The sequence below is a fragment of the Streptomyces sp. NPDC006516 genome (assembly GCF_040611875.1).
Classification (GTDB): Bacteria; Actinomycetota; Actinomycetes; order Streptomycetales; family Streptomycetaceae; genus Streptomyces.
Window position 1 is genome coordinate 337,218 of sequence record NZ_JBEXPD010000004.1, and the last position, 57,103, is coordinate 394,320.

The window sequence follows — 57,103 nt, forward strand, 5'->3', positions numbered from 1 at the left end:
TGGACGAGCTGGTAGCTCGCGATGGACTTGCCGAACTGCTCGCGCTCGCCCGCGTAACGCACGGCGGCGTCCAGGGCGGCCTGGGCGATGCCGACGCAGCCCGCCGCGACCGACATCCGGCCCTTGGCCAGGGCGGACATGGCGATGGAGAAGCCCTTGCCCTCGGGGCCCAGGAGGGTGGAGGCGGGCACCCGGACGTCCTCCAACACCAGCTCAGCGGTGGCCTGGCCCCGCAGCCCGAGCTTTCCGTGGACCGTGCGCCGGGTCAGTCCGGGGGCGTCGGCCGGCACCAGGAAGGCGGAGACGCCCCGGTGCCCCGGGGTGTCGTTGGTGCGGGCGAACAGCAGGACGACATCGGCCCAGGTGCCGTTGGTGATGAACATCTTGGAGCCGTTGATGACGTAGTCGTCGCCGTCCCGCACGGCCCTGGTGCTCAGGTTGCCCGCGTCGGAGCCGGTGCCGGGCTCGGTGAGGCCGAAGCAGCCGACGGCCTCGCCCGCGGTGAGCTTCGGCAGCCACTGCCGCTTCTGCTCCTCGTCGCCCCAGGAGGCGATCGTCTTGGCGACCAGGCCGAGGGAGACGGACACGATGCCGCGCACCGAGGAGTCGCCCCGGCCGAGCTCCTCGGTCACGAGGCAGTAGGCGAGGTGGTCACCGCCGGAGCCGCCGTACTCCTCCGGGATCGTCAGCCCGAGGAAGCCGAGGGCACCCAGCTTCTTCACGATCGACTTGTCGACACTCTCGGCCCGGTCCCACTCGACGACGTGCGGGGTGATCTCCCGCGCGACGAAGTCCTCGGCGAGCTGCCGGACGGCATCCTGCTCCTCGCTCAGCTCCAGGTTCATCCTGCGACACCCCACTTTTAATTAGCACTGCTAGTTTTTCGCTTGCAGGCCCTACTATGTGCCGCATGGCCCGACCGCGCAAGCCCCTCCTCAGCAGAGACCGCATCGTCGAGGCGGCGAGCGCGCTCGTGGACGCCGAGGGACTGGACGCGGTGTCGACCCGCCGCCTCGCCGCCGAGCTGGGGGTCAGCGGGCCTTCGCTCTACAACCACTTCCGGAACAAGGACGAGATCCTCGACGCCGTCGCCGACGCGGTCTCCGCGCAGGTCGACCTGTCGATGTTCGAGAAGTCCGACCCCCGGGACTGGCCCGCGGCCCTGCACGACTGGGCCGTCTCCTACCGCGCCGCGCTCGCCGCGCACCCGCACATCGTCCCGGTGCTCGCCCAGGGGCCCGGCCGCCGGCCCGCCGGTCTGCGGGTGGCCGACGCGGTCTTCGGGGCGATGGTCGAGGCGGGTTGGCCGCCCGCCCAGGCGACGTACATCGGCGCCCTGATGCGCTACTTCATCACCGGCTCCGCGCTGGGCTCCTTCGCCCGGGGCTTCGTCGACGACGAGACGGCGTACGACCCCGCCGACTATCCGCACCTCGGCCAGGCGCACCTGCTGGCCGACCGTCGCCAGCAGGTCGACGAGGGCGCGTTCGAGACCGGACTGCGGGCCCTGCTGGACGGACTCGCGCTCCAGTACGAGGAAGCGGTCGCCTCCCGCACGGTTCGGCCCGCGCCGAACCGTGCGTGACGCATCCTGGACGCATGGCCCGTACGAGACCGAACGATCCGGCAGCTCCCAGGCTCGCCGCCCTGGCCGCTCTGCTGGCCGACGAGACCCGCGCCTCCTTCTGCCTCGCCCTGCTCGACGGGCGGGCCTGGACGGCGGGAGAGCTGGCCCGCGGCGCGGGCGTGGCCCCGTCCACGGCGAGTGAGCATCTGGGCAAGCTGATCGGGGGCGGCCTGCTCACCGAGGAACGCCAGGGCCGCCACCGCTACGTGCGGCTCGCCGACGGCCGGACCGCCCAGCTGATCGAGGAACTGGCCGCCCACGCCGCCCCGGGCGCGGAGAAACCGCCGCGCACCCTGCGCGAGGCGAGCCTCCAGCACGCGCTGGCCCGGGGGCGCACCTGCTACGACCACCTTGCCGGGCGGCTCGGCATCCGGATCACCGACGCGATGACCGGACGCGGACTGCTGCGCCAGGACACCGGCTTCGCGCTCACCGACGAGGGCCTGGCGTGGTTCGAGGACCTCGGGGTCCGCCTCGACAGGGCGTCACGGCGTCCGCTCGCTCGCGGCTGCCTGGACTGGACCGAACGACGCCCGCACCTGGCGGGCGTCTCGGGCGCCGCCCTGTGCCGGCACGTGCTGGACGCGGGCTGGTGCGAACGGGTGGGGACGGGGCGGGCGGTGCGCGCCACCCCGGACGGGCTACGGGCGCTCTCGCGGAATCTGGGCATCGAGCCCGCGTCGCTCGCGGACGGCTGACAATTCGGTGGGCGCCGAACGGTTCCCGCCCTACCGTCGAACCATGACAACGTCTACAGCGCGCCCCGCCGCGCCGGACACCGCGGGACGCGACTGGCGGGCCCCTGCCGCCGCGTGCACCACCGTCGTCCTCTGGGCCTCCGCATTCGTCTCCATCCGCAGCGCCGGCGAGGCGTACTCACCGGGGGCGCTGGCGCTGGGCCGGTTGCTCGCCGGCACCCTGGCGCTCGGCGCGATCCTGCTCGTACGCCGCGAGGGGCTGCCGGCCCGGGCGGCATGGCCGGGCATCATCGGCTCGGGGCTGCTCTGGTTCGGGCTATACATGGTGGCGCTCAACTGGGGTGAGCAGCTGGTCGACGCGGGCACCGCCGCGATGCTGGTGAACATCGGCCCGATCCTGATCGCCCTCCTCGGCGCCGGTCTGCTCGGCGAGGGCCTGCCCCGCAGGCTGCTCGTCGGCATGGCCGTCTCGTTCACGGGGGCGGCGGTGGTCGGGCTCTCCATGTCGGGGCACGGGAGTTCGTCGGTCCTGGGCGTCGTGCTGTGCCTGGTGGCCGCAGTGACGTACGCAGGCGGGGTGGTCAGCCAGAAACCCGCGCTCCGGCACGGATCGGCCCTGCAGATCACCACGTTCGGCTGCCTGATCGGGACGGTCGCCTGCCTGCCGTTCGCCGGGGTGCTGGTCTCTGAGGCGGCCGACGCCCCGCTGTCCGCCACACTGAACATGGTCTATCTCGGGGTGTTCCCGACCGCGCTGGCCTTCACCACCTGGGCGTACGCCCTGGCCAGGACCACGGCGGGCCGGATGGGCGCGACAACGTACGCGGTGCCCGCCCTGGTGGTGCTGATGTCGTGGCTGCTGCTCGACGAGGTCCCCGCCCTGCTCACGGTCGCGGGCGGGCTGCTCTGCCTGGCCGGGGTCGCGGTCTCCCGGACCCGCGCGCGGGCGGCACGGACGCCTGTCCCGGCTTCATCCCCCGAGAGCTGAGCCTCCTCCCGCGCAGCCCGGCCCATTCCGTTTCCGGGGAAAGCGAAAGCCCTGCCGTCCCACGCGGACGGGCAGGGCTTTCGCGCGTACAACCACCGGCTGCACTACGCCTCCGAGGCGAGCCCGACGAGCCCGGCCCACGCCTCCCGCGACACCTGGAGAACCGGCCCGGCCACGGACTTGGAGTCACGCACGAACACGGCCCCCACGCCCGCTGCGACCTCGATGCACTGGCCGCCCTCCGCGCCGCTGTAGCTGCTCTTGAACCAGGCGAGGGATTCGGTGTTGTTCATAGCTCTCCTCCCGACAACCTCTCGGTGAACGCCCACCGGCTGTACTACGCCTCCGAGGCGAGCCCGACGAGCCCGGCCCACGCCTCCCGCGACACCTGGAGAACCGGCCCGGCCACGGACTTGGAGTCACGCACGAACACGGCCCCCACGCCCGCCGCGACCTCCACGCAGTCGCCGCCCTCGGTTCCGCTGTAGCTGCTCTTGAACCAGGCGAGGGGCTCAGTGTTGTTCATAGCTCTCCCAGCAACTTCTCGATGAACGCCAGCGACTCTCGCGGGGTGAGAGCCTGTGACCGGATGATCCCATAGCGCGCGGCGGCGAGAACCGTCTGTTCCGGGTCGGTCGACAAGGTGCTGGCGTTCTGCGCCTCGACGTACAGGAACTTCTTGCCGTCCTTGCGTGTGATGACGGTGAACGGGCCGTTCACACCTGCGTTGTCCTCGCACTCGGTCGGCATCACCTGTAGTTCGACGTTGCCCCGTCGGCCGACCAGGAGCAGGTGTTCCAGCTGACCACGTATCACCTGACGACCGCCGTACCGGTGCCGCAGGACCGCCTCGTCCATCACGAAACTCAGCAGCGGCGCCGGACGACGATCGAAAATTTCCTGCGGGCCAGTCGAGCCGTCACGCGCTGCTCGATCGTCTCCTCATCCAGTGGCGGACGCCGCATGGCGAGCAATCCCCGCATGTACTGCTCGGTCTGGAGGAGACCCTTGACCACCATCGTGTCGTAGGCGAGGAGTTCCATCGCCTGCTTCTCCAGCTGCGCCATCCCCTGGAAGAAAGCCGGATACTGCGCCCGCTCCAACTGCTCCTTCCACACCGTCAGCAGACCATCCGCACCCAGCTCCTCGTCCGTGCGGTCGATCGCCCGTGGCGGCGGGATTCTTCGGCCCTGCTCGAAGGAGGCGATGGTCGACGCGGAGTAGCCGAGGCGCTTGCCCAGTTCCTCCCGCTCCATCCCCGCCCGCACCCGCAGGGTCTTCATGCTCTGCCCGAACGCGACGACCACGCCCTGGCTCGACCTGTCCGCCGCCCGGCCGCCGCTCTCGTCGTCCCCGCTCGCCCCCGGCCGGATCCCGGCCTCGGGCTTCGTCTGTTCCGCCGTCATCGCACCCCGTCTCCCCGGACCTGCGCCTCCCGTCGGGCGCGGTCACGCCGTGCTCCACGTACCGGCGCCCGTACCGCGCGTACAGGCGGACCGCGTCGGTGCGTCACCACTGGTCACGCTACGCCACCGGGAGGACCGTGGTGGTCATGACGAGCAACATCGACAGCCCCGGCCGCACCACCCCACTCCCAGGCCTCTCCTCGCACGTGGCCGCCCACGTCTTCGCCATGCGGTTCACGTCCACTCCCCGTGGCGCCCGGCTCGCCCGCCGGCTGGTGGCCGTGCGGCTCGACGCGTGGGGCGTGCCGTACGGGACCGGGCCGCACGAGGCGGTCGTACTGGTCGCGGCCGAACTGACGGCGAACGCGGTGCGGCACGGGCACGTGCCCGGGCGGGACTTCCACCTGCTGCTGCGCGTCACGGCGGAGCCCCGGCCGGTGGCCCGGGTCGAGGTGAGCGACACCCGGAGCGGCCGGGTGCCGCCCTCGCCCGGGCAACTCTCCGTCCCCGCACCCGGATCGGGGCCGGCGGAGGGGGGCCGGGGGCTGGTGCTCGTGGCGGGGATCGCCGACCGCTGGGGCTGGTATCCGAGGGACCGGGCACCCGGGAAGACGGTCTGGGCCGAGTGCGAGCTGCCCTCCGCGTCCCCCTCCTCCTGACGAGCGCGAGCCCGGCAGGAGGAGGGGGACGAAAGAGAACCCGGCGGGTGGCTAGAACACGACCAGCGCGCGTCCGCCCTTGCCGGCGATCATGTTGTCGAACGCCGCCGGGATGCCGTCCAGCGAGATCCGCTCCGTCACCAGCATGGAGAGGTCGAACCGCCCGGCGCGGATGTGCTCGGCGAGCACCGGCAGGTCGCGGGCCGGGTCGCTGTTGCCGTAGACACAGCCGGTGAGGGAGCGGCCCCAGTGGAAGATCTCCAGGGCGTTGAAGGTCACCTGCTGGTCCTTGCCGCCGATGCCGACGACCGTCGTACGGCCGCCCCGGCGGGTGGACTCCCAGGCTCCCCGGATCGTGGCGGGGCGGCCGACGCACTCCACGGCGACGTCCGCGCCTTGGCCTCCGGTGAGCTTGCGGATGGCGCGCGGGGTGGTGTCGGAGGCGACGACGTAGTCGGTGGCGCCGGCCTTGCGGGCGAGCTCCTCCTTCTCCGGTGACACGTCCACGGCGATGATCTTCGACGCTCCCGCGATGCGTGCGGCCTGGAGGACCGCGAGGCCGACCCCGCCGATCCCGAAGACGACGACGCTCTCGCCCTCGCGCACGCGGGCGGAGTGGTGGACGGCCCCGTACCCGGTCAGGACCGCGCAGCCGAGCAGGGCCGCGTCGTCGAGCGGGATGCCGGCCGGGGCGGGCAGCACGCAGTTGGCGGCGACGACCGTCTCCTGGGCGAACGCCGCGACGTTCAGGCCGGGATGGAGCTCGGTGCCGTCGGCCGTGCGGGCGTGGATGTTGGCAGCGCCCTTGAGCGCGTCGGCGCAGAGCCAGACCTCGCCGATCCCGCAGTGGAAGCACGCCCCGCAGGACGGGGCCCAGTTGAGGACGATCGGGTCACCCACGGAGACATGGGTGACGCCCTCGCCGACGGCCAGCACCGTGCCCGCGCCCTCGTGGCCGAGGACTGCGGGCACCGGCAGGCGCATGGTGCCGTTGGAGAGGGACAGGTCGGAGTGACAGACACCGGCAGCGGCGAGGCTGATGCTCACCTGGCCGGGGCCGGGCTCCGGGAGTTCGATGTCGGTGATCTCCAGGGGAGCTCCGACGGCGGGCAGTACGGCGGCGCGGACCACGAACAGACTCCTCGGTGGATCGGTGGGATCGGCCGGACCGGTGGGACCGGCGGGACCGGTGGGACCGGTGGGACCGGTGGGACCGGCGGGGATCAGAACTGGAGGGACTTGGTCTGGAGGTACTCGGAGAGGCCGTGCGGGCCGAGCTCACGGCCCACCCCGGACTGCTTGTAGCCGCCGAAGGGGGCCAGCGGATTGAAGCGGCCTCCGTTGATGTCCACCTGGCCGGTGTCCATGCGGCGGGCGAAGGCCACGGCCTCCTCCTCGTCCGCACCCCAGACGGCTCCGGCGAGTCCGTAGACGGTGCCGTTGGCGATCCGCAGGGCGTCGTCCGTGTCCTCGTAACGGAGGATCGAGAGCACCGGGCCGAAGATCTCCTCCTGCGCGATGGTCATGTCCGGGGTCACGTCGGCGAAGACGGTGGGGCTGACGTAGTAGCCCTGCTCCTTCGGCGCCTCGGGGCCTCCCGCGACGAGGCGGGCGCCCTCCTCGATGCCCTTCTCGATGTAACCCCGCACCCGGGCCTGCTGCTTGGCGTTGACGAGGGGGCCCACCCGCTCCCCGGGCACGTACTTGGCGACGGCCGCGGCGGCGAGGCTCACGGCCTCCTCGTACCGCTCGGCGTCGACCAGCATCCGGGTCCAGGCGCTGCACGTCTGGCCGGAGTTGGACATCACGTTGGCGACACCGACGTTGACGGCCTTGGCGAGGTCCGCGCCCGGGAGGATCACGTTGGCGGACTTGCCGCCGAGCTCCAGGGCGACGCGCTTGACGGCCGCCCCCGCCGTGGCACCGATCTGCTTGCCGACGGCAGTGGATCCGGTGAAGGAGACCAGGTCGACGTCCTCGTGCTCGGCGAGGGCCTGCCCGGCGACCGCGCCGATCCCGGTGACCAGGTTGAAGACGCCCGCGGGCAGGCCCGCCTCCTGGGTCGCCTCGGCGAAGAGCTGTGCGGTGAGCGGGGTGTCCTCGGCGGGCTTCAGGACGACGGTGCAGCCGGCGGCCAGCGCGGGGGCCACCTTGGCGACGATCTGGTGGAGCGGGTAGTTCCAGGGCGTGATCGCGCCGACGACGCCGACGGGCTCCAGCAGGACGGTGGAGTTGCCCAGCTTCTCCTCGAAGGAGTACGAGGCCGCCAGTTCGGCGTACGAACCGGCGACCAGCACCGGCACGCCCGCGTGCACCATCTGGGACAGCGGCAGCGGCGAGCCGAGTTCGGCCGTGACCGTCTCCGCGATCTCGTCCTTGCGGGCGGCGAGCACATCACGCAGGGCTCCGAGCCTGGCGGCCCGTTCGGCGGGCGGAGTGGCCGCCCAGCCGGGGAACGCGGCGCGTGCGGCGCGTACCGCGGCGTCGACGTCATCGGCGGTGCCGGCGGGGACGTGCCCGACGACCTGCTCGTCCGCCGGGTTCACGACCGCGATCGTGTCCTGACCCGAGGCGGGCCGCCATTCCCCGCCGATGTACATCCCGTCATGCGCCTTCATTGCTGTTCCTCCCGGGCTCGCTGTGCCTGCCGCCGAAGCCGTGCCGTACGGACGGATGCCGTCCCCGGCCCAAACTAGCGCTGTTAGTTTTTGGGCGCCAGGGAACGGCCGGAGACACAGGTCACGCACGGACCACGGCAACCGTCCCACGCCGGGCGGGCCCGTGTCCGGGGCGCGGCGGGTCAGGATTCAGGAGCCGGGGGTCAGGAGGCGTCCCGCTCGGCGCGGTGCCGTTCGGCGCGGGGTGCCTCGCCGCGGGGTGCGGGCGGCTCGGCGCCCGGTGCCGCCGGGCTCGGCGCGCCGCCCCGCAGGCCGAGTCCCGCCGCCCCGACCAGCAGCGCACCCAGCATCACGAAGGGGGCGGCAGTGCCCGCGACCCCGGCGATCAGACCGGCGGAGGCGGGCGCGGCGACCTGGCCGAGCCGGTTGCCGGTGAGCCTGAGTGCCAGCGCGGTGGAGCGGGCCGCCGCGGGCGCGGCCTGGACGACGGTGGTCATCGAGAGCGGCTGGCCGACCCCCAGGCAGAAGCCCAGCACGGCCAGCATCACGGCGAGTCCCCACACGGGAACGGGCAGGGCGATCGCCGCACACAGGAGGCCGCCGAGCAGACAGGTCGTGGACAGCAGGGCGGCCCTGCCCACCCTCCGCAGCATCGGGGTCATGACCAGTCGGCAGGCGATGGTCGCGGCGGCCCGCAGGCTGAGCAGCAGCCCGACGGTGGCGGGGGCGATGCCCCGGTGCTCGCCGACGACCGGCAGGTAGGCGGTGAGGATGTCGGTGGCGCTGAGCACGGCGAGGCTGATGAAGATCCCGGCCGGAACACCCCGGGTCCGCAGGATGGCGCCCACCGGCACCTTCTGCGCCTCCTTCCGCGCGGCCACGGCGGTGCGCCGGTGTTCGATGCGCCAGAGCGAGGTGAAGGAGACGGCGGCGACGACCGCCGAGACGAGCAGGGCCAGGGCGCTCGTGCGGGCCATCGCGCCGTCCTGCTCGGAGATGACCAGACCCGCGGCGATCGGTCCGACGAGCTGGCCGAGGGAGGCTCCGATGGTGAAGTGGCCGAAGTTGCGGTCCTGGTCGGCGGGGGCCGACTGCCGGGCGACGAGCGACTGGGCACCGATCACGAAGCAGAGGTGACCGAGGCCCATCACCCCGCTCCACGCGGCCAGCGCGGCGAGGGAGCCCGAGGCGCCGCTGAGAGCGCAGCCCCCGCCGATCAGGAGGACGCCGGTCGGCAGCAGGGGCGCGCAGCGGCCGTGGTCGGTGCGCCGGCCCAGCGGTACGGCGGCGAAGAGCGGCAGCAGCGCGTAGACACCGGCGATGACGCCGATCGCCCGCTCGTCGGCGCCCAGCGAGAGGGCCCGGTAGGAGACGGCGGGCCGCGCCATCGACACCGCTCCCTGCGCGAAGGCGAAGGCGATGACGAGGCGCAGCAGCCAGCCCCTGCCGGGCCCGGGTTCCGGAGGCATCAGATGATCCCGAAGAGGATGCTCGCGCCGAGCACCACCAGCGAGGTGAGCACGGCCCACTTGACGGTGAACCGGGTGTGGTCGCCGAACTCGACCTTGGCCATGCCGACCAGGACGTAGACGGCGGGCACGAGCGGGGAGGACATGTGCAGCGGCTGGCCCGCGATGGAGGCGCGGGCGATCTCCAGCGGGGAGACGCCGTGGGCGGCGCCGGCCTCGGCAAGCACGGGCAGGACTCCGAAGTAGAAGCCGTCGTTGGACATGAAGTACGTGAGGGGAAGGCTCAGCAGACCGGTGACGACGGCCATGTGCGGGCCCATTCCGTCAGGGATGGCACCGACGAGCCAGTCCGCCATGTGTTCGACCATACCGGTGCCGGTGAGCACGCCGGTGAAGACGGCGGCGGCGAAGACCATGCCGGAGACGTTCAGCACGTTGTCGGCGTGGGCCGCGATCCTGGCCCGCTGGTCGGGCATGTGGGGGAAGTTGACGGTGAGGGCGAGGGCCGCGCCGATCAGGAACAGCACCGGGATCGGCATCAGTTCGAGGATCATCGCTGCCAGCAGGGCGACGGTGAGACCGGCGTTGAACCAGTAGAGCTTGGGGCGCAGTGTGGACCGGTTGGGGTCGAGCCCCTTGAACTCCTCGTCCACGGCGCCGCCTTCGGGACCGCCCGTGCCCTCCGCGTCTCCGGTACCGCCGGTGGCGGTGGCGCCGGTGGCGGTGGCGCCGCCGCCCGTACCGGTGGCCTTCGTGAGGCGGTCGGGGCCGCCGCCCGCACCGACGAGGACGGTCTCCGGCTCGGTGACGAGCACCTCGTCGAGCGTGAGGGTGCCCAGGCGCCTGCGCTCGCGGCGGCCCAGGACACAGGCGAGCAGGATGACGGCGAGCAGGCCGACGGCGAGGGCCGGGATCATCGGGACGAAGATGTCGGCCGCGTCCACCTTGAGCGCGGTGGCCGCGCGGGCGGTGGGACCGCCCCAGGGCAGGGTGTTCATGACCCCGTTCGCGGTGGCGGCGACACCGGTCATCACGACCAGGCTCATCTTCAGCCGCTTGTAGAGCGGGTACATCGCCGAGACGGTGATCATGAAGGTGGTGGAACCGTCGCCGTCCAGCGAGACGACCGCCGCGAGCAGCGCCGTGCCGATGACGATGCGCATCGGGTCGGCCTTGCAGAAGCGCAGGATGCCCCGGACGATCGGGTCGAAGAGGCCGACGTCGATCATCACGCCGAAGTAGACGATGGCGAACATGAGCATCGCGGCGGTCGGCGCCAGGTTGCCGACCCCTTCGATGACGTAGTCACCGAGCTTCGCGCCCTGCCCGACGGCCACGCAGAACAGGGCGGGGATCAGGACCAGCGCCGCGATCGGCGACATCTTCTTCGTCATGATCAGGACCAGGAAGGTCGCGATCATGGCAAAGCCGAGGATTGTCAACATATGGGATACCTAACGTTCACCTTTGAACTCTGACCGGAGTCGCGGTCCGGATGACGTTAGGTGTCCCGAAGCGGCGTTAACAAGATGTTGACGTGTGAGCAATACGAGCAAAACCCCAGGTCAGGGAATTGGCGTGACGGTCACGGGGACGGCGTTGAGCACCGAGGTGCCGGAGAGCGGGTCCAGGAGGCTGCCGTCGAGGAGCTGGTTCACGTTGACACCCGGCTCGGCCTCGGCGACCGCCGTCCGGGTGCCCGGGCGGCTGTGACCCCAGCCGTGCGGGAGGCTCACGACTCCGGCCCGTACCGCGTCGGTGATCTCCGTGGGCGCCTCGACCTCACCGCCCGCCGCGGTGATCCGGGCCGTGTCCCCCTCGGCGAGGCCGATCCGGGCGGCGTCCTCGGGGTGGATCTGGAGGGTGCAGACGTTCGAGCCGCCGCGGAGTGACGCCACGTTGTGCATCCAGCTGTTGTTGGACCGCAGATGACGGCGGCCGACCAGGACGAGCCCGGTGGGGCGCGCGCCGAGCGAGGCCCGCAGCCGGGGCAGGTCGGCGGCGATCGGTTCCGGGAACAGCTCGATGCGGCCGGAGCGGGTCTTGAGCACCTGCGGGACGCGCGGCTGAAGCGGGCCGAGGTCGATGCCGTGCGGGTGCGCGAGGAGCTGCTCCAGCGTGAGGCCGTAGGGCCCGAGGCGCAGCATCAGGTCGAGGCGGCGTTCGGCGCCGGTGCGGCCGGTCAGTTCGGCGGCGAGGGTCTCGGGGGCCCCGGCCTTGGCGAGCGTCGAGGCGATGACCAGGTCGTCGACGGCCTCAGGCGGCGCTCCGTGGTTGCCGCCGACGGCGAGGACGAGCCGGGCGAGGATCTCGCTCTCGTCCATCCTGCCGTCCTCCAGCGGCACGGCCGGCCTGCTGTAGCGGACCTGGTTGCGGACGGCGAAGGAGTTGAACGCGAAGTCGAAGTGGGCGCTCTGCGAGGGCGGCGGCGGGGGCAGTACGACGTCTGCGTGGCGCGCGGTCTCGTTGAGATAGGGGTCGACGCTGACCATGAAGTCGAGGCCGTCGGCGAGCGCCCGGTCCAGGCGGTCACCGTCGGGTGCGGAGAGCACCGGATTGCCCGCGATGACGATGAGGGCACGGATCCGGCCCTCCCCCGGGGTCTCGATCTCCTCGGCGAGCGCGGCGGCGGGCAGTTCCCCCTTGGCCTCGGGGTGGCCGGAGACCCTGCTCCTCCAGCGGCCGAGGGCGAAGCCCTTGCCGGGGGCGGCGGGCCGGGGCGCCCGGGCGGTGGCGGAGAGCGGGAAGAGCGCGCCGCCCGGGCGGTCGAGGTTGCCGGTGAGGATGTTGAGTACGTCGACGAGCCAGCTGGTCAGGGTGCCGTGCTCGACGGTGCAGCTGCCGATGCGCCCGTACACGGCGGCGGCGGGAGCCGCGGCGAGTTCGCGGGCGATCTCCCGGATGGTGTCCGCCTCCAGGTCACAGGCGGAGGCCACCGCCTCCGGCGTGAAGTCCCCCATGGCCTCAGCCAGTTCGTCCAGCCCATGGAGGTGGTCCGCGAGCGCTCCGGGGTCGGCGAGCTTCTCCTCCAGGAGGACCTGCGTGAGCGCGGCGAGCAGGAGGGCGTCGGTGCCGGGCCGGATCGCGGCGTGCCGGTCGGCGAGGCGCGCGGTGCGGGTGCGGCGCGGGTCGACGACGGTGAGGGTGCCGCCCCGCTTGCGCAGCGCCTTGAGCTTGCCGGGGAAGTCGGGGGCGGTGCAGAGACTGCCGTTGGACTCCAGGGGGTTGGCACCGATCAGCAGCAGGTGGGCGGTGCGGTCCAGGTCCGGTACGGGGATGGCGTGGGCGTCGCCGAAGAGGAGTCCGCTGGAGACGTGCTTGGGCATCTGGTCGAGCGTGCTTGCGGTGAAGACGTTGCGGGTGCCGAGCGCGGAGAGCAGCAGCGGCGGGTGGAGCGCGCCGGCCATGGTGTGCACGTTGGGGTTGCCGAGGAAGACCCCGACGGCCTGTTTGCCGTGCTCGGCGATCAGGGCCGGGATCTTCGCGGCGATCACGTCGAAGGCCTCGTCCCAGGTCGCCTCGCGCAGGACACCGTCCGTGCGGATCAGCGGGGTGCGCAGCCGGTCGGGGTCGGCGTCGAGTCCGCCGAAGGAAGCGCCCTTGGGACAGATGAAGCCCTGGCTGAAGACGTCGTCGCGGTCACCGCGGGCGCCGGTCACCGTGGTCCCCTCGATGGTGAGGGTGAGTCCGCAGGTGGCCTCGCAGAGCGGGCAGACACGCAGTGCGGTGCGGGAATCGTGGGACATGGGCCCTCCCCGGGGCGGCGGCAGCGGTGGCGCGCGGGCGTGATCCGGCCTCCCGCCTCCGCACGGCAGGTGCGGGTTCCGGCCGAGGTCGAGCATACCGACCGGTACGGATGCTGGCGAGATGCCGGCGCCACCGTTGTGCGCCCCGCCTGGCCCCGGTTGATCCGAGGACCGGTGGCGGAGGTGCGCGCCGCGGGCCCCGTTGCCCGAGGACCCGTGCGGGAGGTGCGCCCCGCCCGGCCCCAGTTGCCCGTGCCGGAAGGGCGCGCCGCCCCGCTCAGGTCATTCGAGGACGCGTGCCAGATAGGCCTGGAGCAGGATCCGGGTCTCGCCGATCAGGTCCGGGTCGCCGTCCGGGTCGCTGCGGAAGGCGAGCTGGAGCAGGGCGTCGGCGGCCTGCACGCTGACCAGGACGGTCCGCAGAAGACCCGCGTCGGAGACCGCCCCGTCGCGCCCCCGGCCCAGATGCCGCGAGAGCAGGTCGGCCAGCCGTCCGGCCACCCGCCGGTTCACCTCGTCGAGCGGCCCGGCGTCCGGAGGGGGCGGCCCGAAGTCGACGAGGGCGAAGCCCGGCACCGAGCGCTTCATGGCGAGGTACTCGTCGAGCACGGCGTCTATGGCCGCACGCCATTCCTGCTCGGGGATCTCCTCCAGCCGGGCGACGACCCGCCCCGCGTAGACCTCCAGGTTGCGCTCGGCCAAGGCGTCGACCAGCGCTCTCTTGTTGGGGAAGAAGCGGTAGAGGGAACCGATGGGGACGCCGGCACGGTCGGCGACCGCCCGGGTGGAGAGCAACTCGTAGCCGGTCTCGTCGAGCAGCGCGGCGCCGGCGTCGAGGATCCGGGCGAGCCGGTCGGCGCTGCGCTGCTGCACGGGGACGCGTCGGAGGTTCGTATGAGCGTGGGACACGGGCTCCATGATGCATGTATGCCGTTGACGGGCCACGTTTCGATTCCTACGGTGATGCATAGGATTCTTCGTCAGGGGATCCACGGGATCCACCGTCCACCGGGAGCGCATGATGAGTGGCATCGAGCAGGCGAGGAAGACGGCGAGGAATCTCGGCCACAGTGCGGGCTTCGGCAACGAGCACAGCTCGGAGGCCGTCCCCGGGGCCCTGCCGCACGGCCGCAATTCCCCCCAGCGCGCACCTCTCGGGCTGTACGCGGAGCAGCTCAGCGGCTCGGCCTTCACCGAACCCCGCGCCCGAAACCGCCGGTCCTGGCTGTACCGGATCCGGCCCTCGGCCGCCCACCCCGCCTTTGTCCGCATCGACAACGGCACCCTGCGCAGCGCCCCCTTCACCGAGACGGTGCCCGACCCCAACCGGATGCGCTGGGACCCACTCCCCGCGCCCGCCCCCGGCACCGACTTCCTGACCGGCCTGTGGACGCTGGGCGGCAACGGCGACGTCACACAGCGCACGGGAATGGCCGTGCACCTCTACAGCGCGAACTCCTCCATGACCGACCGGGTCTTCAGCGACTCCGACGGCGAACTCCTGATCGTCCCGGAACACGGCGGGCTGCTGCTCCGCACGGAACTCGGCCTGCTGGCGGCCGGCCCCGGCCAGGTGGCGCTGATCCCCCGGGGTGTCCGCTTCCGCGTCGAGCTGCTGGACACCACGGCCCGCGGCTACGTCTGCGAGAACTACGGTCAGCCGTTCGTGCTGCCGGACCTCGGCCCGATCGGGGCCAACGGCCTGGCGAACGCGCGGGACTTCCTGGCGCCCGTCGCCGCCTACGAGGACCGCGAGGGCCCGGTCGAGGTGGTCAACAAGTTCTGCGGGAACCTCTGGTCGGCGACGTACGGCCACTCGCCGCTCGATGTCGTCGCCTGGCACGGCAACCACACGCCGTACGTCTACGACCTGCGCCGCTTCAACGTCCTCGGCACCATCAGCTACGACCACCCGGACCCGTCGATCTTCACGGTACTGACCTCGCCGTCCGACACCCCGGGTCTGGCCGGTGTCGACTTCGTCGTCTTCGCCCCGCGCTGGCTGGTCGGCGAGGACACCTTCCGCCCGCCGTACTTCCACCGGAACGTGATGAGTGAGTACATGGGCCTGATCGAGGGCGCGTACGACGCCAAGTCGGGTGGCTTCGTGCCGGGCGGCGGCTCCCTGCACAACATGATGTCGGCGCACGGGCCGGACCGTGAGACCTTCGACCGGGCGAGCGCGGCGGAGCTCGCACCGCAGAAGATCGACGACGGCCTGGCGTTCATGTTCGAGACGCGCTGGCCGGTCACCGCGACCGCACAGGCCGCGGTCGCGGACCATCTCCAGCGCGGTTACGACGACGTGTGGCAGGGTCTGAGCCGCAACTTCCGGCCGTGACACCGCGCGGCCGGCCGCAGCCCAGGGAGTTCAGGTGAACGGGATGGATCAGATCGACGAGGCGAGCCGTACGCCTGGGTTCGCCCCCGACTCCCTCGTACTGAACCGGAAGCTGCCCCTCTGGTACCAGGTCTCGCAGTCGCTGCGCGCCTCCATACTCGGCCGCCCCCAGGACGCCTCGACGCGGCTGCCGACCGAGGAACAGCTCGCCGTGCACTACGGCGTCAGCGTCCTCACCATGCGCCAGGCCCTCAAGGAGCTGGAGAGCGAGGGGCTGATCAGCAGGCACCGCAGGCGCGGGACGTTCATCGAGCCTCGCGCCCGGCGGGTCTCCCCGGTGCGGCTGCTCGGTTCGATCGACGCGATCGTCGCGCAGCAGTCGGGTGAGCGCACGACCGTGCTCGGACACGGCCGGACGCCCGTCCCCGGTGATCTCGCCGAGTTCTTCCCGGGCTGTCCCGAGGTGATGAGCTACCGGCGGCTGCGCCGCGACGAGGGGACGGACGAGCCAACCAACTGGGCGGAGAACGCCGTACGTCCGGAGCTCGCGGCCCGCATCGACGTGGCCGACCTGGCGCGGTGGCCGATGACCAAGGTGCTGCGAGACGCCGTCGGCGTACGGATCTCGCGGATCACGGACACCGTCGAGGCCCGCCTCGCCGACCCCGTCACGGCCGAGCTGCTCCAGGTGCCGCTGCTCAGCCCGATCCTGCACTACACCGGCGTGACGTACGACGAGGAGGGCGCGGTCGTGGACGTGGCCCGCATCCGTTACCGGGGAGACCGCTTCTCCTTCTCGGTGACCGTCGAAGCGCACTGACGGCGGGTCCGCGAAGGCGGGGTCGTTACGATGCCGGAGGCGGCGGACGTGGCGACGGGGAGGACGACACGGTGGCAGCACGGGTGGCGGCCGGAGCCGGCAGGGGCGACGCGCCCCCGCTGCTGGACGACCTCATGCCCTGGTCGGTCCGGCCCCTGAGAACGGGACGCTCCTGGGTGACCGCGCCGGACGCCTCCTCCCTCCGGGCCCGCTGGGACCTGCTGGCCGGGGCCGAAGGGGCGGAGCAGGAGCGGCTGTTCGGGCCGAGCCGCTCCCGCACGCCGCTGACCCCGGCCGCCGCACTGCCGGGCCGGGCCACCGGGACGAGCGCTTTCGCCCGGGACCCGGGTCCGTATCCCGAGCCCGTACGCATCCTGCACGGCCCCTTCGACGAACAGTGGCTGATCCCCGACCACCGGCTGCTGGACGCCGCCCGGCCCGAGCTGTGGCGGGTCGCCGACGGCCATCAGCTCTTCGCGGTCGAGCACGGACATGTGCCGCAGGGCACCGGGCCCGCCCTCTCCGCCTCCGCGCTGCTGCCCGACGGGCACTCCCCCGCCGGGCGCCCCGGACGCATACGGCCGCTCTACCGGCGGCCCGGAGGGCTGGAGCCCAACCTCGCCCCGGGCCTGACCGGCCTGCTGGGCGCCCGCTACGGGCAGCCGGTCACCGCCGAGTCCGTGCTCGCCTGGGCCCTGGCCGCAGCCCTGCCCTCGCCCGGCGGGCCGGTCGTGCCGCTGCCCGCGGACGGGGCGCTGTGGGCGCAGGGCGTCGAACTGGGCCGGGAGCTGCTGCGGGTGCAGCTGCGCGGGGCGCGCGGCGGGGAGCGGCCACGGCTTCCGGGCGGCCGTCGTCCGTACGTCCGGGCCGCGGTCGATCCCCGGCCGGACGCGATGAGCTACGACGCCGATGACGAGGCGCTGGTCATCGGCGAGGGGCGGATTTCGCCCGTGCCCGTCGGGGCCTGGGACTTCCGGGTCGGCGGGGTGCGGATGCTGGAGCTCTGGTTCGGGCGGCGCACGGCCCCGGCGGAGGGGCTGGCCGCGGTGGGGCCGCGAGGCTGGCCACGCGAAAGGACCTCGGAGCTGCTCGAACTGATCACCGTGCTCGCCCTGCTCGACGGCCTCGGGCCGCGGCAGGAGGCCCTGCGGGCCGCGCTGGACGGGGCTGAGCCCCTGTCCCGGAGCGGGCTGCGCGCCGCCGGGGTGCTGCCCGTGCCCCCCTCGGCCCGGCGCCCCGCGTCCGTGCTGGACCACGAGGAGGAAGGGCCGGAGGGGCAGTTCGCCTTGCTGTGAGGTCACGCACACGGCCGCGAGGTGACAGACGGGCCACGCATGCGCCCCGCGAGGTGACAGACGGGCCACGCACACGGTAAGCACGCTGCCCATGAGCAGCACACAGCCTCTCCCGCTGGAAGGCGTCACCGTGGTGGCCGTCGAACAGGCCGTCGCCGCCCCCTTCGCGACCCGGCAGCTCGCCGACCTCGGCGCACGGGTCGTCAAGATCGAGCGGCCCGACGGAGGTGACTTCGCGCGGGGCTACGACACCGCGGCCCGCGGGCTCGCCTCCCACTTCGTCTGGTGCAACCGTGGCAAGGAGTCGGTCGCCGTCGACCTCAAGGTCCCACGCGGCCTGGACGTGGTGAAACGGCTCGTCGCCGGGGCCGACGTGTTCGTGCAGAACCTCGCGCAGGGGGCCGCCGCCCGGCTGGGCCTCGACGCCGCCACCCTCTGCGCCGCCCACCCCCGGCTGGTGGCCGTGGACATCTCCGGCTACGGGGCCGAGGGCCCGTACGCCCACAAGCGGGCCTACGACATGCTCGTCCAGTGCGAGGCGGGCCTGGTGTCCGTCACGGGGACCCCGGAGCAGCCGGTGAAGGCGGGGATTCCCGCAGCCGACATCGCGGCGGGGATGTACGCCTTCTCCGGGGTGCTGGCGGCCCTGCTGAGGCGCGCGGCCACGGGGCGCGGGGGCCCGGTCGAGATCTCGATGCTGGACTCGCTGGCCGAGTGGATGGGGCACCCGCTGCACCACGGGATGCACGGAGGGGAATCCCCGGTACGCACGGGACTCGCACACGCGGTCATCGCCCCGTACGACGCGTACGCCACCGCGGACGGCGAGCGGGTGCTGCTCTCCGTGCAGAACGACCGGGAGTGGCGGCGGCTCGCTGACCAGGTGCTGGAACGGCCCGAGCTGGCCGACGACCCGGACTTCGCGACGAACACCGCGCGGACGGCCAACCGCGCGCGGACGGACGTGGTCGTGGCCGGTGCGCTCGCGGCGCTGAGCGGCGACGAGGCACTGGCACGGCTGGAGGCGGCGGGCATCGCCTGCGCCCGGCTGAACACGGTGGCGGACGTGGCCGCACACCCTCAGCTGGCCGCACGGGACCGGTGGCGGGAGGTGCCCACGCCTGCCGGCGCGCTTCGGACGCTGCTGCCCCCGATCACGCTGCCGGGCGGGGCGCCGGCGCCGATGGGTGCCGTACCGGCGCTGGGGGAGCACACCGACGCAACGCTGCGGGCCCTGGGGATGACGGGCGGGCAGACAGCAGCACTGCGTCGGGACGGAGTGATCGTGGACGCGGCCCTGAGCGGAGGGCCGGACCGGTCGTGACAACCGTCGGTCAGTGGCGGCTGCCGAAGAGCGAGCGCCGCAGTCGCCGCAGCGGGGCGAAGAGCGAGACACGCGCGCTCCTGCTCCGGCGGCTGTGCGCGGCGTCGCGCGAAGTGAGCTCGAGCATCAGCAGCGTCGCCTCCGCCGACTCACGCTGCGGGACGACGGGGCCGCCCAGCACTGCGAGATGGCGGTCGAGGCGCGAACTGGTCGCACCGCTCCCACACGTAATGGCAGGCACACGCGGCCTGCTGCGCACTGTTATCTGTTCCATGTCACTCCCCACCCGTACGAGGGCACCCGGCCCGGGCAGGTTAACCCTATCGTCCCGCGATGACACTCGTGTATCCCGGCCGCAGGATTGCACACTCGGGTACGGGGGTTGACGGCCCGTTACCGCACCCTGCCGGTTACGTACGGAATGGTCAACTCGGCGGCGATCCGGCTGCTCGGCGGGGGACCCGGGTGCGGTGCGACGGTTGCGCGGGGGCGCACGCCGGGGGCTGCCTACCGGCCCGACGATCCGAAGTGCTTCCGTACGCCGCCGGTGACGCACGCCACCGGTCATGCGCGTCGGCCGCGCACGAAGAGGAGGCCCGGCAGCGCGGGGCCTCCTCCGGGCGTACGGCCGGAGGAGGCCCGGCAGCGCGGGGCCTCCTCCGGGCGTACGGCCGGAGCGGCGGGAATGTGAGGTACGTGACGCGAGGTGCGCCGCGTGGCGCGTGCGGTCAGGCCTTGGAGCGTGCGGTCAGGCCTTGGAGCTGAGGACCGGCAGATAGCCACCGGACTGGCCGGCGGCGGTGGGGTGGTACGACTCGCCGATGTTGAGCCAGTTCACGCTGTGCAGCCAGGCGCTGCCCGAGCAGATCTCGTGCCCGGTGAAGGTCGAGGTGACGTCGCCGAAGGTGAAGCCGTGGTCGGCGGCGCGCTTGGCGGTGGCGGCGTTGAGGTGGTCGGCGGCGCCGTTGATGGCGGCGCGTTCGTTCTCGCTCAGGCCGGCGATGCAGCTTCCGGCGAGCTTGTAGAAGCGGGGGTAGCCGAGGACGACGACGCGGGCGGCGGGCGATTTGGCGCTGATCGCCGTGTACACGGAGTCCAGCCTGCCGGGGAGCGTCGAGTCGACGAAGGCACGGGCGGTGGCGATCCGGCTCAGGCAGGTCGCCTCGGACTGCAGGACGCAGGTGGTCATGACGTCCGCGAAGCCCGCGTCGTTCCCGCCCACGGAGATCGAGACGAGGTCGGTGGAGGCGCTGAGGAAGGAGAGCTGGCTGCTCGTCACATCGCCGGTGGTGGCCCCCGAGCAGGCCTTGAAGGCGAACGAGGCCGGGCTGTTGGCCGCGGCCCACAGGGCGGGGTAGGCGCGGGTGCTGCGCTTGCAGCTGCCGCTCGCGCTGTCGTAGCTCCCGGCACCGACCCCTGAGGAGTAGGAGTCACCGAGGGCGACGTAGTCGACGGCCTGTACGGATTCCTTGGCCTGGGCGACGCCGGCACCGGTCAGGGCGAGAACGGTACCGAGCAGGAGAGAGGACGAGAACGCCACGAGTCTGGACATTTTCATGAGACCTCCTTGGGCAGGATCTCTGCCTGCTCCGTGGTAGCAGTACCGACCCAGCCTTCGGAAGTGTTCATGCCAAAAAGCTTCGACCGGGCCTTCCTGACCACCCCTTGGCGGTGCGTCACATCGAAGTCCGGCATCCGGCGCACTGGGGGGCAAAGTCGCCGGCGCGCGCCGGAGGCCGGGCGCAACGGGGCCGGCCGTGGACCACGGCTGATCCCGGAGTGCCGGGAGGGCGAGGGCGCCCTCCCGGCACTCCGCGGCGGCCCACCCCGTCCCGGGGCAGCTCGTGAAACCTGGGTGCGCGGTGTGCCGCCGTGCCGGATCATGGGCGCCATGTCTGCCAACCCCGAGTCCGCCCTGCCGATCCGGCTCAACGTCGACGACAGCGATTCGCCCTCGGACGTCGTGGACGCGCTGTTCCTGGGCCGCTTCGCGACGGGCGAGCAGCCCTATTCGCACAGCTCCTCCCTCGACCGGGTGAAGCCGGGGGCGACCCTGCTTCCCGCGGAGGCCAAGGTGCTCAGGGCGGCACGTGACGACGACCGCAGTGCCACACTCGCGGAGGGTGACGGCTGGACGCTGCTGATCTCGCGGTGGAGCCGCGGCGCCGATGTCACGGTGACCGCGACCAGTCCCGAACTGGCGCAGAAGGTGCTGTCGGAGGCGACCGACGGCGCGAAGGACGAGCCGGAACCGCAGCCGGAGAACGTGACCATGGGTTTCTGGTACGTCTCCCCGCGCCGCGGCCCGCACCGCACCACACGGCAGATCGCCGCCGGGACCTGGGAGGAGGTCCGGCCCAACTACACGGCCCCGGTGGCCGATGCGATGGACCGGCTGATGAAGGTCACGCCCGATGACATCGCGGGGCGGCTGCTCCTGCTGCACGGGCCGCCGGGCACCGGCAAGACCTCCGCGCTGCGCACGCTGGCCCGTTCATGGCGCGACTGGTGCCAGGTCGACTGCGTACTGGACCCGGAGCGGCTCTTCAACGACGTCGGCTATCTGATGGACATCGCCATCGGCGAGGACGACGGTTCGGCGAAGGGCCGGTGGCGCCTGCTGCTGCTCGAGGACTGCGACGAGCTCATCCGCGGCGAGGCCAAGCACACGGCCGGGCAGGCGCTGTCCCGGCTGCTGAACCTGACGGACGGTCTGCTGGGGCAGGGGCGCAACGTGCTGGTGGGGGTGACGACCAACGAGGACCTGGAGCGGCTGCACCCCGCGGTCGTCAGGCCGGGACGCTGCCTGGCACGTATCGAGGTGGGCTCGCTGACCCGCGCGGAGTCGGTGTCCTGGCTCGGTACGGACGCGGGCCTCGGCCGGGAGGGCGCCACGCTCGCCGAGCTCTACGCCCTGCGGCGCGGCACCGGCCCGGCGTCCGTGCCGAAGCAGGACGCGGGTGCCGACGCGGGGATGTACCTCTGATCCCCACGGGCCACGCCGCCCGCACGGACGCAGCACCCCCCGAGGGAGCGACGGCGCCTGCGTCACCCCGCGGGCCACACGGAGACACAGCCCGCCCGGCCCGCGCAGGGTCACCTCGCGTAGGCCGCCCGCACCGCGTCCTCGGCCAGCGTGAGCGCGTCGGCCTGTGCCAGGCCCAGTCGGCGTGCCTGTTCGGCGTACTCCTGCGCCGCAGTCGCCGCGTGGCGGGCCGCGGCGTCGCCTGCCGCGGCGACGAAGGTGCCGTTGCGGCCCCGCGTCTCGATCACGCCGTCGGTCTCCAGCGCCCGGTAGGCCTTGGCCACGGTGTTGGCGGCGAGGCCCAGTTCACCCGCGAGGCCGCGTACGGTCGGGAGCCGGAAGCCGACGGGCAGGGTGCCGGAACGGGCCTGTTCGGACAGCTGGGCGCGCAGCTGTTCGTACGGTGCGGTGGCGGAGTCCGGGTCAACGGCGATCTTCAGGGTCACGCGCCGATTCTCTCGCACCACGCGTCCCGGCACCGCAGGTCACCGCCGGAAATTCGCGCGCGGGCGGACGACACCCCGCGTTAGCGTGCGCCCATGACGGTACTCGTGCGTGACTTCCTGCCCTCCGACGCCGAAGCCTGGGTGCGGGTGAGGCGGGCCGCGCTTCCGTACATGGTGACGACGCCGGAGCAGGTTCTGAGTGATCTGGCCTCGGCCCATCCCGACCGGCACTACCGGCTGCTCGTCGCCGAGGAGGACGGCGAGGTGATCGGCACCGCGCAGGTCGGCATCTCCCACGAGAGCGCGAAGCCCGGCCAGGGGTTCTGCAACCCGTACGTACTCCCGGACAGGACGGGACGCGGCGCGGGGTCGCTGCTCGCACGGACCGGTGAGGAGTACCTGGCCGGAGTCGGTGCGAGCGAGGTGTACGCCTGGGTGCTCGACGAACCGGCCAACCGCGCGTTCGCCAGGAAGCGCGGATACGCGCCGCGCAGGCCGGCGCACTTCCTCCGTCTGGACCTGGCGGGCGGCGCGCTGCCGCCGGTCCCGGAGCTCCCTGCCGGGGTGGAGCTGCGCACCGCGGCTGACTACGAGCACGACCCGCGCCCGCTGTTCGAGGCGGACGCGGAGACGACCGCGGACGAGCCGAGCGACACCCCGGTGGAGTTCTCCGACTACGAGAACTGGCTGGCCACGACCTGGCGGCAGCCGGGCTTCGACCACGCGCTCACCACGGTCGTCGTGGTGGACGGGAAGGTCGCGGCGTTCAGCGTCGCGCAGACCGACGGCCTGACCCGCTACTGGTCGGGCATGACCGGCACCGTGCGGGCCTTCCGCGGCCGGGGTCTCGCCAAGCTCGCCAAGTGCGACTCGCTGCACCGGTCGCGCGCCGCCGGATACACGGACGCCTACACCGGCAACGACGCCGACAACGGGCCGATGCTGGCGATCAACCGCTGGTTCGGCTACGAGATCTGTGCCACGGAGGTACGCCATGTCCGCACACTCGTCTGACCCCTCGGCCACGGTGACGGTCGCCCTGGTCAAGGCCGGCCGCACCAAAATCCGCTATCCGGCCGAGCAAGTGAGCGACGACGGGACACGGATCACCGTGAGGGCGCCGTGGGCGGCTGACGGGGTGCGTGACTTCGGCTTCGTGCGGTTCGAACCGGGCGATGTCTTCACCGAGCACTACTGGCGCGACCGGTGGTTCGCGGTGAAGGAGGTCCGCACCGGCGGCGGTGAACTGAAGGGCTGGTACTGCGACATCACGCGGCCCGCCGTGCTCCGGGGCGCCGAGCTTCTGGTCGAGGATCTGGATCTCGACCTGTGGGTCTCCGCCGACGGGTCGTCCGTACTGCGCCTGGACGAGGACGAGTTCGAGGAGAGCGGCCTCGCCGGGCGCGACCCTTCGGCGGCGGAGGCGGCCGTGCGGGCGCTGGACGAGCTGGAACACCTGGCCCGCACCGAGGGGCTGGCCGCGCTGGTGGGCTGAGCCGGCCTCACGGGGCGACCAGCTCCACCTCGAATCCCGCGCTGTTCACCAGATACGCCGCGTAGTGCCCGCTGCCGGCGCCCGGGACACTTCCGGGCACGAGCGGCTGCCAGCCGTGTCCGGGAGCGCGTGCGGCCAGGGCGTCCAGGGTGGCGCGGTCCCGGACGTGGAACGCCAGGTGGTTGAGGCCCGGGCGCAGTCTGTCGTGCGTCCCGCCGGTCAGATCGGGTGAGTGCTCGGCCACCACGTAGATGTCGCCGCGCCGCCAGCTGCGGCCGTGGGCCCATTTCTGGTACGGGACATGCCCGAGTTCGCCGAGCAGCCAGCCCCATTCCGCCTCGGCCTCCGCCAGGTCGGGAACCCACAGCTCGATGTGGTGCACCCGGCCGGTGGGGGCCGCCGTCACCGGCAGCGGGACGGCGCGCCGAGGTCTCTCCGGGACATACGCGACGGTGTCGCCGTCCTCGTGCCAGTGGATGAGGAAGCGCTCCTCCGCGCGGTATCCGTCGAGTCCCGCCCGGCAGTACGCCACGATGTCGTCCGGCAGCGCGTCCAGCGGGAACCAGGCGAGCTCGGAGCACTTGTCCGGCTCCGCGTTGCGGGGCGGGCGCGCGGGGTCGAGGTGCGCCTCGAAGAACCATCCCATCCTGGGGTTTCCGCCCGGCCCCCTGTGCTGCATCACGAGGGCGACCCGGAGCTCGTCCGGATCGAGGACGATCCCGATCTCCTCGGCCGTCTCGCGGACCATGGCCTCCCGGACGTCCTCGCCGTCCTCGGCGTGGCCGGAGGGGGCGTGCAACAGTCCGTCCGCGTATCCCGTGCCGGCGCGCCGGGCGAGCAGCACCTCGGAGCCCCGGCGCAGGATCAGGTGGACGTCGACGACCTCGGCGTGCCTGCGCGGGGGTTCGGCGCGGGCCACCAGGGCGTACCGCTCGTCGTCGACCTCCTTGCCCCAGAGCCTGGCGTCGCCGGAGAGCGGCTCGTGGTGGACGCGCTCCGTGTGCTCGCCCAGGAGGGCGGTGAGACGGGCCGCCGAGAGGCCCGTGCCGCCCCACACCCCTTCGATGAGCACCAGCCGTCCGCCCGGGCGCAGCAGCGAGAACCAGTGCCGCAGGGCGGCCGCGGGGTCGGGCAGCAGCCAGACCACGTGCCGGGCGAGGATCACGTCGAACCGCTGGTTGCCGACCGGCGGCCGGCCCGCGTCGCCGACGAGCACCTCGGCGCCGGTGCCGGCCAGCTTGTCCCGTGCCCGCTCGGCCATCCGCGGTGACCGGTCGACCGCGGTGACCCGGTGCCCCTGACCTGCGACGAGCAGGGACAGGCTTCCGGTGCCGCATCCGAGGTCGAGCACCTCGGAGCGGGCGGGGGGAAGCCAGGTCTCCATCCGGCGCGCCCAGGCGCTGCGGACCACCGGGTCCAGGAGTCCGTGGTCGGGCTCGTCGTCGAAGGACTCGGCGGCGGCGTCCCAGTCGGTCGTGGTCATACCCACGATTGTCGCAGCCGCCGCCGACAGTCCGTCATGTCCTGTCGCGCCCCCTCACCTTGCTCACCAGCGGCCACAGCAGGATCACCGCGACGATCGCGTAGACGGTCACAGAGAAGGGTGTGTCGACCAGACCGGTCACGCTGCCGTCGCTGATCTGGAGGGCGCGCCGCAACTGCTGTTCGGCGGAGGGGCCGAGGATGACGGCGATGACGGCCGGGAGCACGGGAAGGCCGTACCGCCGCATCCCGAAGCCGATCAGTCCGATCACCAGCAGGATCACCAGGTCGACGGCCTCTCCGCCGACCGCGTAGGCACCGACGGCCGCGAAGAACAGGATGCCCGCGTAGAGGTAGGGGCGCGGGATCCGCAGCAGCTTCGCCCAGACCGGTGCCAGCGGCAGGTTCAGCGCGAGCAGCAGCACCATGCCCACGAAGAGCGAGGCGATGAGGCCCCAGACGAGCTCGGGTTCGCGCTCGAACAGGAGCGGTCCGGGCTGGATGCCGTACTGCTGGAAGGCGGCCAGCATGACGGCGGCGACGGCCGTGGTGGGCAGTCCGAGGGTGAGCATGGAGACCAGGGTCCCGGCGGCGGAGGCGGAGGCCGCCGCCTCCGGTCCGGCGACGCCCTCGATGGCTCCCTTGCCGAACTCGTCCCGGTGCTTGGACAGCCGCTTCTCTGTGACGTACGAGAGGAAGGTGGGGATCTCGGCCCCGCCGGCCGGGATCGCGCCGAAGGGGAAGCCGATGAAGGGCCCGCGCAGCCACGGTTTCCAGGTGCGCCGGACGTCGGGCTTCCCGAGCCAGGGGCGGCCGACGGGGATCGGCTTGCCACTGGAGCGGCGCAGGTGCGCGGCGACCCAGAGGGCCTCCCCGATGGCGAAGAGCCCGACGGCGACGATGACCACGTCGATGCCGTCGGCCAGTTGGAGCGAGCCGAAGGTCAGGCGCTGCTGGCCCGTCATCTGGTCCAGGCCCACGAGGCCGATGGTGAGGCCGATGAGGAGCGAGGCGAGGCCGCGGATCCGCGAGGAGCCCAGGACCGAGGTGACGGCGATGAAGGCCAGCACCATGATGGCGAAGTAGTCGGGTGCGCCGATGTCGACGGCGAGCGACGCGACGGTCGGGGCGAGGACGACCAGCAGGATCGTGCCGATCATGCCGCCGGCGAAGTGGCCGATGGCCGCCGCGGCCAGCGCCTGGGCACCGCGGCCCGCCTTCGCCATCGGGTTGCCCTCGATCGCCGCGACGACGGCCGCGCTCTCCCCCGGGGTGTTCAGGAGGATCGAGGTGGTGGAGCCGCCGAACATCGCGCCGTAGTAGATCCCGGCGAACATGATGAAGGCGCCGGTCGGTTCGAGTCCGTACGTCACCGGCAGGAGCAGGGCCACGGCCATGGCGGGGCCGATGCCGGGGAGCACGCCGATCGCCGTGCCGAGCAGGACGCCGAGCGCCGCCCAGAGCAGGTTGACCGGGGTGAGCGCCGTGCCGAAGCCGTCGACGAGGGAGTTGAGGGAATCCACGGGTCAGAGCACCCCCATCAGCGGGCCGCCCGGGAGGGGCACCCCGAGCAGGTTGTCGAAGACGAAGTAGGTCGCCAGGGAGAGCCCGGCGGCGATGAGCGGGTCACGGTCGATGTGGCGGCTGCCCAGCGCGTACGCGGAGCCCCAGAAGAGCAGGGCGCCTGAGATCGGGAAGCCGAGCGGGCCTATGAGGGCGGCGAAGGCGAGGAAGACGCCGGTGAGCAGGGCGACGGTACGCCGGTCGGCGGGTTCGGCGAGGTCGACGTCCTCGCCGCCCTCGGCCTCGCCCCGGCCGCCGCGCAGCACGTCGACGGCCAGCAGGACGGCTACGGCGAGCAGCCCGGCGCCGACGGCGATCGGGACGGTCCTGGGGCCCACGGGCCCGCGCTGGGTGATGTCCACGTCCATCGTGAGGGCGTCGGTCAGGACGAGGGCGCCAAGGACGAGCAGGATGACGCACACGCCGAGTTCGGAGTGCTCGCGCAGCCAGGCGCGTGCGGTGGCGGGCCGGGGCCCGGTCTCGTCCGTCACAGTCCCAGCTCCTTCAGGACGGTGGCGACGCGGTGGTCCTGGGCGTCCAGGAAGTCACCGAAGTCGTCGCCGGCGAGGAAGGCGTCGTCCCAGCCGTTCTTCTTCATGGAGTCGCGCCACTGCTTCGATTCGTGCAGCTCGCTCACCAGGCCGATGAGCTTGTCCCGTTCGGAGTCGGAAAGTCCGGGCGGCGCGACGATGCCGCGCCAGTTGGTGAAGTCGGTGTCGAGACCCGCCTCGCGGAGGGTGGGCGCGTCGAGGCCCGGGACCCGCTTCGGCCCGGTGACGGCGAGCAGGCGCAGCTCACCGGCCTCGATCTGGTCGAGGTACTCACCGACGCCGGAGACGCCGAAGCCGACCTTGTTGCCGAGGATGGAGGCGAGGAGTTCGCCGCCGCCGTCGAAGGGGATGTAGTTGACCCGCGCGGGCGCGATACCTGCGGCCTTCGCCATCAGCATCGGCGCCAGGTGGTCGGGGCCACCGGGCGAGGAACCGCCGCCGACCGGGATCTTCCCCGGGTCCTTCTTCCAGGCGGTGAGCAGCTGGCCGATCGTCTCGTACGGGGAGTCCTTCGCGACGACCACGATGTCCTGCTCCTCGGTGAGCCGGGCGATCGGGGTGGTGTCGGCGAGGGTCGTGGTCGACTTGTTGGTGTGGACGGCGCCGACGACGCCGAGGCCCATCGACATGGCGAGCTTGCCGTTCCCGTGCTCGGCGGCCAGCCGGGTCACGCCGACGGTGCCGCCCGCGCCTGGCAGGTTGAACACCTCGATGCCGTGGGTCAGTCCGGCGTCCTCGGCGTTCTTGGCCGCGGTGCGCGCGGTGATGTCGTAACCGCCGCCGGGTGTGTTGGGGACCATGAAGCGCAGTCCGGGGATCTGCGTGCCGGTGCCGGAGCCACTGCCGGTGGAGAGCAGGGGCGGGCCGACGACCACCAGCAGCGCTGCCCCGAGCAGGGCGAATGGAGTGCGCAGTCGCACCGGATGCCGCCTTTCGAGCCGTGTGTGCGTGTGAGGTGGCCCACATGTTGCCTGCGCGTAGGCAAGCTGTCGCCGTTCCGGAACCAATGGACGTTGTGGTCCTTGTGGTCGCGCCCTAGCGTGTCGGGGTGACGAAAGTGCTGGTGGTGGACGACGACTTCATGGTCGCGAAGCTGCACAGCCGCTACGTGTCCGCAATGGACGGTTTTACAGTCGTGGGCGTGGCCCACACCGGCGCGGAGGCGCTGCACGCGGCCCGCCTGCTCCGCCCCGACCTGGTCCTGCTCGACATCTACCTCCCCGACATGGACGGCATCCAGGTCCTGCGGGAACTGCGCGCCATGGAGGAGCGGGAGGGGAACACGCACAGCGCCGACGCGCTCTTCATCACTGCGGCCCGCGAGGCCGGGGTGGTGAGGGCGGCCCTGCGGGCCGGCGCCCTGCACTACCTGATCAAGCCGTTCCACCGCGCGGCCCTGCAGGAACAGGTCCAGCACGTGGCCTCGCTGCGCAACCGTCTGGACGCGCTGGACGAGGAGCACCGGGAAGCCCGCCAGGAAGACGTGGACCGCATCTTCGGCACCCGTCCCCCGGGCTCCCGCGAACTCCCCAAGGGGCTGGCCGCCCACACGGCGGACCTGGTCGAACGGATCCTCCGCGAACACCCCGCGGGACTCTCGGCCTCCGAGTGTGCCGAGGCGGGCGCCCTGTCACGGGTCAGCGCGCGCCGCTACCTCGAGTACTTCGCGGAGACGGGGCGGGCCGAGGTGTCGCTGCGGTACGGCGGGACGGGCCGGCCCGAGCGCCGCTACCGCGCGATGTCCTGAGTCGCCCGGCCCATCGGCTGTGGTGTTTCGCGCGGGCGTCCTGAGCCGCCGGCCGCATTGGCTGTGGTGTTCACGTATCGCTCGGCAACCGGCCATGCGTTACGCGTGAGCATGACATCAACTCCCGGCACCGTTTCCGAGGTTGGCGCAGTCGACCGAGGAGGACGGACCCGTGATCGCGAATTCCGTGTCCCGCAGGCAGATGTTCGGCTACGGCGGGGCGGCAGCCGTCGCGCTGATGCTCGGGACGGGGGCGTGGGACACCCGGTCCGCGTACGCCGCACCCGCCCTGAAGGGAGACCCCTTCACCCTGGGCGTCGCGTCGGGCGACCCGAAGCCGGACGGCGTCGTGCTGTGGACGCGTCTGGCCCCCGAACCCTTCGCGCAGGACGGCCTCGGCGGGATGCCCGCCACGCCCGTCCGCGTCCAGTACGAGGTGGCGCTCGACGAGCGGTTCCGCCGTGTTGTGCGCCGCGGCAGTGTCGTGGCGACTCCCGAACTGGCGCACTCCGTCCACCCCGAGGTGCACGGGCTCGCCCCCGACCGCACGTACTGGTTCCGCTTCAAGGCCGGCTCGGCGATCTCCCCCGTGGGGCGCACCCGCACCACCCCGGCCCCCTCGGACTCCCCCCGCGAGCTGAAGTTCGCCTTCGCCTCCTGCCAGGCGTGGCAGGACGGCTACTTCACGGCGTACCACCACATGGCGCAGGAGGACCTGGACCTGGTGGTGCACCTCGGGGACTACCTCTACGAGTCGGGCGTCAAGACGAACAAGCGCGGCGTGAGCACCGATCCGAAGTTCCACACGGAGACCCTCGACCTCGCCCGCTACCGCCTCCAGTACGGCCTCTACAAGTCCGAGGCACCACTGCGCGAGGCGCACGCGAACTTCCCGTGGATCATGACGTTCGACGACCACGAGGTGGAGAACAACTGGGCGGACGAGACGTCCGAGAACAACGAGGACCCCGAGACCTTCCTGCTGCGCCGCGCCGCCGCCTTCCAGGCGCTGTACGAGCACGCGCCGCTGCGCCGCACCCAGCTGCCTGACGGCCCCGACGTACAGATGTACCGCAGGCTCTCCTATGGCCGGCTCGCCGACTTCACCATGCTCGACACCCGCCAGTACCGCGACGACCAGCCCTGCGGCGACGGGGTGTCGGCCGACTGCGCGGACCGCTTCGATACGGACCGGACCCTGCTCGGGGCCCGGCAGCGCGACTGGGTGCTCAAGGGCTTCAGCCGCTCGCAGGCGCGCTGGCAGATCCTCGGCAACCAGGCCCCGATGGGCCAGACCGACCACGACCCGGGTCCCGGCACGACGGTCTGGATGGACCCCTGGGACGGGTACGTCGCCGAGCGCAACCGGCTGCTGGCCGAGGCGGACACCCGCGGTGTGCGCAACCTGGTCGTCATCACGGGCGACCGCCACCAGAACTACGCGTGGGACCTCAAGCGCGACTACAGCGACCCCGGGTCGGCCACCGTCGGCTCCGAGTTCGTGGGCACCTCGATCACGAGCGGTGGTGACGGTGCCGACATGACGGCCCAGGGCCGGACGTTCCTCGATGCGAACCCGCACATGAAGTTCTTCAACAGCCAGCGCGGCTACGTGCGCGTCACGGTGGACCGCGAGCGGTGGACGAGCGACTTCCGCGTCCTGCCGTTCGTGACGAAGCCGGACGCTCCGATCAGCACGCGCGCGAGCGTGGTCGTGGAGGACGGGACGCCAGGCGTCCAGGTCTGACCCAGCAGCGCCGCCGCCGGGCACCCGGGCCTCCGGGCCGTCCTGCGGCGGCGCGGAAAACCTGGTGCCGGCGCACCGCTGGCGAGCGCCCGGGAAGCCGGGTTCCTGAGCCCTCCCCTAACCGTCCCTTAAGCCCACCATAACGATGCTCACCTGCGCCTTTTCACGCCCGAATCCCCTCTCGGCGGCGGCTAGTTTGCTGATCACCCAGACGTGTCCGCCGAAGGAGAACCACCACCATGGCCGTCATCACCACCGCTCGCCGCAGGCTCGCCGGAAGCATCCTCGCCCTCGGTGTCGTGCCGCTCGCGCTGACCGGGCTCGCCGCCGCCCCGGCCGCCGCCCACGGTTCGCTGAGCGATCCGGTCAGCCGGGTCTCGGCCTGTTTCGCGGAGGGCCCGGAGAACCCGCAGTCGGCGGCGTGCAAGGCGGCGGTGGCGGCGGGCGGGACCCAGGCGCTGTACGACTGGAACGGGGTGAACATCGCCAACGCGGCGGGCAACCACCGCTCGCTGATCCCGGACGGCAAGCTGTGCAGCGCCGGCAACGACAAGTTCAAGGGGCTCGACCTGCCGCGTGCCGACTGGCCGTCCACGCCCATGGAGGCAGGCAGCCACACCTTCCGGTTCCGGGCCACCGCGCCGCACAAGGGCTCGTTCGAGCTGTACCTGACCAAGGCGAGCTACGACCCCACGCAGCCCCTGAAGTGGTCGGACCTGGAGGAGAAGCCGTTCGCCACGGCCACCGACCCGACACTGGAGAACGGGTCGTACGTCTTCGACGGCACCGTGCCGCAGGCCTCGGGGCGGCAGTTGATCTACACGGTCTGGCAGCGGTCGGACTCCCCCGAGGCCTTCTACGCCTGCTCCGACGTGGTCTTCGGCGGTGGGAGCGCCGGGGGCGGCACCACCGAGGAGGCCCCGGCGCCGGTCGCCTCGGCCCCGTCCGACGAGGAGATCGACGAGGGCGCCGACAAGTCCTCCGTCGAGCACAACGGCCACGGCGACGACGACGCCTCGACCAACGCGGAGGTCACCGAGGCGGCGGCCCCGGCAGGCGAGACCGGGGCGAACGCCCCCGAGCCGAACAACGTCGCCGCGTCCCCCGCGTCCGGGGCCCCCGCCGGCGACGTGCTCGCCGAGACGGGTGGCAGCAGCAGCACCTCCTACCTCGCGATGGGCGGAGCCGCCGCGCTGGCCCTCGGTGCGAGTGCCCTGTTCGTCTCGGTCCGGCGCCGGGCCTCGGGCGGCGCGCACCGCGCCTGAGCCCGCGTCCGCCTGACCCCCGGGAACTCCCGGGGGCCAGGCGGGTTTCCTCAGCCGACGGCCGAGGCGCAGTTCGTCGGGGTGGCGCGCGCCGGGTCGAGGGCGTTCGCCACCTCGTGGAAGGCGATCCGGTCGATGGTCCCGATGGCGACGTGCTCGGACAGGTCGACCGGGCACAGGTCCTGGAGCAGGACGTTGCGTACGTTCGGCCCGTCCAGGTACTGCGTGCGGTACGGGGTCACGACCTCGTCGTACCGGGTCGCGATGACGGTGTAGCGGACCCCGGGCACGGTGTCCCCGCCCGCGTTGAGCTTCGTGAGGAAGGCCGAGCCGGCGATCTGGTCGGCGAGGCCCGGGGTGTTGGCCGTGAGCAGGTCCTCGGCCCCGGGGAAGTACGGGAGCAGCGCGGTGAGACCGAGGAGCGTGGTGCCGTGGTTGTCGGGGGCGATCCCGATGAGGGCGTTCACCTTGTCGGCGCCGCCGAGGAACTTCAGGTAGTGGTGGGGCATCATGCCGCCCTGGGAGTGGCCGACGAGGTCGGCCTCGGGGGCGCCGGTGGCACCGAGCACCTTGTCGACGAAGACGTCGAGCTGTCCGGCCGACTTGTCGATGGGACCCAGGCCGTGGAAGAACGGCACGCCCGGGAGCTGCCCGTAGTCGAGCGAGAAGACGCAGTAGCCCCGGTTGACGAGGTAGGGCGCCAGGACCAGCCAGTTGTCGACGGAGTTCCCGAAGGTTCCGTGGACGAGCACGACGGGGCGAGGGTGGGCTGCGGATGGCTTGCAGGAGTAGTCGTTCCAGCCTCGGGACGGGGCCGCGGATTCGGCTGCGGTCGCGGTCGCGGTGGGGGCGGCGAGGAGCGCGGTGAGGGTGAGGATCAGGGCGGCGAGCGTCCGGCGCGCGCGTGGAGGGCGCGGGGCACGGGTCCAGGGCAGCATCGGGTGGTCTCCTTGCGGCTCAAGGGAGTGGCGGTGTCGGTGCGCCCTGCGGCCCGGACCACAGCGAACTGCGTTTTCTACGTGCTCATGCCAAATTACGCATGAGTAAGGTCGCTCGGGAAGTTACGCGTCAGTAAAAAGATTCCGGCACCCCGGGGTCAGGCGGCGAGCCGCCCCGGCTTCACCGCCTGAGGGCCGAACTTGGCCCGCAGCTTGTCGGAGACCGCCTCGATCTGCCGCGCCCGTTCGTCCACGGGGTCGAAGGTGAGCTGATGCGCGGCCCGTTCCGCGTCGTGGAGCCCCTCGGCCCGCAGCCCGATCCCCCGCACCCGCGCCCGCTGGAGCGCGAACGAGTCCTGGATCCGGTACGCGAGCGAGGTGAGCGCCGCCGAGTGCGCGGTGGGCTCCGGGAGCGTACGGCTACGGGTCAGCGTCGCGTAACCGGTCCGGTCGGCGTACCGCACGGAGACCGCGATCGCGCGGCACACCTGCCCGTCGGCGCGCAGCCTGGCGCCCAGTTCCTCGGTGAGCGAGAGGAGCGCGCGGCGGTGCTGCTCCGGGTCCAGCTCGTCCCGGGGGAAGGAACGCTCGGCGGCGATCGAACGGGCCGCAGCGTTCGGTACGACCCGCGCGCGGTCGATGCCGTTGGCACGCTCCCACAGCTCGCGGCCGGTCCGCACCCCGGTGATGCGCTGCAGGGTGGCGAGCGGGGCGGCGGCGATCCGGCCGATGGAGTCGAGCCCGTATCCGCACAGGGTGCGCGCTGTCGCCGCCCCGACACCGTCCAGCGCGGCGGCGGGCTTGGACGCGAGGAAGCCGGCGTGCTCACCGGGGGCCACCACGAAGGTGGTTCCGGCCGTCGCCTGCCGCGCGGCCATTCTGGCCAGCATGGGGTTGGAGGCCGCCCCGATCGCGCAGTCCACGCCGTGCAGGGCGAGGGCGCGCACCCGGATCACGGAGGCGAGGCCCGCCACGTCCTGCCCGAAGTAGCGCAGAGCGCCGCCGACATCGGCGAGCGCGGCTCCGGGCGGGGCCGCCTCGACGACCGGCGTGAACGCCCCGAGCAGGGCGAGCAGTCCCTCGTACTCCGCACTGTCCGGCAGTCCGCCGCCGATCCGGCGGAACCGCAGGCACAGGACGGCCGGCTGGTCGTTCATCCCGCGCTCCCGGGGCTCTGGTGCCACAGTTTCCTTCCGGTGGGCGCCCCTTCGCCGGCGGGCTGGAGATCGGACCAGGGGTTCATCTCGAAGCCGGTGGGCAGCTGGATGCGACGGCCGCCGTCGGAGGCACCGTCCTCCTCGGAGTTCTTCCCCTCATCGGGTACGGGCTCCTCCGCGAGCCGCGCCGCGACGGCGTCCAGCCCGCCGGTGCGCCGGAGTTCGGCCAGCTCCGCCAGATTCCAGGCCGCCGATCCCACCACGCTCATGCTGCGGGGGCCGCGCCGCTGGACCACCCCGCGCACCAGCAGCAGCCAGGAGTGGAAGACGGTGTGTGCGCAGGCGGCATGGCTGTCGTCGAAGAACGCCAGGTCCACCAGGCCCGTTCCGTCGTCCAAGGTGGTGAAGATGACCCGGCGCCCGGAACGTATCGGCGGCGTCTGGGTGGCCGCCTTGGCACCCGCGACCAGCACGGTCTCCCCGTGCCTGGCCTCCCGCAGCCGCTTGGCGGAGACCGCGCCGAGCTCCTCCAGGAAGGCGTGGTGGTCGCCCATCAGATGGCGCGACACATCCATGCTGAGGACGCCCAGCTCGGCGCTGAGGCGTTCGGCGTCGTTGAGGTCGGGCAGCCCGACGGTGCCGGTGCGGTGCCCGCCGCCGAGCGGGAGCTGGGCGCCCGCCGCACCGGAGCCGGAACCCCGCTGGGCGCGGTGGAGTTCGGACAGGTGCAGCAGCAGATCCCTGCGGTTGCCGCCGAAGGCGTCCAGCGCGCCGACCTGGGCCAGCCGTTCGGCGGCCGGTTTCCCGGGCCTCGCCCGCTGCCAGAAGTCCAGCAGGGAGCTGTAGGGCTGTCCGGCCTCGATCCTGGCGACCTCGGCCTCACTGATGCCGTGGACGTCCGAGAGGGCCAGCCGCAATCCCCATTTGTCACCGTTCTCGCCAGACACCAGTTCGATCCGATGGGCGGCCGCCGACCGGTTCACGTCCAGCGGCAGCACCGGCACCCCGCGCCGCCGGGCGTCCGCGAGCAGCAGCCGCTTCGGGTACATCCCGGGGTCATGGGTGAGCAGCCCGGCGTAGAAGGCCGCCGGGTGGTGCGCCTTGAGCCAGGCCGACTGGTACGTCGGCACGGCGAAGGCGACGGCGTGCGCCTTGCAGAAGCCGTAGCTCCCGAACGCCTCGATGATCTCCCAGGCACGGGTGATCACCTCGGCGCCGTACTTCCGCTCCGCCGCCCGCTGTGCGAACCAGACCCTGATCCGGGCCTGCGACTCGGGGTCGGAGAGCCCGCGCCGCACACGGTCGGCCTCGCCGCGTCCGCAGCCGGTCATGATGTTCACCATCTCGATGATCTGCTCGTGGAAGACGACCACCCCGTAGGTGTCGCGCAGCGCCCCCTCCAGGTCGGGATGCGGGTAGCGCACGGGCGCGCGGCCGTGTCTGGCCTCGATGAACGGCCGCACCATGTCGGCAGCGACCGGACCCGGCCGGAACAGCGAGATGTCGACCACCAGGTCATGGAAGGTGGAGGGCTGGAGCCGGCCGACCAGGTCGCGCTGGCCCGGCGACTCGATCTGGAAGCAGCCCAGCGTCTCGGCGCTCCTGATCAGCCGGTACGTCTCCGGGTCGCCCGGCGGTACGGCGTCCAGGTCGACGACCTCGCCGGACGCCCGCTTCACCTCGGTCACCGCGTGCGCCATCGCCGACTGCATCCGCACGCCGAGCACGTCGAGCTTGAGCAGCCCGAGGTGTTCCACGTCGTCCTTGTCGAACTGCGCCATCGGGAAGCCCTCACCACTGGTGGGCATGACCGGCGTACGCCGCAGCAGCGAGTCGTCCGAGAGGAGCACCCCGCACGGGTGCATGGCGATTCCGCGCGGCAGGGCGTCCAGCGACTCCACCAGATCCCAGAGCCGCCCGTACTTCTCCTTCCGCCCGGCCACGGCGCGCAGTTCGGGCAGTTCCTCCATCGCGGCGCGGGCGTCCCTGGCCCGGATGTGCGGGAAGGCCTTGGCGAGCCGGTCGATCTCGGCGGGGTCCATGGAGAGGGCGGCGCCGACGTCGCGGATGGCGTGGCGCACCCGGTAGGTCTCGGGCATGGAGACGGTCGCGACCCGTTCGGCGCCGAAGCGTCCGATGATCGCGCGGTAGACGTCCAGCCGCCGCGCCGACTCGACGTCGATGTCGATGTCGGGCAGTACGAAGCGCCGCTTGGACAGGAACCGCTCCATGAGCAGCCCGTGCTCGACCGGGTCGGCGTGGGCGATCCCGAGCAGGTGGTTGACCAGGGAGCCGGCGCCCGAGCCGCGCGCCGCGACCCGTACGCCCATCTCCTTCACGTCGTCGACGACCTGGGAGACCGTCAGGAAGTAGGTGGCGAAGCCGTGGTGGGCGATGATGTCCAGCTCGTGGTGCATCCGCTCCCAGTAGTCGCGCCTGTGTTCGTACCCCCGCCGTATCATGCCCGCGGCGGCGCGGGAGGCCAGCACCCGCTGGGCGGTACGCCGGCCGGCCCCGACGAGACGCGGCTCGGGGAAATGGACCCCGCCCAGGCCCAGGTCGCCCGCGGGATCGACGCGGCAGGCGTCGGCGGTGGACCGGGTCTCCGCGAGCAGCCGCTCCCCGGCTCCGCGCCCGAGCCCCGCGGCGGAGGTGATCCGCTCGGCGGCCTCCCGCATCGCGCGGGCGTCCTTGAGCCAGCGCTCCCCGCTGTCGAGAGGGGAACGGCGCGGGTCGACGGGCACGAGCCTGCGGGCCGAGTCGAGTACGTCGGCGACCGGGCCCTGCCCGGGGTCGGCGTACCGGACGGCGTTGGTCAGCACGGCCCGCACCCCCTGTTCGGCGGCGAAGCCGACGGTGCGGGCGGCGAGCCGCAGCGATCCGGGGCCGGTGCCCTCGCGGCCGTGATGGACGGCTTCGAGGCGCAGGGCGTCGCCGTAGATCTCCCTCCAGGGCGCGAGCAGGGCGGCGGCCCGGTCGGGCCGGCCGGCGGCCAGCGCCTCACCCACCTCGGAGGCGGGGCCGAGCAGCACGGTGAGCCCTTCGGCGGGCAGCGCCTCCCGGCCGACCACCGGCTGCCCGGCGTCCGGGGCTCCGGGGCCGGCGGCGTGGGCGGCGGTGACCAGCCGGCACAGTTCGGCCCAGCCGTCCGCGCCGTCCCGGGCGAGAAAGGTGACCCGGGGTGCGGATTCGTCGACGAAGGCACCTCCGCGGGCCGGGGTGCGCGGCCGGCGCGTACGCCCTTCGCCGCCCGTCTGCCGCGCCACCGCGAGCTCCGCCCCGAAGAGCGGCCGGACGCCGGCCTTCTCACAGGCCCGGGCGAAGCGGACCGTGCCCGCGAGGCTGTCGCGGTCGGTCAGCGCGAGGGCGTCCATGTCCCGCTCGACGGCGCGCTCGACCAGCCGCTCCGGGTGTGAGGCCCCGTAGCGCAGGGAGAACCCGGAAACGGTACGCAGATGCGTGAACCCGGGCATCCGCACCTCCTGGACCGATCCGTACTCACCACCCCTCGCTCTCCACCATAGACCAAGTTTCGAACGTTCGTACGATAACCGAGCGTGCGGCCACTTCTCCGCCATTCGGCCCGCCTCCGCCTGCGCGTGCAGCGCCCTCCCCGGACCGTGGGGGCATGACTTTCGCTGACGAGGTGAAGAACGCCGTCACCGCACGGGCCGCACTGCTGGTCATCGGCGTACTGGGACTACAGCTGCTGTTCATCGCCTCCTACGTCGGCGCGCTGCACAGGCCGGACCCGACGGACGTGCCCTTCGGCGTGGTCGCCCCGCAGCAGGTGTCCGGGCAGCTCGTCACCCAGTTGGACGGGCTGCCGGGCGGCCCCCTCGATCCACGTGCGGTGTCCGGCGAGGCCGAGGCCCGCCGGCAGATCCAGAACCGCGACATCGACGGGGCCCTGGTCGTCAGCCCCGGGGGAACGGCCGACACCCTGCTCGTCGCCTCCGGCGGCGGCACCGTACTGGCCACCTCCCTGGAGGCGATCATCACCGAGGCGGAGGCGCCCCGGAAGCGCTCGGTGCGCACCGTGGACGTGGCACCCGCCTCCCCCGACGACTTCGACGGGCTCTCCTCGTTCTACCTGGTCGTGGGCTGGTGCGTCGGCGGCTACCTCTGTGCCTCGATCCTGGCGATCAGCGCGGGCACCAAGCCCGCCAACCGGCAGCGCGCGCTGATCCGCACCGCGGTCATGGCGCTGTACTCGATCGCGGGCGGGATCGGCGGGGCGGTCATCATCGGCCCGATCCTCGGCGCGCTGCCGGGCAGCGTGTGGGCCCTCGCCGGGCTGGGCGCCCTGGTCGTCTTCGCCGTCGGCATGATCACACTCGCCCTGGAGGCACTCACCGGCATCGTCGGCATCGGTCTGGCCGTCCTGCTCATCGTGATCGCGGGGAACCCGAGCGCGGGCGGCGCCTTCCCGCTGCCGATGCTGCCGGACTTCTGGCGGGCGATCGGGCCCGCCCTGCCGCCGGGCGCGGGAACCTGGGTGGCCCGCTCGATCGCGTACTTCCACGGCAACGCGGTCACCGGCCCCTTGCTGGTGCTCTCCGCCTGGGCGGTCGTCGGCACGGCCCTGACCCTGCTCCTCTCGATGCGCCGCCGCACCCCGGCGGTCGACGCCGGCCCTTCGCCGGCCGCCGGCCCTCTTCACGAAACCCACACTCCGTGACGCTTCTGCGAATTCGCGGCACGGAAGACGACCGCACCCCAGGGGGCCCGTCACGGCGGCGACCGGCTGATACAGCGCGAGTGGGGTCGGTTACATGTGCAATGCCACTTGGGCCGAGGGCTCAGGTCACTCGCTAGAGTGATCACGCCTGAACAGTCCGGCAGTGAGTGGCATCAGCAAGGGGGACCCGTGTCGTTCGAGGAAGAGTGGGCTCAGCAGAAGGACGTGGTGACCGAGCGCCACTCGTCGCAGACGCGGTTGAACCAGCTCCCCGCCGACCAGGGGGCTACCCCGCAGCCGCCTTTGCTGGGCAGCAGCAGTTCCCCGGACCTGGCGACCACGCCCGCCAAGAAGAAGAAGGCGGCGAACAGCATCGAGAACAACATCGAGCCGGGCACCAGGACCGCCGCGAACGCCGCGGACGAATCCGTCAGCGGCGCCGTCGCCGAGTTCAAGGGCTGGGAGACCGCCACCGGGCTCAAGAAGGCCCACGAGCAGTGGGACGAGCAGGTCAAGCGGCTGATGAGCCGCCTGAGCCACGAGAAGGCGGCCCTGCGCAACACGGCGATCCTGTTCACCAACAACGACTTGGACACCGAGGCCGGTTTCGCCCCGGTGAAGTCCAAGGTGTCGGGTATCTAGGGGGAACCGATGCCGACGTACGAAGAGATCACGCAGATCAAACTGTCCACGCTCACCACGGCCGCGGACGGCTGGAAGACGATGGCGAGCAAGTTCAAGACGCTGGAAGACCTGTACGAGGACGACGTACAGAGCATCTCCAAGGGCCAGCTCTGGACGGGCGAGAGCGCCTCCATCTCCTCCACGAACTTCTCGGTGACGCGCAACGAGTACGACGCCGCGCAGAAGGAGGCCAAAGCCATGGAGTCGCTCCTGCGCGACGCCCATGGCCAGCTCACCGAGCTGATAGGCCGGGTCACCTCCGCCGTGGCCGAGGCCGAGAAGGCCGGGATGAAGGTCTCGGGCCAGGGCGTCGCGAGCTACGACTTCAGCAAGGTCGACGCGAAGACGAAGTACAGCATCCAGCACGACCCGGATCTCCCGGACGTGGAGCGCTCCTACACGCAGAAGATCGCCGACGCCGTGCAGGCCGTGACGGAGTACGACCACGACATCAAGGTGGCTCTGCTCCAGGCGTCGGGGGCCGACAAGCCGGGCCCCTTCGGCTTCAACGCGAAGCCGGTCGACGACGTCGAAGCCGTCGAGGCGCTCAACCTCACGGAGAAGGTGCGTTCCGGCGACGCTTCCGAGAAGGAGCTCAAGCAGTACCGGGACATCATGAACGCGAACTCCGGGGACAAGCACTTCGGCGAGGCCTATGTGCACGGCCTCGGCGCGAAAGGCACCCTGGAACTCGCCGACAAGATGGAGCTGGCGGCCAACGAGCGAGGCGCCTCGAAAGCGGACCAGAAGCTCTACGACTCCATCAGTACCGGCCTGGCGAACACGGTGGCCTCGGGCACCAAGGACCCGGCGAGCTACGCGTACAAGCCCTTCGTCGAAGGGCTCAAGGACGTCGGCACGGACAACATGGGCGACAACCTGCGGCCGGTGAACGGCTACCAGACCGCGGTCACCCTCATGCAGCACGGCAACGGTTACGGGAAGCAGTTCCTCAACGACGTCGCGAACGACGTCATCGCCGCCGAGAAGGCCAACCCGAACGTCTGGCTGCACCACGTCGACTCCAGCCGCCCCACCCTGGAGAACGACCCGCTGGACGGGCTCCTGGGCATCATGAGCAAGGACCCGGAAGCGGCGACGTACTTCCTCGACCCCGAGGCCGAGGGAAACAAGAACGACCACCTGAAGTACCTGCTGACGGACCGCAAGGAATGGCCCGACGAGTACTTCTCGGGCCCCGGCGCGGTCATGGACATCGAGGACCAGGGAAAGGCCACGGGGCTGGGAGCGGCCATCCAGGCCGCCGCCACCGGGCACGAGCCGGGCGAGAAGCTGGGCGAGGCGGGCCCGCACACCGAGGGCCAGGCGCGCGTCATGCACAACGCCATCCGTTACCTGGACGACGAGATGGGCGGGGACGAATTCCCCGAGGACCTGGAGAACCTGCGCCAGCCGATGGCCAAGGCGATGGCGGACTACGTGGCGGACACGCACATCATCCTGGGCGGCCAGGAGTCGGACTACGGCGGCATCTCCGGCAACGACTCCGTCCACGGGTCCGGCGACAAGGCGCACATCGCCGTGGGCCAGGGAAGCCTCATCCGTGTCATGCGAGGCATCTCGGACGACGCGCCGTCCTATTCGCTGCTGTACGAAGCGGAACGCGCCTACGCGGCCGAAGTACTGGCCGATGCGCCGGAGTTCCAAGGCGACAGCCGGCACGGAGCCAGTTCGGACTGGAACCACCGTAACCAGCAGATCGGCACGGCGATGGGTGCCATCAACGGGATCGGGGCCGATGTCTACCAGGACAAGGAGGACGACAAGGTCGAATGGGCCGAGGACACCGCCGAGTACTCCGCCATCGGTGCCAACGGCCTCATCGGCGAGATCCCCGTGGTCAGCACCGCGGGTGGGGCGTTGATCGATTCGCTGAAGTACGACTGGACCAAGGACGTCGTCGAGGAAGCCGAGCAACAGGGCAAGCAGGATTCCAGCGAGAACTACGGCAAGGGCATGGAGGGGACCAACCGTCTGATCGACGAGTGGGGCACGACAAGGGGGATCACGAATGATGGGCCGTTCAAAGAGGCGAAGGACGATGCAAGTGCTGGTTACGCCATTGGCAGGGACGCCGCAGGGGCACACCTCTGAGGCCCGGTCTCCGTTCCGGACCCGGGGCCGCCTGGCACTCACCGCGGTAGCCCTTCTCTCGCTCGGCGCATCCGCGTGCACGGCGGACAGCACGGCTGCCCCGGAGAAGAAGTTCTGTGACGTGTCCCCTTCCTCCGCCGTGGGGAAGGCAGTGCGTGGTCAACTGCAGGCGGAGGAGATCAAGTCCACCATCTTCGCCGACACTCCGGATCTGGTCGAGGGCATGCACGAACGCCTGGGAGAGGACCTGGGCGAGCCGACACTGCCTCAGGCCACCTGCTCCTTCGCCCCTCGGAACACCGTCGGCTCCAAGACGCTGCGCATCGAGTTCGCCTGGGTCCCACGCGACGCCGGGACGGACGACACGAACCGGCTCCCGGGTCCGCTCAGCCACTACGACGTGAACGGTGCCGCGGCAGAAGCCAACGACATCAGCTCCCACCTCAGGGTCGAGTGCGTGCTGCCAGGAACTGACAGGAAGGCGTCACAGAAGGTCCTCCTCCAGGGCGAAGCCTCCAACACCCTGCTCAAGGGGACCGAAGTCCAGCAGAAGACGATCGACCAGCAGATCACCTTCCTCTACCTCATGACCCGCCGCGCCACCGAAGCCCTCGGCTGCGAGAACGCCCCCCTCACCAAGGACCCCGTGGTCAAGGCGTCACCCACGCCCGCCGCCTAGGGTTCCGTCCGGTTCGGGCCGGCCGTTGAAACCGGCGGGCGTCCGGTCCTTCCCCCAGGTACTGTCTGCTCGTTCGAAACGGGCCCCACGTCAGGGGCCTCGCGCGGGAGGGGTGTCATGAGCGGTACGGGGTCGGTCGACAGCGGGTGGAAGCTGAGCGGCGAGGAGGGCGGGAGGCTCGCGGGCCGGTGGTGGCAGTGGGCCTTGTCCGCCCCGGAGGGCCGCAGCCCGGTCGAGGACACGACGGGTGAACACGCCGACTGGAACCAGCCGGACGATCTCTGGTTCCTGGCCGGCACCTACGGTGGCCGTGTCGTACGGCGCTGCGCGCTCCCCTCGGACCGGCCGGTCTTCTTCCCGGTGCTCAACATGCAGCACACCCGCTCGTATTCGAGGGTGCCACGGTCCATGCCGGTGGCGGAGGCCACCGCATCGCTCAACGGCATCTCGTTGCCGTTGCAGGAGTTCACCGCGCCGTTCAGGACGGGTCTGACGCAGCGCTACGCATGGGGGATCTGGGGCGGCGTGGCGCCGCTGATACCCGGGCAGTACGTACTGGAGATCAAGGCCAGGGCCACGAACGGCTTCTGGGTCGACACCACGTATCACCTGGAGTCCGAGGCCGCCTAGCCACGGGACACCCTGGGGCCCCGGTCCGTCCGGGCCCCAGGTACGCGCAGCGCACGCCCGGCCCGTTGGCATCTACCTGACGAAGCCCTGGTCATGGCAGGTACATGGCGTCATTCTGGAGCGGCCTCGCGCGATCGGCGAGGAGCACGGCCGGCACAACCCCCTTACACCCCACGGAGGTTGCTCATGCGTCGCCGCTTCACCGTCCCGCTCGCCGCAGTCACCCTGTCGCTCCCGCTCGCCCTGATTCCCGCCGCGTCCGCTTCGGCCGTCCCGGCGGACAAGCCGCAGGTCCTCAGCTCCTGGACCCAGACGAGCGCGTCCAGCTACAACGCGTGGAACACGGCCCGCAACAACCAGGGGGCCTGGGCCGCGTACGGCTTCAACTGGACGACGGACTACTGCAGCACCTCGCCCGACAACCCGTTCGGCTTCCCCTTCCAGAAGGCCTGCGCCCGCCACGACTTCGGCTACCGCAACTACAAGGCGGCGGGAACGTTCTCGGCGAACAAGTCGCGCATCGACTCCGCGTTCTACGCGGACCTCAAGCGCGTCTGCGCCGCCTACACCGGCGCCCAGCTGACCGCCTGCAACAGCACGGCCTGGACGTATTACCACGCCGTGGACATCTTCGGCGTCGCACCGGCCAAGGCCGACCCCGCCGGCCTGTCCAGAGCCGCCTGACCCAGGCCCGCACGACCGGTCCGGGCGCCGCCGGCCCTCCCGGCGCGCGGCGCCCGGCCGGAAGTCACGACCGGGTAGGTGGGCCATAGGTCCCTCCCGTTACGATCACGGCCCACCACAGAGCAGTTCAGGGAGAGGCAGGCCGTGACAGAGGGGCTGAGCAGCACCGCCGAGGACGCCGTCGTCGAGCTGCGGTACGAGCTGGGCCGGGCGGACTGGGCCGACGCGATCCGCGCCCGCGGGCGGGCGCGTGGGCCAGGAGGCCGGCTGCGAGGACTGGCCGTGCCGGTACTCCTGGTGTTCGCTGTGTGGCTCCTGTCCGGCGACGCGCTCATGGCGGGATTCGCCCTCCTCGGCTGCGTGCCGGGGCTCGCCCTCAGAACGCGTGCCCTGGCCGCGCGGCACGCCAGGGCGGGCGCCCCGCTCGGGCAGTGGAACGTGACCGTCGCCGATTCCGGCGACGGCGTACGGTTCGGGTGCACGGACATGGAGACCCGCAGGGGCTGGCGGAGTCTCGGCGGGTACGTGGAGACCGCCGCCGGATTCGTCCTGCTGTCACCCGCGCCGTACCTCCTCGTCGTGCACTACCTGCCGAAGCGCGCCGTGGGCAAGGACGCCGTCGACCGGCTGCGCGGCACACTCGGCCGCCACATCCCTGACCGCGGCGGCCGTCCGCCCCGGCACTGACGTTCGATAGGCTCCGCGGGGTTTTCGACGAACGGGGAGAAGTCATGGACGAAGGCCGCAGCACCAGAGGCGTCGACGGCACCGCGGGCGAGGAGCACACCGAAGTCCGGTTGACGTACCGGCCCGAGCAGGCGGACACCCTGGCCGGCCTGCGGGTCCGCGAGCGGATCAAGCGGACCGGTCTGGTGCTGCGCTGGGTGTTCCTCGCCCTGTGGGTGGGGCACTGGCTGTTCAGCACCGTGCGCCACGGAAAAGCCGACGTGGTGTCGACCGTCCTGTTCGTGTTCGTCGTCCTGGCGTTGTGGGGGTACCCGCGCATCCAGGCCGCCCACGTACAGCGGCTCGTCGGCTGGCAGGGCGAGTACCGCGTCACCGTTTCACCGGCCGGTATCACCTGCGCCAACGACCACAGCACCCTGTTCCAGCAGTGGGTCTTCTTCCAGGGCTACCGGGAGACGGCCGGCCACTTCGTCCTGATCAGCCGGGACCCCAACATCATGTGTCTCGACGTCCTCCCCAAGCGGGGCGCCCGCGAGGCCGGGGAACTGGACAGGCTGCGGACCCTCCTCGACGAGCACACGGCGCGGGTCTGACGCTCGGGAGCCCGACGCGGAGGGCCGCTCTCCCCGGGCCCGGGGAGAGCGGCCCTCGCTCACATCACTCGTACGAGCAACGAGCAACGAGCAACGACGATCAGCGCGCAGAGGTCAGCCGATCTCGGCGCCGTATGCCGCCAGCGCCTCCGGCACCGGCTGGAAGAACGTCTCGCCGCCCGAGGAGCAGTCACCGCTGCCGCCCGACGTGAGGCCGATCGCGGTGTCGCCCGAGAAGAGCGAACCGCCGCTGTCGCCCGGCTCGGCGCAGACCGTCGTCTGGATGAGCCCGTTGACGATGTCGCCGTTGCCGTAGTTGACCGTGGCGTCCAGCGCGGTGACCTCCCCGTCGTGGACCTGGGTGGTCGAGCCGCTGCGCGTCACCGACATCCCGACCGTGGCCTCGCCCGCCCGGGTGATCGGCTGGGTGGAGCCGTCGTAGAGGTTCACCTCGCTGGGGTGCGCCGCGTCGGAGGTGTACTTCACGAGACCGTAGTCGTTGTCGGGGAAGCTGGAGCCTTCGTTGGCACCGATCTCCGAGCCGCCCTGCGTGTCGGACCAGCTGGTGATCGACTCGGTGCAGTGGCCGGCGGTCAGGAAGTACGGCTCGCCGTCCTTGACGACGTTGAAGCCCAGCGAGCAGCGTCCCCCGCCGCCCCAGATCGCGTCACCGCCCGCGACCAGGGGCTTGAACTCCCCTGCGGACCTGGTGAGCTCCGCCTGGGACCCGAGCCCTTCGACCACCTTGCTCAGCCTGTCCCAGGCCGCGCCCTCGACCGTACGGTCGGCCGTGACGATCACCTTGTTGCTGACCGGGTCGACCGCCCAGGCGGTGCCGGGAACGGTCGCCTTGTCGGCGAGGGTCTGCCGGGCGTCCGTCAGCTGGGCGAGCGTGTGCTCCACGAGTCTGGCCTTGCCGCCGGCCTGGCGGACCTGCTCGGCCGCCGCCTCGTCGACGACGTTGACGACGAGGTGCTTGGCCCCGGCGTCGTAGTACGCGCCCGCCGTGTCGCCGCCCAGCGCCTTGTCCAGGGTGGCTGCGAGACGTCCGGCCGAGTGGGCGTCGAGGGTCCGCACGGTGAACTGGGGCACGTCTTCACTGGCGTTCGCAGTCTGGAACGTCACTCCTGCTGCTACCAGGGCGAGGACGGCCGATCCGGCCATCGCCACGCGCTTCCTGGACATACGTCGGTGCTTCAACTTCGACCTCCTGTGGGGCCGTGCACGGACATGTGGGGTGCCCTGTACACGGAGGATGGGGCGCCCACTATTCCGACGCGATCGATAGCACACAAGGTCGACTTCAGGACGCACACACGACGGCGACCGTTCGCCCGCGACCCGTTCACAAGCTGCGTGTCGCACCATGCCGGTTCCGTTCGCGAACACCGCGTGCGACGGGGCGCTGCCCGGGGTGAGGACCGGTCCTGTCCTGTGATCACTCGTCCGGTCCGCATGCTGTGCAGAGCGCTCCCGAAGTCGAACACCTGGTGAGCGCCCCCCGAACGTCACCGGACGTCCCCGTCACCACCGGCCGATACCGACAAGGAGTGCCGGTATCACCCGCGATAGGTCATCATCGAACAGGCAGTACTCACCGGGCACTTGGTGACCGAGCGGAGGGGGCGGCGTGCTGAATCGGGTTCGCGTGGCGGACGGACGGCAGCTGACGGTCGTACGTCAGGGGGACCCACGAGGCAGACCGGTGTTCCTCCTCCACGGCATGCCGGGCAGCCGGCTGGGCCCTGCCCCCCGCGGGATGGTCCTCTACCAGCGCAACATGCAGTTGATCTCCTACGACCGGCCGGGTTACGGCGGCTCGGACCGGCTGCCGGGACGCCGCGTGATGAACGTCGCCGAGGACGTACGGACCATCGCGGACTCGCTCGGACTGGAGCGCTTCGCCGTGGTCGGCCGCTCCGGCGGCGCCCCGCACGCCCTGGCCTGCGCGGCACTGATGCCCGAGCGTGTCACCCGTGCCGCCGCTTTGGTGAGCCTGGCTCCCCGGGATGCCGAGGGCCTCGACTGGTTCGAGGGGATGGCCGCCTCGAACGTGCTCGCCTACTCCAGGGCCGCCGCGGACCCGGACGGGCTGGCGGAGTCCTTCATCAGCCGCTCGGCCGCGATCCGGCAGAACCCGGTCCAGCTCCTGGACGACCTGCGCCGGGAACTGACCGACTCCGACCGGAGCGTGGTCAACGACGCCGGCATCCGCACCATGCTTCTCGACAACTTCCGCGAGGGGTTGCGCACCTCGGCGTACGGCTGGATCGACGACGCGATCGCGTTCTCCACGCCATGGGGGTTCGACCCCGCCGACATCAGGTGCCCGGTGATGCTGTGGCACGGCGTGCAGGACGTGTTCTCCCCTGTCGGGCACTCCCGCTGGCTGGCCGAACAGATCCCGGGCGCCACGGCCGTACTGGAACCGACGGCGGCACATTTCGCCGCCTTGTCCGTGCTTCCCGGCATACTCAACTGGCTGCTCGACGAACGGGAAGCGGCGGTCTGCTGAGGCCGGGACTCCGGATCGCCAGCACGCAGGGGGCTCCGGGTCGCTGAGCGCGACCGGAGCTGCGGCCCTCCCGGCGACGAGGACTCCGGGAAGGCCGGCCCGGAGCCCTCGTCTCCTCACACGGACATCGGTTCCAGCTCCCTCCAGAACCTCCGCTCGTCCCGCGCTATCCGGGTCAGCGGATGCTCGTCACCGAGCTGCCGGGCGAGCTCGTCGCCGGTCTCCGCCCGCAGCCGCAGGGCCTCGTCCTTGCGTCCCATCACGTCGAGCGTGACCGCGAGGTTGGACGTCATGGCCAGCGTCTCCGGATGGTGCGCGCCGAGCACCTCCCTGAGCTGGCCGGCGACCCGCCGCTCCGTCTCCAGAACCAGTTCGAGATCGCCGCGCTCAGCCGTCGCATTCGCCAGGTTCATGACGCAGAACAGCGTGTTCGGGTGCTCGCGCCCGAACACTTCGCGCATAGAGGCGACCACCCGTGTCAGGAGATTCTCCGCCTCCTCCGCGACGTCTGCCCCCGAGAGGTAGACACCCAGGTTGTTCTGTGCGGCCAGAGTGTACGGATGCCTTTCCCCCGGCACCTTCATGTACTGGTCCACCACCTCCTGCGCGGTGTCCCTGGCCTCCGTCGCTTCCCCTGCCGCGAACAGGTCTGCCGCCAGGTTGAGGTCGCAAGCGAGCGATTCCGGGTTGGCCGAGGTGTACTTGGCCCGGTACCTGGCCCGGGTGGCCACGGTCAGCCTCCGCGCGTCCTCCAGCTGTCCCGCTCTGCGCAGCGACACCGCCAGGCTCTTGGCGGCGCTGAGCGTGGTCGGATAGGTCCGTCCGAGGGTCGCCTTGAGGCTGTCGTACGTGCGGCTGAGCAACCCGACGGAGTCCTCGTACCGCCCGACCTCGCGAAGGTCACGAGCCAGGTTGAGTGCGGAGGAGAGGCTGTGCGGGTGTTCCTGACCCAGCACCTCCGACCGCAGGTCGTAGCAGTCCTGGTCGATCTCCCGGGCCTTGGCGTACTGCCCGATGCTCCGCAGGTTCAGGGCGAGGTTGTTGGCCGCGGCGAGCGTCCGGGCGTGCCTCTCGTGGAAGATCTGGTTGAAGCCGTCATGGGCTTCCGTGGCCAGTTCGATCGCTCGCCCGTAATCACCGAGCAGACCCAGATCGATGGCCAGGCTGCTGGTGGTCATGTACGTGTGCGGATGCTCCGGCCCGAGTACCTCGCGTTGCAGCCTCAGGGTGAACTCGTCGAGTTCCTTGGCCTCCACGTACCGGCCGCGAGTGCGGAGGATGTTGGAGAGGTGGAAGCAGAGGTAGAGGTACTGGATGTCCCGCTCCCCCAGCATGTCGAGCCAGACCTCACGCAGTTCCTCTCCCAGAGTCGCCGCCGTCCTGACGTCGCCACGCTTCCAGAGATAGCGCACGCGGTCGATCAGCAGCCTGCGGGTTTCGTGGTCCCTGCAGTTGCGTGCGTCGGACGGGCCGAGGTGTGGCCAGATCGCGGCGAAGCGGGGCCAGGTCTCAGGGTTGTCGATCGGCTCGGTGTCGTCGGGCCGGGCGCCGGCGAGGATGCGGTGGACGACGTGCCTGGCCTCGGCCTGCTCCTCCTCGCTGAGCTGAGCCCTGATGACGGCCTGCACCAGGCGGTGCACCTGGATGGAGTTCGAGACCTGGTCGACCTTGGCCAAGGCGAAGCGGCCGATCTCCCGGATGACACGGCCCAGGACCAGCTTCTCCTGGAGTGAGGAGTCGTACGGCTTCAGGGCTTCGATCATTTCCTTGCTGTAGAGGAGATTCGCGGAGATCGGTTCGGGCGCGAAGAACGCGCAGAGTTGCAGCAGGCGCACCGCTGCGGGCGAGCGCTCCTTGAGGCGTTCGATGGAGATGTTCCACGTGGCGGCGACGGGCCGCGGATATCCGGCCGGCTGGTTCAGGGCCAGCACCTCCGGCGCCTGCTGGGCCAACTGCTCGAGATAGGTGTCGATGGGAGTGGCCGTTTCCGCGATCCATGCCGCCGCCTGCTCCACCGCGAGCGGCAGGTCGCCGACGGCGGTCGCCACCTGGGCGGCGTCCTCCGCGCTGAGACCAGGAGCACGCCGCTGCAGGTGCTCGATCGACTCCTCCCGCAGGAAGACGTCGACAGGCAGCGCGTCTCCGTGCTGGGACCACGCCTGGTTCCGGGAGGTGACAAGGATGTGACCGGAACCGCCTTGCGGGAAGTAACGCCGAAGTCGCTCCGGGTCGTCAGCGTTGTCGAAGACGAGGAGCCAGCGATCCGACGGCACCCCACGCCTCAGCAGGTCGACAGCCTCCTGCGAGGCCGCAGCCATGTCGTCGCCGCCCTGGGCGCCGAGCCGCACGGCCAGTTCCGCCAGCCCGGCGATGACGTCGTCGGTCTGCTCGGACGATATCCACCACACCAGGTCGTAGTCGGCCATGAACCGGTGGACGTACTCCAGGGCCACCTGGGTCTTTCCCACTCCCCCGAGGCCGTACAGGGTCTGCGGCTGCGGCAGCACGACGGCCATTCCTCCGCCGAGCTGGTCGCGCATCCGCTCCAGGACCAGGGAACGACCGGTGAAGCCGGGGTTGCGAGGCGGTGCGTTCCAGATCCGGGGCACAGTGCCGGGGAAGCGGGGCCCTGGGGACACACCGTCGCCGAGCTGTACCGGACGATCCAGAGCGCGCATCAGAGCGGTGGTGGCATGCACCTCGTCGAGCCGGAACAGGTCGACCGGGTTGCGGTCGATGTACGGCGCGGAGAGCCGGACATCGCTGATCCTGAGCGGCAGCAGTTGCCGTCGCCCACCACCGGGGTCTTCGGACACCGCACGCTCCCAGAGGTCCACGGCCCGCTGGGACTTGAGGTAGGCGCTGGAGAGGAGGACGACCGTCCGGGCCGCCGTCTCCGTCGGTGCGTGCGAGGCGTCCAGGGTGCCCGGGTCGGCGGAGACGTCGCGTGGGACCACGCGGAACCCCGCCCGTGTCAGGACCGATTCGATCCAGTCGGCCCACATGCGGTTCTCCGCCACATAGCTGAGGAAGAGATCGGCGGGGAGCGCGGGCCTGCGCCGGGTGAACGCGTCACGGATACGCAGCCGCGCCTCTTCACCTACCGGAGGCATCGCAGTGACCTCCTGCTGGGTGACCACCGCGGTGAGACGCTCGAAGGCCGAAAGGAGCGAGTTGCTGAGTCCCGCCTCGTCCCCGAAGGTGGCGAGTGTCTCCTCGTACGCGTAGTAGGGACGGTAGGGGATCTCCACCGCACCCCAGTAGGCCGTGAGTTCGTCGCCGGAAAGGTCTCGCGGCAGCCGGTCGAACTTGAGGCGGGCCAGCGCACGCCCTGCGTCCGCCTTCTCCTTCTCCCCTTCGTCGATCCGCATCGGGACCGGGAAGATCGAGATGGGCCGTCCTGTGTAGCGCTCGGCGATCTGCCGGGCGACGGAGGCCGCCCCGTCGATGGACTGGTCGCTGAGGGTGAAGCAGTCGACGAGCACGTCCGGGAGGTGGACGGTGCAGATGTCGGCGATGTCGCTGAGGCCCGTACGGCTGTCGATGAGGATGTAGTCGTAGTTGGCCTTCATGTCGTCCCGCAGGGCATCGAAGAAGTGCCCTCCCCCGAGACGGTCGTAGAAGTTGTCCCAGTCGAAGGTGGAGACGGTGGCGGAGTACTCACGGTTCTGGCGCCCGGCGGAGACGAAGTCGAGGGTGCCGCCCCGCGGGAACTCCCAGCCCAGCGTCTCCGGGGTGAGCGAGACCGCGTGCGGCTGGATACGGGCGTAGTCCCGGTGCCAGTCGTCGGCCCTCTGGGCGGGGTTGGTGGCGGCCCACGCGAATTCGGTGATCAGGTCGATCACGCCGGTGGTGGCCCCGAGCGTCGAGGGGTCGAGGAACGGGTGGAAGAACCGGTGGAGCCCTGGTGCCTCGAGGTCCCAGTCGACGGCCAGGACCCTCTTGCCGTTGGCTGCCAGGATCCAGGCGGTGTTGGCCAGGGCCATGGTGCGCCCTGTGCCGCCCTTGTACGAGTAGAAGGTGACGATGCGCCCGTCACGACCGGCTGTCATACGTCCTCCGAATCCGTCGCAGGGTCGTGCATGTCGGGTATGAACTGTGTGTTGCCCATGGGCCCCATCAGTCGCGTCCGTTCACTGTGCCGTCCACCGGCCGGTGGATAGACGGTGGCATGCCTCAGGTACTGCTGGGCTGCCACCTCGACCACTTGGGGCAGGACCTGACCGAACGCCTCCATGCTGGGTACCCCCTTGGCCGCGACACGGCAGAAGGCCCGCCCCTGTCGCATCTTGACCGGCATCGTCTGCTCGAGCATCTCGGTCAGTTCCGCTTCGGCCGCCCTGCTCTGGTGGTCGTCCCTGCACCACGGCACGACCATGGTCACCCAGGGCCGGTTCTCCGCGTCGAAAGCCGCAAGCCTGCGCCTGAGATCCTCGTCCTGCAGAGCCCAGCGGTCGACAAGGAGGATCTCGGGAGTGCTGGGTGCTTGCTTTCCCTCACGTTGACCGGGCTCCTCGTCGAACGACGTGATGACAGCCTGGTAGTTGAGCGAGCGAACCAGTTCTTCGGCCACGTAGGCCAGAGGTCTGGCGGAGGCCGGATGGTAGGGGTTCCATTCCTGTGGATTGTCGCCGTAGTACTCGGGGTTCCGGCCTTCCGGCAGGTCGTGACGCGTGGGCGCGGCAATGGAGATCCGCATGGGCCTCGGTGCGCCGGCGCCGCTGCCTGGTGCGCCGAACGCGCTGGGGACGAGGCGGAAGTCGAGAGGCCTGCCTGAGCCGATCCGTACGGTATCCGCCACGTGGACGATGCGTTTGGCCAGGTGATAGACAGCCTGTTCGTAGTCTTGGGCGAACAGGGTGAGTTTGATCAGTCCGTAGAGGCCGTCACTGACATAACGGTCTCCGAAGTCCCGGTGGTTGAACTGTAACCGTTCTGCTGGGCCCGGGAGTTGACTCGGTGGCACAGGGACCCAGAGAGCGGGCACGATCGCCTCGGCAGGCTGATTCGACCGGGCTCTGTGATGGATGGCGCGCTGTTCGAAGGCGTACCACTCCTTGCCGCACATCTCGCTCGCGAAGTAGCGGGGCGAGAACAAGGGCACGAAGACCCGGCAGCTCGCGAGCACGCTGCCCAGCCGCTCGGACCAGCCCTCGCCCGAGCGTATTTCGCGGTCCATGAAGCCGGCCGGCGATCCCGCGGGGAGATTGGTCATGGCCATCACATGACCGCAGAGATCTTGGAAAAGCCGTTCGACCCACATGTCCGGGTCCGATCCACCGCCGTACCCCGGTGTATGCGCGTAACTCAGAAAGAAGTACGGCCGATGGTCCGCCGCTCGCTGCTGCGTCGATGCGTGCACACGACCCCCGTCCTGTGTGGCACTCGCATCGAGAGAGTGGAAAGGAAGGATGCGAGCGAATTCATCTTTACGGAACGGACCGCACTCCGCCCCCCTGCGGTTCGGTCATTCACCGTTGCTTTTCAGTCATCCACCTACACATACAGCAACCCCTGTTCATGATCGAGAAAGATCTTGCGTCTTTTCTTCCCCAGATGTTCCATGTGTGCTTCCGGCAAGCTCTTTCCGGAGTCCGGCTACGACCCTGGTTCCGTCGATGGTCAATTCCGGAGCCGTTTCGATCATGTCGAGCGCTTGCCTGACTCCGTCGAGAAGCCGTGGCTCGAACAGTCCGGTCCCCACCCGTTCGAAAGTTTCCGAGAGCAGCCTCGAGAACGGCACGGATTCACGACTCCAGGGAGCCCTGTGTTCCCATTCCCCATCCGCGGCGTAAAGATCCGTGACACCGACGAGCGCCCGGAACTTTGTACGTCTGAATCCGCGCAGCAGTGCGAGAGCGAGCTCGTCGTCGCCTTCATGGACGCCCAGCCCCAGGGCGCCGTAGCCGTGCGCTCCGGCGCAGGTCGTACCTGCGGCAAGAGGGGTCAGGGTCACCAGAGCCCGCGCCGCCTCGGTCGCCTGATCAGGGACCTTCCGCCGCAGCGACTCCCACGCCGAATCCAGGTGCGTACCCCATGCTCCGGCCTCGCGCGCGGTGAGCCGCGGCGTCGCCGGGGCGTCGAAGCAGTCGCGATACGGGTCCAGATCGTCGAGCACGAATCCGGGTCCACCCTCCCCGCCGACCCGGCGCAGCGGACTCCAGCCGCCCCCTTCCGTCGTGGTGTCGGCGACGTCGACCGCTCTCCCCGGACCGTCCCTACGGACCTGGAAGCCCTCTCCGACGGCGCGCACCAGGGCTCGCCCGTGCTCTCCGGGCTCACCGATCCGCACTTCACCCAGAGTCGGGAGGAAGAGCCTTCCGTCTTCGAACCGCATGGGGACCGTGAGCTCGAGTCGCGCACGGACAGCCGCTGCGGCCACGGACGCGGCGAGCCGATCGAGAGCCCGGCCGCCCGGCGCGTCCTGCGCGTCGAGAAGCCAGGCGCGAGCGTAAGGATGACCGAGTACCTCGTCCAGGGCGATGGCGCCCCGCTCCGTCCCTTCGATCTCGGTGGCCAGGTCCCATGCCTCGTGCCAGTGGGCGTGTCCGCGCGCGCCCGGCCCGGCGTGCAGTGCGGCCAGGAGAGTGCGGTTCACTTCCTGTTCGGCTTCCACGAGCGCGACCGGTTCGGTCACCGCGGAGGAGCCGATGGAAGCGGCGGCCCGCTCCTCGACGGCGCGCACCAGCGTCGAGAGATCGGTGCAGTACACAGACGGATTGTCGAACCCACTGGAGGAGCGGTAGCGATGCGTGTAGAGGCCTCCGCCGCACGAGCGCACGACGGGACACGCCCGGCATGTCTCACTGACGCCGGCCAGACCCAGCTGCCGTGCACGCACTCCGGGGTGAGCGGCGACGTCATCGAAGGAGTGCGAGAACACGTCGAAACCGGTGGCCGCGGCCCCCTCGTATGCGCTCTTGAGGGAGTCGACCTGCTCCAGTTGCCCGTCCGTCTCGATGACGACCAGATCCGTAGGGGCCAGCCCGAGGGACTCGGTGAGACTCGGACCGCCGCTCAGGGTGGACAGAACCGAGGAGAAGAGGCGTACCGGCAGCGTCTGCCCCTGCTCCGTCCAGCGGTCGAAGACCGCGAGGAGCCAGTCGGCATACGCGGTGGGCGATCCGTCGGGACGCGACGGGGGCTCGTCCCATGTGGCGTGCGGCAGGAGGAAATCCACCTGCGGGGGATCGAGTTCGGCGAGGGCGTCGAACACCTCGACAGGATCGTTGCGGACATCGATGGTGCACAGCAACCCGAGGTCCAAGTGACGGTAGCGGTCCTCGCGCAGCAGCTGCACGGCCCTGAGGACCAAGGGGTGACTGGACCGGCCGTTGGCGAAGAGGCGGTGCCGGTCGTTCGCCGTACGGTCGCCGTCAAGGGAGATACCGACCTTGACGTCGAACTCGTCGAAGAGGTCGAGGTAGCGGGGGCTGAGCTGGACGCCGTTCGTATGGATCCTGAGGTCCAGCTCAGCGATACCGTCCAACGCCGAGGTCAGCTCCTCGCAGACACGGCGCAGTCGCGCCGGGCCGGCCAGGAGCGGCTCGCCTCCATGCAGGATCACTGACATCGAATCGAGTGCATGCTCCGAGGCATGCTCGGCCAATCGTCGAGCTGTCCATGAAATGGCCTCGTCAGAGATGGACTTAGGGCGGGTGCGCCAGCTCTGATCTGCGTGTTCATAGATATAGCAATGGTCGCAGGCAAGGTCGCATCTGCTGTGCACCTTGAGCACGACCTCGCGAAAAGGGACCAGGGGTCCTGTCATCCCCCCAGTCTAGCCACCTCGGCACTCAACTCAGAGTGCCGAACTGAAGGTCGAAGTCTGCATGGAACGACCCGTGGAGGTACCGAATACCCGCCCGATCTTCCTGGAGGCATCGGCGCCACGGGCGTCGATCTTGGCGAGCGGCACACGGCTCTTCTTCGCGATAGCGAAGGAGGGGGAGGTTTCGTAGGTCTTCACGGCCGTCCTTGAGGGATTGTTTCCGGACACTGGATCACAGCCGGCGCCTGCATATTCACAGTGCCCGGCGGCATGACTTTACTCTGCCCTCAGCCCCTCGCAAACGCGACGTGAGAGGAAATCCTGTGTTTACGCCGAATTGTGGAGCCGGAAATCATGGCGCCCTTTGGACCGCCCGGGTGACGGGGTATCAGCAGCGTGGAAGCCGTCGGCCACCCTGCTCCATGGGCCCACCGGGTCCGGCTCGTGGTTCTGGTCGCGAACGAGTCGGCCCACCCTCACACATCCCCTGCCGCCCCACCACCCGTGGAACCACCTGAACGGCAGCGGCCGGCGGCAGCCGCGGCAAGGAGGGAAGCGAGCCTCGGGCGCATGGATTTCACTCGTTCGGCGCTCGTAAGGATCGCCCAGCAGACCGGCGCACCTCACAGCCCACGACCGCGTCAGTCCGGCGGAGCATGCGTGTTCGCCCTCGCTCCTCTCATGCAGTCGCCGATACGCTCGTGACTGTCGCCCACGACGTCGGTCACTCGGATGCGCACATGGAGCGCCTCGACACGTTCGACGAACTCCTTGGAAAAGGCCCCCACCAGCACCGTTTCGTAGCTGCTGGTACCCACGAGGGGAAAGCCCGGCCCGAGCTCGGCAAGCTGGAAGTCCTCCGCGACCACCAGTCCCGACCTGGTCAGTTCGTCCACCGCCACACTGATGTCGGTCCATCGGGTACCGGTGCGACCGTCTCCACCGGCCAGGACGACCTGGCAGTCGTAGGACTCCACAGTCGCGATGTGCTGGCCGCCGTTCAGTATGCCCACGGTCCACGCCTGGGTGTCCCCACGGAGACTGCCTCTGGCCCATGAGCCCCGCCGGCCCAGGTAGGGCCGCACGGTACGGGCGTACTGGGCCCGTGCGAGGACGGCGCCGACCGCGACGGCCAGCAGACTGCCGAGCACTTGCATGTCGAGCAGTTGCAGACGCCAGGGCCAGTGCGCCCGCGCCTCCGCCGTGATGTTGCCGCGGATCGACTCCCGGACAAGGACAAGTATCAGCACCCCCAGCATCACCAGAGGCGCTGTGAACAACAACGGGCTCCGGCGGACCCTGCGCTGGGCGCGAGGGAACGGAGCGCCGTCTCCAGGACTCGCGCCGACCATGCTCTCTTCCCCTCGCCCGCAGGGTGCGCCGTCGCCCTGGCGCGACAACTCCCTTGTAAGAACACGGTGTTGCGGGGAACCCTTTCACGGCAACATCCGATCGCACGAGAGTGCCTTTTCGGGCAGGAGGGTCCCACTTCCAGGGAGGCGCCATTGCCGTACACAGTGACGCGACCTACTCTCAGGGCCCCGGCGGGCCTCTACGCGCCTTCTCATGCCCCGCGCGGCACACTCGGGGGCGACTCACCGACGGCCGGGCCCTATGACGGACCACAACTGCAGACGGGGGAGAAACATGACGGCGA

Annotated in this window: 48 protein-coding genes and 1 pseudogene (1 of these 49 running past the window's edge); 23 read left to right on the top strand and 26 right to left on the bottom strand. The window is 71.0% G+C overall.

Annotation, left to right across the window (positions count from 1 at the left end):
* Positions 1 to 845, bottom strand: the 5' portion of a protein-coding gene (locus ABZY45_RS15895) for an acyl-CoA dehydrogenase family protein (protein ID WP_356740232.1). Its footprint begins 307 nt before the window's first position; the window shows 845 of its 1,152 coding nt (coding positions 1–845); its start codon is at positions 843 to 845; its stop codon lies beyond the left edge, outside the window.
* 65 nt (positions 846 to 910) lie between these two features.
* Here ABZY45_RS15895 and ABZY45_RS15900 point away from each other — a divergent pair, with 65 nt between their 5' ends.
* From ABZY45_RS15900 to ABZY45_RS15910, 3 genes are read left to right on the top strand one after another with little or no spacing between them, the layout of a single operon-like run.
* The gene (locus ABZY45_RS15900; protein WP_356740234.1) at positions 911 to 1,585 is read left to right on the top strand and encodes a TetR/AcrR family transcriptional regulator C-terminal domain-containing protein; all 675 of its coding nucleotides are present in this window, start codon (positions 911 to 913) and stop codon (positions 1,583 to 1,585) included.
* 14 nt (positions 1,586 to 1,599) lie between these two features.
* Complete coding sequence (locus ABZY45_RS15905) at positions 1,600 to 2,325, top strand: helix-turn-helix domain-containing protein (protein WP_356740236.1); 726 nt, start codon at positions 1,600 to 1,602, stop codon at positions 2,323 to 2,325.
* A 43-nt stretch (positions 2,326 to 2,368) separates the two neighbouring features.
* On the top strand, positions 2,369 to 3,313 hold the full coding sequence (locus ABZY45_RS15910) for a DMT family transporter (protein WP_356740238.1): 945 nt from the start codon (positions 2,369 to 2,371) through the stop codon (positions 3,311 to 3,313).
* A gap of 104 nt (positions 3,314 to 3,417) precedes the next feature.
* Here ABZY45_RS15910 and ABZY45_RS15915 read toward each other — a convergent pair whose 3' ends face one another.
* The 3 genes and pseudogenes from ABZY45_RS15915 to ABZY45_RS15925 all read right to left on the bottom strand — a co-directional run bounded on the left by ABZY45_RS15915 (position 3,418) and on the right by ABZY45_RS15925 (position 4,719).
* Positions 3,418 to 3,606 (bottom strand): DUF397 domain-containing protein, encoded by a 189-nt coding sequence (locus tag ABZY45_RS15915; protein ID WP_356740240.1) that lies wholly within the window; start codon positions 3,604 to 3,606, stop codon positions 3,418 to 3,420.
* Between the two features lie 44 nt (positions 3,607 to 3,650).
* Positions 3,651 to 3,839 (bottom strand): DUF397 domain-containing protein, encoded by a 189-nt coding sequence (locus ABZY45_RS15920; protein ID WP_356740242.1) that lies wholly within the window; start codon positions 3,837 to 3,839, stop codon positions 3,651 to 3,653.
* Positions 3,836 to 4,719 (bottom strand): annotated as a pseudogene (locus tag ABZY45_RS15925) (helix-turn-helix transcriptional regulator). Before ABZY45_RS15925 ends, ABZY45_RS15920 begins: the two are co-directional and overlap by 4 nt.
* 146 nt (positions 4,720 to 4,865) lie before the next feature.
* Between ABZY45_RS15925 and ABZY45_RS15930 the strand changes: the two are divergent.
* Positions 4,866 to 5,378 carry an ATP-binding protein gene (locus tag ABZY45_RS15930; protein ID WP_356740244.1) on the top strand — a complete coding sequence of 171 codons (513 nt, stop codon included), beginning with the start codon at positions 4,866 to 4,868 and terminating at the stop codon, positions 5,376 to 5,378.
* A 51-nt stretch (positions 5,379 to 5,429) separates the two neighbouring features.
* Here ABZY45_RS15930 and ABZY45_RS15935 read toward each other — a convergent pair whose 3' ends face one another.
* The 6 genes from ABZY45_RS15935 to ABZY45_RS15960 form a co-directional block, all read right to left on the bottom strand.
* Positions 5,430 to 6,509 carry a Zn-dependent alcohol dehydrogenase gene (locus ABZY45_RS15935; RefSeq protein WP_356740246.1) on the bottom strand — a complete coding sequence of 360 codons (1,080 nt, stop codon included), beginning with the start codon at positions 6,507 to 6,509 and terminating at the stop codon, positions 5,430 to 5,432.
* Positions 6,510 to 6,601: 92 nt separating this feature from the next.
* Entirely contained in the window at positions 6,602 to 7,996 is a 1,395-nt protein-coding gene (locus tag ABZY45_RS15940) for an aldehyde dehydrogenase family protein (protein WP_356740248.1), read from the bottom strand.
* A 203-nt stretch (positions 7,997 to 8,199) separates the two neighbouring features.
* Positions 8,200 to 9,465 (bottom strand): MFS transporter, encoded by a 1,266-nt coding sequence (locus tag ABZY45_RS15945; protein WP_356740250.1) that lies wholly within the window; start codon positions 9,463 to 9,465, stop codon positions 8,200 to 8,202.
* On the bottom strand, positions 9,465 to 10,910 hold the full coding sequence (locus tag ABZY45_RS15950; protein WP_356740252.1) for a citrate:proton symporter: 1,446 nt from the start codon (positions 10,908 to 10,910) through the stop codon (positions 9,465 to 9,467). The genes ABZY45_RS15945 and ABZY45_RS15950 overlap by 1 nt, the downstream gene beginning before the upstream one ends.
* Positions 10,911 to 11,030: 120 nt before the next feature.
* A complete protein-coding gene (locus ABZY45_RS15955) occupies positions 11,031 to 13,211 on the bottom strand; it encodes a molybdopterin oxidoreductase family protein (protein WP_356740254.1) in 2,181 nt (726 codons plus the stop codon).
* A 282-nt stretch (positions 13,212 to 13,493) separates the two neighbouring features.
* A complete protein-coding gene (locus ABZY45_RS15960; protein WP_356740256.1) occupies positions 13,494 to 14,129 on the bottom strand; it encodes a TetR/AcrR family transcriptional regulator in 636 nt (211 codons plus the stop codon).
* Between the two features lie 103 nt (positions 14,130 to 14,232).
* Between ABZY45_RS15960 and hmgA the strand changes: the two genes are divergently transcribed.
* The 4 genes from hmgA (at position 14,233) to ABZY45_RS15980 (ending at position 18,991) form a co-directional block, all read left to right on the top strand.
* On the top strand, positions 14,233 to 15,552 hold the full coding sequence (gene hmgA, locus ABZY45_RS15965; protein WP_356740258.1) for a homogentisate 1,2-dioxygenase: 1,320 nt from the start codon (positions 14,233 to 14,235) through the stop codon (positions 15,550 to 15,552).
* Between the two features lie 43 nt (positions 15,553 to 15,595).
* Entirely contained in the window at positions 15,596 to 16,372 is a 777-nt protein-coding gene (locus tag ABZY45_RS15970) for a GntR family transcriptional regulator (RefSeq protein ID WP_356740260.1), read from the top strand.
* 71 nt (positions 16,373 to 16,443) lie between these two features.
* The gene (locus ABZY45_RS15975) at positions 16,444 to 17,667 is read left to right on the top strand and encodes a type ISP restriction/modification enzyme (protein WP_356740262.1); all 1,224 of its coding nucleotides are present in this window, start codon (positions 16,444 to 16,446) and stop codon (positions 17,665 to 17,667) included.
* Between the two features lie 91 nt (positions 17,668 to 17,758).
* Positions 17,759 to 18,991, top strand: a complete 1,233-nt coding sequence (locus tag ABZY45_RS15980) for a CaiB/BaiF CoA-transferase family protein (RefSeq protein ID WP_356740264.1) — start codon at positions 17,759 to 17,761, stop codon at positions 18,989 to 18,991.
* A 10-nt stretch (positions 18,992 to 19,001) separates the two neighbouring features.
* On the opposite strand, the gene ABZY45_RS15985 is transcribed toward ABZY45_RS15980, so the two are convergent.
* Both ABZY45_RS15985 and ABZY45_RS15990 read right to left on the bottom strand, forming a co-directional pair.
* Entirely contained in the window at positions 19,002 to 19,265 is a 264-nt protein-coding gene (locus ABZY45_RS15985; protein ID WP_145806706.1) for a hypothetical protein, read from the bottom strand.
* Between the two features lie 474 nt (positions 19,266 to 19,739).
* Positions 19,740 to 20,549, bottom strand: coding sequence for an SGNH/GDSL hydrolase family protein (locus ABZY45_RS15990; RefSeq protein WP_356740266.1), 810 nt, complete (start codon positions 20,547 to 20,549; stop codon positions 19,740 to 19,742).
* Positions 20,550 to 20,882: 333 nt separating this feature from the next.
* Here ABZY45_RS15990 and ABZY45_RS15995 point away from each other — a divergent pair, with 333 nt between their 5' ends.
* The gene (locus ABZY45_RS15995) at positions 20,883 to 21,977 is read left to right on the top strand and encodes a DUF5925 domain-containing protein (protein ID WP_356740268.1); all 1,095 of its coding nucleotides are present in this window, start codon (positions 20,883 to 20,885) and stop codon (positions 21,975 to 21,977) included.
* A gap of 110 nt (positions 21,978 to 22,087) precedes the next feature.
* On the opposite strand, the gene ABZY45_RS16000 is transcribed toward ABZY45_RS15995, so the two are convergent.
* Entirely contained in the window at positions 22,088 to 22,462 is a 375-nt protein-coding gene (locus tag ABZY45_RS16000; protein WP_356740270.1) for a GntR family transcriptional regulator, read from the bottom strand.
* 93 nt (positions 22,463 to 22,555) lie between these two features.
* On the opposite strand from ABZY45_RS16000, the gene ABZY45_RS16005 reads away from it, so the two are divergent.
* Together ABZY45_RS16005 and ABZY45_RS16010 are read left to right on the top strand one after the other, a co-directional pair.
* Entirely contained in the window at positions 22,556 to 23,476 is a 921-nt protein-coding gene (locus tag ABZY45_RS16005; RefSeq protein ID WP_356740272.1) for a GNAT family N-acetyltransferase, read from the top strand.
* Positions 23,457 to 23,957 carry a DUF402 domain-containing protein gene (locus ABZY45_RS16010; protein ID WP_356740274.1) on the top strand — a complete coding sequence of 167 codons (501 nt, stop codon included), beginning with the start codon at positions 23,457 to 23,459 and terminating at the stop codon, positions 23,955 to 23,957. Before ABZY45_RS16005 ends, ABZY45_RS16010 begins: the two co-directional genes overlap by 20 nt.
* Positions 23,958 to 23,964: 7 nt before the next feature.
* Here the strand turns inward: ABZY45_RS16010 and ABZY45_RS16015 are convergent, their stop codons facing one another.
* From ABZY45_RS16015 to ABZY45_RS16030, 4 genes are read right to left on the bottom strand one after another with little or no spacing between them, the layout of a single operon-like run.
* Positions 23,965 to 25,440 (bottom strand): trifunctional class I SAM-dependent methyltransferase/NUDIX hydrolase/VOC family protein, encoded by a 1,476-nt coding sequence (locus ABZY45_RS16015; RefSeq protein WP_356740276.1) that lies wholly within the window; start codon positions 25,438 to 25,440, stop codon positions 23,965 to 23,967.
* 34 nt (positions 25,441 to 25,474) lie between these two features.
* Complete coding sequence (locus tag ABZY45_RS16020) at positions 25,475 to 26,962, bottom strand: tripartite tricarboxylate transporter permease (protein WP_356740278.1); 1,488 nt, start codon at positions 26,960 to 26,962, stop codon at positions 25,475 to 25,477.
* Between the two features lie 3 nt (positions 26,963 to 26,965).
* The gene (locus ABZY45_RS16025) at positions 26,966 to 27,493 is read right to left on the bottom strand and encodes a tripartite tricarboxylate transporter TctB family protein (RefSeq protein WP_356740280.1); all 528 of its coding nucleotides are present in this window, start codon (positions 27,491 to 27,493) and stop codon (positions 26,966 to 26,968) included.
* Complete coding sequence (locus tag ABZY45_RS16030) at positions 27,490 to 28,473, bottom strand: tripartite tricarboxylate transporter substrate-binding protein (protein WP_356740282.1); 984 nt, start codon at positions 28,471 to 28,473, stop codon at positions 27,490 to 27,492. The genes ABZY45_RS16025 and ABZY45_RS16030 overlap by 4 nt, the downstream gene beginning before the upstream one ends.
* A 128-nt stretch (positions 28,474 to 28,601) precedes the next feature.
* Here ABZY45_RS16030 and ABZY45_RS16035 point away from each other — a divergent pair, with 128 nt between their 5' ends.
* The 3 genes from ABZY45_RS16035 (at position 28,602) to ABZY45_RS16045 (ending at position 32,312) form a co-directional block, all read left to right on the top strand.
* Positions 28,602 to 29,300: a response regulator gene (locus ABZY45_RS16035; protein ID WP_356740284.1), complete on the top strand. Its 699-nt coding sequence runs from the start codon at positions 28,602 to 28,604 to the stop codon at positions 29,298 to 29,300.
* 172 nt (positions 29,301 to 29,472) lie between these two features.
* Complete coding sequence (locus ABZY45_RS16040; RefSeq protein ID WP_356740286.1) at positions 29,473 to 31,047, top strand: alkaline phosphatase D family protein; 1,575 nt, start codon at positions 29,473 to 29,475, stop codon at positions 31,045 to 31,047.
* 239 nt (positions 31,048 to 31,286) lie between these two features.
* Positions 31,287 to 32,312 (top strand): lytic polysaccharide monooxygenase, encoded by a 1,026-nt coding sequence (locus ABZY45_RS16045; RefSeq protein ID WP_356740288.1) that lies wholly within the window; start codon positions 31,287 to 31,289, stop codon positions 32,310 to 32,312.
* A gap of 50 nt (positions 32,313 to 32,362) precedes the next feature.
* On the opposite strand, the gene ABZY45_RS16050 is transcribed toward ABZY45_RS16045, so the two are convergent.
* The 3 genes from ABZY45_RS16050 to ABZY45_RS16060 form a co-directional block, all read right to left on the bottom strand.
* Positions 32,363 to 33,250 carry an alpha/beta fold hydrolase gene (locus tag ABZY45_RS16050; RefSeq protein ID WP_356740290.1) on the bottom strand — a complete coding sequence of 296 codons (888 nt, stop codon included), beginning with the start codon at positions 33,248 to 33,250 and terminating at the stop codon, positions 32,363 to 32,365.
* A 158-nt stretch (positions 33,251 to 33,408) separates the two neighbouring features.
* Complete coding sequence (locus ABZY45_RS16055; protein ID WP_356740292.1) at positions 33,409 to 34,407, bottom strand: hypothetical protein; 999 nt, start codon at positions 34,405 to 34,407, stop codon at positions 33,409 to 33,411.
* The gene (locus ABZY45_RS16060; RefSeq protein ID WP_356740294.1) at positions 34,404 to 37,880 is read right to left on the bottom strand and encodes a DNA polymerase III subunit alpha; all 3,477 of its coding nucleotides are present in this window, start codon (positions 37,878 to 37,880) and stop codon (positions 34,404 to 34,406) included. Before ABZY45_RS16060 ends, ABZY45_RS16055 begins: the two co-directional genes overlap by 4 nt.
* Positions 37,881 to 38,035: 155 nt before the next feature.
* Between ABZY45_RS16060 and ABZY45_RS16065 the strand changes: the two genes are divergently transcribed.
* The 8 genes from ABZY45_RS16065 (at position 38,036) to ABZY45_RS16100 (ending at position 45,160) form a co-directional block, all read left to right on the top strand.
* Positions 38,036 to 39,088, top strand: coding sequence for a DUF3533 domain-containing protein (locus tag ABZY45_RS16065; RefSeq protein WP_356740296.1), 1,053 nt, complete (start codon positions 38,036 to 38,038; stop codon positions 39,086 to 39,088).
* A 189-nt stretch (positions 39,089 to 39,277) separates the two neighbouring features.
* Entirely contained in the window at positions 39,278 to 39,730 is a 453-nt protein-coding gene (locus tag ABZY45_RS16070; protein ID WP_356740298.1) for a hypothetical protein, read from the top strand.
* A 9-nt stretch (positions 39,731 to 39,739) separates the two neighbouring features.
* A complete protein-coding gene (locus ABZY45_RS16075) occupies positions 39,740 to 41,887 on the top strand; it encodes a hypothetical protein (RefSeq protein ID WP_356740300.1) in 2,148 nt (715 codons plus the stop codon).
* Between the two features lie 121 nt (positions 41,888 to 42,008).
* On the top strand, positions 42,009 to 42,566 hold the full coding sequence (locus ABZY45_RS16080; protein WP_356740302.1) for a hypothetical protein: 558 nt from the start codon (positions 42,009 to 42,011) through the stop codon (positions 42,564 to 42,566).
* 117 nt (positions 42,567 to 42,683) lie between these two features.
* Positions 42,684 to 43,196 (top strand): hypothetical protein, encoded by a 513-nt coding sequence (locus ABZY45_RS16085; protein WP_356740304.1) that lies wholly within the window; start codon positions 42,684 to 42,686, stop codon positions 43,194 to 43,196.
* Between the two features lie 186 nt (positions 43,197 to 43,382).
* Complete coding sequence (locus ABZY45_RS16090) at positions 43,383 to 43,880, top strand: phospholipase (RefSeq protein WP_356740306.1); 498 nt, start codon at positions 43,383 to 43,385, stop codon at positions 43,878 to 43,880.
* A gap of 144 nt (positions 43,881 to 44,024) precedes the next feature.
* Positions 44,025 to 44,567, top strand: coding sequence for a hypothetical protein (locus ABZY45_RS16095; RefSeq protein WP_356740308.1), 543 nt, complete (start codon positions 44,025 to 44,027; stop codon positions 44,565 to 44,567).
* A 44-nt stretch (positions 44,568 to 44,611) separates the two neighbouring features.
* A complete protein-coding gene (locus tag ABZY45_RS16100) occupies positions 44,612 to 45,160 on the top strand; it encodes a YcxB family protein (protein WP_356740310.1) in 549 nt (182 codons plus the stop codon).
* Between the two features lie 114 nt (positions 45,161 to 45,274).
* Here ABZY45_RS16100 and ABZY45_RS16105 read toward each other — a convergent pair whose 3' ends face one another.
* On the bottom strand, positions 45,275 to 46,453 hold the full coding sequence (locus tag ABZY45_RS16105) for a S1 family peptidase (protein WP_356740312.1): 1,179 nt from the start codon (positions 46,451 to 46,453) through the stop codon (positions 45,275 to 45,277).
* A gap of 337 nt (positions 46,454 to 46,790) precedes the next feature.
* Here ABZY45_RS16105 and ABZY45_RS16110 point away from each other — a divergent pair, with 337 nt between their 5' ends.
* Positions 46,791 to 47,675, top strand: coding sequence for an alpha/beta fold hydrolase (locus tag ABZY45_RS16110; protein ID WP_356740314.1), 885 nt, complete (start codon positions 46,791 to 46,793; stop codon positions 47,673 to 47,675).
* Between the two features lie 116 nt (positions 47,676 to 47,791).
* Here the strand turns inward: ABZY45_RS16110 and fxsT are convergent, their stop codons facing one another.
* The 5 genes from fxsT to ABZY45_RS16135 all read right to left on the bottom strand — a co-directional run bounded on the left by fxsT (position 47,792) and on the right by ABZY45_RS16135 (position 56,726).
* Complete coding sequence (fxsT, locus tag ABZY45_RS16115; RefSeq protein ID WP_356740316.1) at positions 47,792 to 51,727, bottom strand: FxSxx-COOH system tetratricopeptide repeat protein; 3,936 nt, start codon at positions 51,725 to 51,727, stop codon at positions 47,792 to 47,794.
* Positions 51,724 to 53,037 (bottom strand): FxsC protein, encoded by a 1,314-nt coding sequence (gene fsxC, locus ABZY45_RS16120; protein ID WP_356740318.1) that lies wholly within the window; start codon positions 53,035 to 53,037, stop codon positions 51,724 to 51,726. The genes fxsT and fsxC overlap by 4 nt, the downstream gene beginning before the upstream one ends.
* 156 nt (positions 53,038 to 53,193) lie before the next feature.
* Entirely contained in the window at positions 53,194 to 55,446 is a 2,253-nt protein-coding gene (gene fxsB, locus ABZY45_RS16125; protein ID WP_356740320.1) for a radical SAM/SPASM protein FxsB, inactivated metallohydrolase extension form, read from the bottom strand.
* Positions 55,447 to 55,476: 30 nt separating this feature from the next.
* Positions 55,477 to 55,644: an FxSxx-COOH cyclophane-containing RiPP peptide gene (gene fxsA, locus ABZY45_RS16130; RefSeq protein WP_356740322.1), complete on the bottom strand. Its 168-nt coding sequence runs from the start codon at positions 55,642 to 55,644 to the stop codon at positions 55,477 to 55,479.
* Positions 55,645 to 56,087: 443 nt separating this feature from the next.
* Complete coding sequence (locus ABZY45_RS16135; RefSeq protein WP_356740324.1) at positions 56,088 to 56,726, bottom strand: hypothetical protein; 639 nt, start codon at positions 56,724 to 56,726, stop codon at positions 56,088 to 56,090.
* Positions 56,727 to 57,103 lie beyond the last annotated feature (377 nt).

Excerpts from the sequence above, each read along its gene's own strand:
- ABZY45_RS15900 (WP_356740234.1), top strand. The coding sequence starts at position 911 with ATGGCCCGACCGCGCAAGCCCCTCCTCAGCAGAGACCGCATCGTCGAG.
- ABZY45_RS15905 (WP_356740236.1), top strand. The coding sequence starts at position 1,600 with ATGGCCCGTACGAGACCGAACGATCCGGCAGCTCCCAGGCTCGCCGCC.
- ABZY45_RS15910 (WP_356740238.1), top strand. The coding sequence starts at position 2,369 with ATGACAACGTCTACAGCGCGCCCCGCCGCGCCGGACACCGCGGGACGC.
- ABZY45_RS15915 (WP_356740240.1), bottom strand. The coding sequence starts at position 3,606 with ATGAACAACACCGAATCCCTCGCCTGGTTCAAGAGCAGCTACAGCGGC.
- ABZY45_RS15920 (WP_356740242.1), bottom strand. The coding sequence starts at position 3,839 with ATGAACAACACTGAGCCCCTCGCCTGGTTCAAGAGCAGCTACAGCGGA.
- ABZY45_RS15930 (WP_356740244.1), top strand. The coding sequence starts at position 4,866 with ATGACGAGCAACATCGACAGCCCCGGCCGCACCACCCCACTCCCAGGC.
- ABZY45_RS15940 (WP_356740248.1), bottom strand. The coding sequence starts at position 7,996 with ATGAAGGCGCATGACGGGATGTACATCGGCGGGGAATGGCGGCCCGCC.
- ABZY45_RS15945 (WP_356740250.1), bottom strand. The coding sequence starts at position 9,465 with ATGCCTCCGGAACCCGGGCCCGGCAGGGGCTGGCTGCTGCGCCTCGTC.
- ABZY45_RS15950 (WP_356740252.1), bottom strand. The coding sequence starts at position 10,910 with ATGTTGACAATCCTCGGCTTTGCCATGATCGCGACCTTCCTGGTCCTG.
- ABZY45_RS15955 (WP_356740254.1), bottom strand. The coding sequence starts at position 13,211 with ATGTCCCACGATTCCCGCACCGCACTGCGTGTCTGCCCGCTCTGCGAG.
- ABZY45_RS15960 (WP_356740256.1), bottom strand. The coding sequence starts at position 14,129 with ATGGAGCCCGTGTCCCACGCTCATACGAACCTCCGACGCGTCCCCGTG.
- hmgA (WP_356740258.1), top strand. The coding sequence starts at position 14,233 with ATGAGTGGCATCGAGCAGGCGAGGAAGACGGCGAGGAATCTCGGCCAC.
- ABZY45_RS15970 (WP_356740260.1), top strand. The coding sequence starts at position 15,596 with ATGGATCAGATCGACGAGGCGAGCCGTACGCCTGGGTTCGCCCCCGAC.
- ABZY45_RS15980 (WP_356740264.1), top strand. The coding sequence starts at position 17,759 with ATGAGCAGCACACAGCCTCTCCCGCTGGAAGGCGTCACCGTGGTGGCC.
- ABZY45_RS15985 (WP_145806706.1), bottom strand. The coding sequence starts at position 19,265 with ATGGAACAGATAACAGTGCGCAGCAGGCCGCGTGTGCCTGCCATTACG.
- ABZY45_RS15990 (WP_356740266.1), bottom strand. The coding sequence starts at position 20,549 with ATGAAAATGTCCAGACTCGTGGCGTTCTCGTCCTCTCTCCTGCTCGGT.
- ABZY45_RS15995 (WP_356740268.1), top strand. The coding sequence starts at position 20,883 with ATGTCTGCCAACCCCGAGTCCGCCCTGCCGATCCGGCTCAACGTCGAC.
- ABZY45_RS16005 (WP_356740272.1), top strand. The coding sequence starts at position 22,556 with ATGACGGTACTCGTGCGTGACTTCCTGCCCTCCGACGCCGAAGCCTGG.
- ABZY45_RS16010 (WP_356740274.1), top strand. The coding sequence starts at position 23,457 with ATGTCCGCACACTCGTCTGACCCCTCGGCCACGGTGACGGTCGCCCTG.
- ABZY45_RS16015 (WP_356740276.1), bottom strand. The coding sequence starts at position 25,440 with ATGACCACGACCGACTGGGACGCCGCCGCCGAGTCCTTCGACGACGAG.
- ABZY45_RS16045 (WP_356740288.1), top strand. The coding sequence starts at position 31,287 with ATGGCCGTCATCACCACCGCTCGCCGCAGGCTCGCCGGAAGCATCCTC.
- ABZY45_RS16050 (WP_356740290.1), bottom strand. The coding sequence starts at position 33,250 with ATGCTGCCCTGGACCCGTGCCCCGCGCCCTCCACGCGCGCGCCGGACG.
- ABZY45_RS16055 (WP_356740292.1), bottom strand. The coding sequence starts at position 34,407 with ATGAACGACCAGCCGGCCGTCCTGTGCCTGCGGTTCCGCCGGATCGGC.
- ABZY45_RS16060 (WP_356740294.1), bottom strand. The coding sequence starts at position 37,880 with ATGCCCGGGTTCACGCATCTGCGTACCGTTTCCGGGTTCTCCCTGCGC.
- ABZY45_RS16065 (WP_356740296.1), top strand. The coding sequence starts at position 38,036 with ATGACTTTCGCTGACGAGGTGAAGAACGCCGTCACCGCACGGGCCGCA.
- ABZY45_RS16075 (WP_356740300.1), top strand. The coding sequence starts at position 39,740 with ATGCCGACGTACGAAGAGATCACGCAGATCAAACTGTCCACGCTCACC.
- ABZY45_RS16085 (WP_356740304.1), top strand. The coding sequence starts at position 42,684 with ATGAGCGGTACGGGGTCGGTCGACAGCGGGTGGAAGCTGAGCGGCGAG.
- ABZY45_RS16090 (WP_356740306.1), top strand. The coding sequence starts at position 43,383 with ATGCGTCGCCGCTTCACCGTCCCGCTCGCCGCAGTCACCCTGTCGCTC.
- ABZY45_RS16100 (WP_356740310.1), top strand. The coding sequence starts at position 44,612 with ATGGACGAAGGCCGCAGCACCAGAGGCGTCGACGGCACCGCGGGCGAG.
- fxsT (WP_356740316.1), bottom strand. The coding sequence starts at position 51,727 with ATGACAGCCGGTCGTGACGGGCGCATCGTCACCTTCTACTCGTACAAG.
- fxsB (WP_356740320.1), bottom strand. The coding sequence starts at position 55,446 with ATGACAGGACCCCTGGTCCCTTTTCGCGAGGTCGTGCTCAAGGTGCAC.